The organism is Paraburkholderia saeva (assembly GCF_907164555.1).
GTDB lineage: Bacteria > Pseudomonadota > Gammaproteobacteria > Burkholderiales > Burkholderiaceae > Paraburkholderia > Paraburkholderia saeva.
Genome location: NZ_CAJQZC010000001.1, coordinates 57,672 through 114,050, shown reverse-complemented (window position 1 = coordinate 114,050; position 56,379 = coordinate 57,672). Strand labels below are relative to the sequence as shown.

The following is a 56,379-nucleotide window of genomic DNA, read 5'->3' as shown; positions in this document are numbered from 1 at the left end:
AGCATCGGCAACCCTTTTTTGATATCTGTTTACTGACGCCCTTCTCCGTGCCCAAGCACGACGTATTTCATCGACGTCAGTCCGTCGAGCCCGACCGGTCCGCGTGCGTGCAGCTTGTCGTTCGAGATGCCGATTTCCGCGCCGAGGCCGAACTCGAAGCCATCCGCGAAACGCGTTGACGCGTTGACCATCACGCTCGCCGAATCGACTTCGCGCAGGAAACGCATTGCGCGGTCGTGGTCTTCGGTGACGATCGCATCCGTGTGTGCCGAGCTGTATTCGTTGATGTGTTCGATGGCCGCATCGATGCCGTCGACAATCTTGATGGCCAGCACCGGCGCGAGATATTCGGTGCGCCAGTCTTCTTCCGTTGCGTCGACGAGCGGGCCGACGCCCGCCACTTCGAGTACCGCGCGCGCTTCCGGATCGACGCGCAGTTCGACTTCCTTGCTGCGATACAGCTTGCCGAGCGGCGGCAGCACCTCATTCGCGATGCCGCGCGCGACCACGAGCGTTTCCATCGTGTTGCAGGTGCCGTAGCGATGCGTCTTGGCGTTATCGCAAACGCTTAGCGCTTTCGCGATATCCGCGCGGTCGTCGACGTAGACATGACAGATGCCGTCCAGATGCTTGATCATCGGCACACGCGCTTCTTCCATCAGGCGCGCGATCAGGCTCTTGCCGCCGCGCGGCACGATCACGTCGACGTATTCCGTCATCGTGATCAGCACGCCGACCGCCGCGCGGTCCGACGTGCCTACGACCTGCACCGCGTCCTGCGGCAGGCCGGCGGCTTCCAGCCCTTCGCCGATCAGCTTCGCGAGCGCGGTGTTGCATTCGAGCGCTTCGGAGCCGCCGCGCAGGATCGTGGCGTTGCCGGACTTCAGACACAACGCAGCGGCGTCGATCGTCACGTTCGGACGCGATTCATAGATGATGCCGATCACACCCAGCGGCACGCGCATCTGGCCGACCTGAATGCCGCTCGGACGGAACTTGAGATTGCTGATTTCACCGATCGGGTCCGGCAGCCCCGCGACCTGGCGCAGGCCGTCGACCATCGTCTTCAGCGCCTTGTCGGAGAGCGTGAGACGGTCGATAAACGCGGCGTCGTGGCCTTTCTCGCGCGCCTTCGCGACATCACGCGCGTTCGCGGCCTTCAGCGTTGCCGCATCGCGCTCGATGGCGTTCGCCACCGCTTCCAGCGCGGCGTTCTTCGCAGCCGTCGAGGCGCGCGCCATCGCACGCGAAGCGTGGCGTGCGCGGCGGCCGAGGTCGGTCATGTACTGGGTGATGTCCATCGTCTTTCTCTTGATGTCGCGCCTGGCTCACGCGCGGCGTTGAGACAGGAATAGCGGTATTGGCGGAAAAGATGCGTCGATTGTAAGTCGGAGACGGCGGCTTTGCTGGAGGCGCGTCCGTTGCCAGACGCAAGCGCGATCAGCGCGGCCGCACCACCGGTCGGCCTGGCGCTGGCGCCGATGGCACAGCCGCTGCGCCCGGCGCGGATTTCGCTGGCGAGGCAACCGTCATCGCGAGTTCGAAAAGCCCGCTCCACGGATCAGGCGGCGGATCGAGACGATGATCGCCTGGCGTGCCGCCGGACAATCCCTTCACCTGACGGTCGAGCCGTGCTGCCAGCGCGAGACCCTTTTCGAGCGCGGCCTCCGTGACACGCGACAGCGCCGGTCCGACGAGCCGCTCGCGCGGCCCCCACACGCGATTTTCGCGCAGCAGGACCGCAAGCGGCTTGCCCGTGGCGACACCGCGCTTGATGCGCAGCAGCGTCCGCACTTCTTCGACGACAGCCCACAGCACGAGCACGGCAGCCTCGCCTTCGCCGCGCAGCCCGTCGAGCATGCGCGAGAGCCGGCTGACGTCGCCAGCGAGCATTGCTTCGTTCAGCTTGAAAACGTCGTAACGCGCGACATTGAGCACGGCGTCATGAATCTGCTCGAAGCTCAACACACCTTGCGGATACAGCAGGCCGAGCTTCTGGATTTCCTGATGCGCGGCGAGCAGATTGCCTTCGACGCGCTCGGCAATGAACTGCAGCGCGCGCCGGCCTTCTTCGCCCGCGGCAACGCGCTGACCCTGTTGCGCGAGCCGTTGCCCGACCCACGCCGGCAACTGCGCGCGCTCGACGGGATCGATCTTCAACGCGACGCCCGCATCGGCGAGTGCCGTAAACCACGCCGACTTCTGCGTGGCCGCATCGAGTCGCGGCAATGTCACGAGGGTCAGCACATCGGGATTCGCGGCGGCGGCGAGCGTCTTGAGCGCGTCCGCGCCTTCCTTGCCCGGCTTGCCCGACGGAATGCGCAACTCGACCAGCTGGCGGTCGCCGAACAGCGACATCGACTGGCTCGCGCCCAGCAGCGAACTCCAGTCAAAACCACGCTCGACGGTGAACACGGAACGATCCGTGAAACCCGCCGCACGCGCGGTCGCACGAATGCGGTCGCAGGCTTCCTGCGCGAGCAGATGCTCGTCGCCGTACACGACGTACAGGCCAGCGAGGCCTTTCGCGAGGTGCGGTTCGAGCGCGTCAAGTCGCAGTTGCATAGGGCTGGCTACGGTTGCACAGGGTAGAGACGGGTGACAGAAAACAGATCAGAGCGGCGGCGGCGGCAACGGCGCACGCGGCGCGACGGCCGGTGCTTCCTCGCCCGGCGCCGGATGCAGCGAGCGGACCACCGCGAGACGACGCGTCAACTGGTCGACCGCGTCGTTCTGCATGTCGGCGAACAGGATGTCGGCTTCGGCGCCCTTTGCCTGCGAGAACTGGTCGCTATACGTCATTGCACGGTTCAGCGCGATCGAGCTCGGCGGAATCAGCAACGTGCCGTCCGCGCCGACGAGCGTGTAGTTCAGCGAGTAATTCAGCTGATACTCTTCTACGACGCCCACCGAATTCAGCGTGAGCACGCTGTTGCTGCGTCCTTCGGACATCCGCAGCACGGCATCCGCGTTCGTCGGAACGTTGACGACCACGGTATCGCTGCCGCCTTCGATCATCCGGGTCAACCGCGCGGACACCGCAGCGGGCGCGCCCGTAATGTTAAGGCGCTTGAACGCGTAATTCTGCTGGCCGCGCAGCTGGAAGCCGCAGGCGGACAACACCATCACACCGCACGCGAGCGTCAAGAACGATCTGCGAATCACATTGACTCCCTGAATACCCAGCGACGAACAGGGCCGGCTGCCACACTCGCTGCCGGTGCCCCGCTCATCCCGCTGCTTTCCGTTAAACGACGACGTTGACGAGACGACCCGGCACGACGACGATCTTCTTCGGCGGCTTGCCTTCGCCGAATTTCGCGGACATCTCATGGGCGAGCGCCGCCTGTTCGATCGTTTCGCGCGTGGCATCTTTGGCGACGGTCAGCGCGCCACGCACCTTGCCGTTCACCTGCAGCACGAGTTCGATCTCCGACTGCTCCAGCGCCTGTTCGTCGACCTTGGGCCATGGCGCGTCGAGAAGCGTGCCGGCCTCATCGGCATAACCGAGTTCCTGCCACAGCTGGAACGTCGCGTGCGGCACGACCGGATACAGCACGCGCAGCAGCACGCCGTAGGTTTCGCGCACTACGGCAGGCGTCGCGCCCTTCGCGCTTTCGATAGCGTTCAGCATCTTCATGGCCGCCGACACCACCGTGTTGTACTGCAGACGCTGGTAGTCGTAGTCGGCCTGCTTCAGCACGCTGTAGATCTCGCGACGCAGCGCCTTGTCGGTGTCGGAAAGTTTCGCAGCATCGAACGTTGCGCGCTGCGCGAGCGCCGCTTCGTTTGCCTGACCGAACGTCCACAGACGACGCAGGAAACGGCTCGCGCCCTCAACGCCCGAACCCGACCACTCGAGCTGCTGCTCCGGCGGCGCCGCGAACATCACGAAGAGACGCGCCGTATCAGCGCCATACTGGTCGATCAGCACCTGCGGATCGACGCCATTGTTCTTCGACTTCGACATCTTCTCGACGCCGCCGAGCACGACCGGCTGGCCGTCGGCGATCAGCACCGCGCCCACCGGACGACCCTTGTCGTCGAACGAGACGGTGACGTCGGCCGGGTTGTACCAGGTCTTCTTGCCTGAGTCGCTTTCGCGGTAATACGTTTCGTTGAGCACCATGCCCTGCGTGAGCAGGTTCTTTGCAGGCTCGCCGAACTTGACGAGACCCATGTCGCGCATCACCTTCGCCCAGAAACGCGAATACAACAGGTGAAGAATCGCGTGCTCGATGCCGCCGATGTACTGGTCCATCGGCATCCAGTAATCGGTGCGCTCGTCGACCATCGTCTTCGCGTCCGGCGCGGCGTAGCGGTAGAAGTACCACGACGAATCGACGAACGTGTCCATCGTGTCGGTTTCGCGCTTCGCAGCGGCACCGCACGTCGGGCATGTGCAGTTCAGGAACGCCTCGCTTTTCGCGAGCGGATTGCCTGTGCCGTCCGGCACGAGGTCTTCCGGCAGCACGACGGGCAGATCCTTTTCCGGCACCGGCACGTCGCCGCAGCTCGGGCAGTGGATGATCGGAATCGGCGTGCCCCAGTAACGCTGGCGCGAAATGCCCCAGTCACGCAGACGCCATGTGATCTGCTTGTCGCCGAGGTCGAGCGCTTTCAGGTCGGCGGCGATTGCATCGACGGCGGCAACATAACCAAGGCCGTCGTACTTGCCGCTGTTCACGCAGACGCCGCCTTCCTTGTCGCCGTACCACTCTGCCCAGGCTTCGGTGGAGAACGTCTTGCCTTCGGCCGCGACCACCTGTTTGATCGGCAGACCATATTTGTTCGCGAAGGCAAAGTCGCGCTCGTCGTGCGCCGGCACGCCCATCACGGCGCCTTCGCCGTAGCTCATCAACACGTAGTTGCCGATCCAGACTTCGACCTTCTCCTGCGTCAGCGGATGGTTGACGAAGAAACCCGTTGCCATGCCCTTCTTTTCCATCGTCGCGACGTCGGCTTCCGCCACGCCGCCGCGCTTGCATTCTTCGATGAACGCCTGCAGTTCCGGACGGCCCTCCGCGAGACGCGTAGCGAGCGGATGCTCGGCCGCCACCGCGCAGAACGTGACGCCCATGATCGTGTCGGCGCGCGTGGTGAACACGCGCAGCAGTTTCGCTTCGCCGTCGATTTCGTACGGGAAGCCGAAGTTCACGCCGAAGCTCTTGCCAATCCAGTTCTGCTGCATCACCTTCACGCGCTCGGGCCAGCCGAGACCTTCGAGGTCGCTCAGCAGCTCATCCGCGTATTGCGTGATGCGCATGTAGTACATCGGGATTTCGCGCTTTTCGACGAGCGCGCCCGAGCGCCAGCCGCGACCGTCGATCACCTGCTCGTTCGCGAGCACGGTCTGGTCGACCGGGTCCCAGTTCACCGTGCCGGTCTTCTTGTACGCGATGCCCTTTTCGAGCATCTTCAGGAAGAGCCACTGGTTCCACTTGTAGTAATCCGGGCTGCAGGTGGCGACTTCACGCGACCAGTCGATCGCAAGACCCATCGACTGCATCTGCTTCTTCATGTACGCGATGTTGTCGTACGTCCACTTGGCCGGCGGCACGTTGTTCGCGATCGCCGCGTTTTCAGCCGGCATGCCGAACGCGTCCCAGCCCATCGGCATCAGCGTGTTGTAGCCGTTCATCCGCAGATAACGGTACATCACGTCGTTGATCGTGTAGTTGCGCACGTGGCCCATGTGCAGCTTGCCCGACGGATACGGCAGCATCGAGACGCAGTAGAACTTGGGCTTGTCGGTGGTTTCCGACGTCCGGTAGGCGTCGGAAGCGCGCCATTGCCCTTGCGCTGCGGATTCGACGTCGGAGGGAACGTATTTTTCGTGCATGGTGTGGTGAAGTCGCTGGTTCGGTGCTTTCGCACCGGGCCGGGTGCTTTGCTTGATGGAATCGGTCGCCCCCTTGCGGGGGAAAGGGCTGATTATACCGTCCGGCGGCCCGGTGGCCGGGGCCGCGGCGGCGCGATTTGCGCGGGCTCGCCGTTGCGAGGCCCAGTGTGCGCTGGGCGCAAGCGCCGGGTCGCCGTCCGGGACGCGTTCGCGCCGGCCTTTTGCGCTCGCCAGCGCGTGTGCGGCGCGCGCGGCGGGTGCTGTGAAATGGCCGTGTGTTCCCGTGCTACGGGCTTGCCGGCCGGGTCGGCGCCTGCACCTGCGCTGGAGCCGCCGTGCCCGGACTGGCCGCCGCGGCGTCGCCGCCCTGCGTGGGCGGCGGCGGATCCGTCACGAAGCCGATCCGCTCGAGGCCGGCCTGCTGCGCCGCGCCCATCACCTGGGCGATCGTTTCGTAACGCGTCGAGCGTTCGGCGCGCAGATGGATTTCGGGCTGGTCCGTGCGCTTGCCGGCTTCGGCGAAGCGCGCGCGCAACTGGTCGAGCGTGAGCGGCGTACTGTCCCAGTAGAGCTTGCCGGCGGCATCGATGGAAAGGGAAATGGTCTGCGGAGTCTCCCGCGACGGCGCCGACGCCACCTTCGGTAGATCCAGCCTGATCGCGTGCGTGAAGAGCGGCGCGGTGATGATGAAAATGACGAGCAGCACGAGCATCACGTCGATCAGCGGCGTCATGTTGATGTCCGCCATCGGTGCTGCAGTCTGCTTCCTGTCGAGTCCGCCGAACGCCATGTCGATGACCTCCGCGAAAGATGTCAGGCGCCGCTCGCGGCCGGCGCGCACACATAGGCGTGCAGGTCGTGCGCGAAGCCGTCGAGTTCTTCCGACAGTTGGCGCACGAGGCGCCCGAGCACGTTGTACGCGAGCACGGCGGGAATCGCGACCACGAGTCCGAACGCCGTCATGATCAGCGCCTCGCCGACGGGCCCCGCGACGTTCTCGATCATCGCCTGGCCGCTCGCGGCAATGCTGCTGAGCGCGTGATAGATACCCCACACGGTGCCGAGCAACCCGACGAAAGGCGCCGTGCTGCCGACCGAGGCGAGCAGCACCTGGCCAAATTCCAGACGACGCTGCGACGCGGCCAGCGCCTGCCGCAACGCGCGCAGCACGCGCTCATTGCGCTCGACGCGCCCAAGCAGCGCGCCAGGCACATCGGCTTCGGCGGCATGCAGTGCGGCTTCGGCGAGGGGCGCGAACACGCGTTCGCGATCGGCAATGCGGATTGCCGCGACGCCATCCGACAACGTCTGCGCCTGCCAGAACAGCGCCACGGCGCGTGGCCCCTGCCGCTTCGCGCGGCCGAGCACCCAGCTTTTCACGAGCAGGAAACACCAGCTCGCCACCGACATCGCCAGCAACAGCCACGCGACGCCATGTGTAATCGCGTCGCTGGCCTGCAGATAATGGAGGATGCCGGTGTTTGCCATCGAGCCTCGCTTTGGAACAGTTGAACTGTCGAACGGTTGGAACCGCTGGAAGATGCGCGGGTTTAACGCACGTTTTAACGCAGGCCGAGCACGTCCTGCATGTCGAAAAATCCGGTCGGATGCGCTTCGAGGAAGCGCACCGCGCGCAGTGCGCCCTGCGCATACGACAGACGGCTCGCCGATTTGTGCGTGATCTCGATGCGCTCGCCGATGCCCGCAAACAGCACCGTGTGATCGCCGACGATGTCGCCGCCACGGATCGCCGAGAAGCCAATCGTCGATGGATCGCGTTCGCCCGTCACGCCTTCACGGCCGTAGACGGCGCACGCGTCGAGATCGCGACCGAGCGCATCGGCGATCACTTCGCCCATCGCCAGCGCCGTGCCCGACGGCGCATCGACCTTGTGACGATGATGCGCCTCGATGATTTCGATGTCGTAGCCGGTCGCGAAATGACGCGCTGCGAATTCAAGCAGCTTCAGCGTGACGTTCACACCGACGCTCATGTTCGCGGCAAACACGACGCCGGTCTTCTCGCCAGCGGCACGCAGTGTCGCTTTCTGCGCGTTGTCGAATCCGGTCGTGCCGATCACGAGCTTGACGTCGTGACGGAGCGCGGCTTCGACATGCGTCATCGTGCCGGCCGGACGCGTGAAGTCGATCAGATAATCGGCTTCGGCGAATACGCGCTCGATGTCATCGGTCAGGAGAATGCCCGTCGACTTGCCGAGGAGCGCACCGGCGTCCTGGCCCAGCTGCGGGTCACCCGCGGGCACGAGCGCGCCTGCAAGTGTCAGGTCGGCGTCGTTCAGAACGGTTTCGATGAGCATGCGGCCCATCCGGCCCGACGCTCCAGCAATGGCAATTTTCATCGGCAACTCACGAGCAACAAGGCGGCTGATGCATGGAGCGCGCGAAGAAAAACGTCGTCTCCACGCCATTCAACCGCGGAAAAATGGAAATGACTGGCGATACGCCAACCGGCACGGCTTCATGCCGGAGACGCCCGTCACGCCGGACGACCCTGCCCGACCTTAGATCCGGCAAACCGCGCGCACAAGCGTAAAGGCAGGCTCGCGCGACGCGCACCTTGCGGGCCCAGCCCGCAAAGTGACAGACAACCTGCCTAGCCGCCCGTTCCCGTCGATGCCGGTGCCGGCGCGTTGCTTTGCGGACCGACCGGACCCACCGGGTTGTCAGCCGGCGCGTTCGGATTGGTCGGCGGCGGCGGACGGTGGAACTGGAACTGCGGCGTGACCGGCGTGCCCGTGTTCGGCGGCAGACCTGCCGAAGGCGGCGTGCCCGCACGCACTGAAGGCGTTGCATTGCGTCCCGGCGCCGGAACGGCATCGGTCGCACGGTTCGCGGCCTGCGCAGCCTGCTCGTTCGCGGCCGTTGCAGGCAACGCGGCCGCGGCGGATGCGTCAGGTGCCGAGGGTGAACGCGTTGCGTCAACGGTAACCGGCGCCGCAGCGGCGGCGACCGGCGCGCTCGCGCCCGTTGCGTTACTCGCTACGACCGGCGCGGCGGCAACCTTCTTGCCGGTGCGATCGCCGTCGATATCAGCAAGCAGTTCGAGGTTGGACGGCAGATCTTCGCCACCCGACCAGCTCGCGACGCGATCATTCGCAAACAGCACGACGAAGTCACGCTGCTGCACGATCGAGGTCGAGCCGCGCTTGAAATAGAACAGATAGTCCCAGCGGTCGGCGTGGAACATATCGGTCAGAAGCGGCGTGCCGAGCAGCTGGCGCACTTCCGCGCGCGACATGCCGACTTTCATTTGCGCTGCTGCTTCGCTTGAAACGAAGTTGCCCTGCACGACAGTAATCCGGTACGGCGTGACGCTTTGTGCGATACGCTGCGTGAGGCTGTCGTATGTGGAACATCCAGCAAGAACCGCTACAACCGCAGCAGCGATCAAGGTACCCCGCATGCGGCTCCCCCGGTAGATCAATTGAGATTTTGAAATCATTTCACTCACCGTGCGGGCTTGCTGGCAAGCCGCGCGAGTTTCTGTCGAAGATGACCTGAACAGCAATTCACATTACTATTAGAACCCTGCATTGTACTCTAGGGACTCGCCGTCATGACCAATCCAACCGATCTCAAGAATATCGGGCTTAAGGCGACCCTACCGCGCCTCAAAATTCTCGAAATTTTCCAGCACAGCCCGGTGCGCCATCTGACGGCGGAAGACGTCTATCGCAACCTGCTGCACGAGGAGCTCGATATCGGCCTCGCCACGGTTTACCGCGTGCTTACACAGTTCGAACAGGCTGGCCTGCTGTCGCGCAGTAATTTCGAGTCTGGCAAGGCGGTTTTCGAGCTGAACGAAGGGACGCATCACGACCACCTCGTGTGCCTCGACTGCGGCCTCGTCGAAGAGTTTTTCGACCCCGAAATCGAGAGCCGTCAGCAGGCGATCGCAAAAGACCGCGGCTTCAAGCTGCAGGAGCATGCACTTGCGCTGTATGGCGCGTGCACGAAGGAAAACTGCCCGCATCGCAAGCATTGATCTGACGAGGGCGCGCCAGATTCACCGCGCCCACGATGACGAAAGGCCCGGTCGGCAGTGAACTGCCAGCCGGGCCTTTTCATTTCCGCGTGCGATGCTCAGGTCTCGGTCACCGCAACCTGCTCGCCGTGCAGTTCGAGGCGCCAGGGTTCCGTCAATGCGATTTCGTCGCAATTGGGCTGATCGCCGCCCCGATCGATTACGACGAAATCGCTGACGCAGTCGAGCGCGAGCAGCGGATGGTGCCAGACGCCTTTCGCGTAGTTGACGCCCTGCCAGCCTTCCGTCCAGAAGGCGCGCATTTGCGATGCGTCGAACTCACCTGCTGGCGCGACGACGATCACGTAGCGCGCGTCTCGCAATGGAACAAACGCCTGACTGCCGAGCGGATGCCGCTCCATCATCGAGATTTCCAGCGGCCATGCGCGCGGTTGTCCGCGAAACACGTTGATCAACGGACGGCCGCCGTCATCGCAGACGTCGACGGTCGCCAGATCGTGAAACCGTTCGGTCGTGCCGCCGTTGATCGGAAAATGACGGGCGCCGTCGATTTCGATCACGTCGCCGAACGGCGCGAACGCTTCGCGCGTCAGGCGGGCTACCCGCAATGTCTTCATGACGGACTCCCGGTTACGCGATCTCACCCCACAGACGCAGCCGCGATACGCCGCCGTCCGGATAGATGTTGAAGCGCACGTGCGTCACGGGCCCGAGCGCGGCGAGCTGCTCGCTGAAAGTGTGGACGTTGTCCATCTTCAGCGACTGCTCCGGCAGCAGCACGGGCCAGAACATCGCCTGCGTGACGAGGGAATCGTCCGTGCCGCCCGCCACCGTCGCCGCCTGCAACGAACAGCGATCCGGGAAGTTGCCCTTGAAATGCGCGGTGTCGACTTCGACGCGACGAATCGTGCCTGGCCGCGCAAGCGCAACGATAGCCCAGTCGTTACCCGGCTCGCGGCGACGGCGCGTCTCCCAGCCGTCGCCCATATTCACGCCGCGCCCCGGCATCAGGATCGTCGACGCAGGCCCGAAATGCTGGTTGTTCGCCGCCACCAGATACGCGCCGTTTTCGATTGCAGCGAGATCGATCAGCCCGCCGCGCTCGACGGTGTTCCAGTCGCGCTTCGGCTGACCGTACACCCGCAGGCGCGCGAGGCCGCCATCCGGATAGAGATTCACGCGCAGATGTGTGAACGCGCGCGTATCGTTCACTTCGACATAGTGGTGCTGATTACCCTGCAGCGTCATGGCCGGCACGAGCGTTTGCCAGTCGGCGTTATCCGGCGGCGTCTCGCTGTCGACGTGGCACGCCTCGATCGAAGCCGCCGGCGGAAAATTGCCTGTGAAGTGGCTCGTATCGAGATCGAAGCCGTGCACCACGCCCGGACGCGCAAGCCGGACCACGCAGTGGTCGTGACCGGTGGTGCGCTTGCGTCGCGTTTCCCAGCCGTCCATCCATTTGCCATGCTCGTCGTACTTGCCGGGGATGAACACCGCCGGCTGCGGGTCGAGCATGCGTTCCTTAGGCGCGAAGAATTCATCGCTGGCGAAGAGCGCCTTCGCGCCCAGACGCGGATCGGCGAGGTTCATGTAGCGACGTGTGAAAGCGGGAGCGTTGGGGTCGAGAACTGGAGCTGCCATGATGTCGTTTGCCTGTCTGCTGGATGAAGTGGTGAAAACCGGCGGCTGCGATGCCCGCCGGCGTATTCAGATTGCGTGCGCCGCTGCGCCGGATGCGACCGAAGGGGCACTGTCGTCGCCGGCCGGCACGAAGCGCAGCTCGGCGTCCTGATTCAGCACGCGTCGCGCACGCACCTTGTCGATATCGTTTTCCCACACGGCCACCACGACCGTGGCAACGCAGTTGCCGATCAGGTTGGTCAGCGCGCGTGCGATCCCGACGAACCAGTCGACCGGCAGAATCAACACGAGGCCGAGTACCGGAATCGCAGGAATCGCAGAGAGCGTCGCGGCGAGAATCACGATCGCCGAACCCGGAATGCCGTGCGCGCCCTTCGACGTCACCAGTGAAACCAGCACGACGACGATCAGGTCGTGGAGTGACAGCGGCGTATTCGTCGCCTGCGCGATAAAGATCACTGCGAGCGTCAGGTAGATCGAGAAACCGTCGAGGTTGAACGAATAGCCGGTCGGAATGACAAGACCGACGGTGGAATCCTTCACGCCCATCCATTCGAGCTTGCGCATGATCTGCGGCAACACTGCATCCGACGAAGCGGTGCCCAGCACGATCGACAGTTCCTCGCGCAGATAGCGGATCAGCTTGAACACGTTGAAGCCCGCCAGCCGCATCACGATGCCGAGCACAACCGCGACGAACACAATGCAGCTCGCGTAGAACACGATCACCAGCATGCCAAGCTGCTTGAGCGACTCGACGCCATAGGTGCCGGTTGTAAACGCGATCGCGCCGAGCACACCGAGCGGCGCGAGCTTGATGATGAAACTCATCACGCGAAAGAAGACCTGCGCGAGTTCGTCGATGAGGCTGCTCACGCGCTGCGCCTTTTCGCCGAGCAATGAAAGCGCCGAGCCGAACAGCACCGAGAACACGAGGATCTGCAGGATGTCGCCCTTCGCGAAAGCATCCATGGCGGTTTCGGGGATGATTTTCAGCAGGAACCCGGCTGTGTCCTTCAGGCTCTTCGCATGCTCGGTGTAGGTCGAGAGCGATGCGGCATCGAGCGAATGCAGGTCGATGTTCATGCCGACGCCGGGCCGTGTCGCGTACGCCAGCACCGCGCCGATCACGAGCGCGATCGTCGTCATGATTTCGAAATAGACCACTGCCTTCAGGCCGACGCGACCTACCTTCTTCAGGTCGCCCGCATGGGCCATGCCGCCCACGACGACGCAGAACACGATCGGACCGATCACCATCTTGATCAGCTTCAGGAAGCCGTCGCCGAGCGGCCTCAACGACTGCGCGAAATGGGGAAACAACGCGCCGATCACGATGCCCGCCACCAGCGCGATCACCACCCGGCCAAACAGCGAATTGAAAAACTTCAACACGGCTTTCTCCTGGTTCCGGTTCAACTGTTCATACTGGTCCGACCAGTACTGTTATGGCCAATAGTAGGAATTCGATATAGTTGAGTCAAGGAAAGATACGACGGGGTTTACCCCTGCGGCCTGTGTGCTTTTCGCGTTGTTTCCGGCACCGTTTTTCAATCATCCGCTGCACCCCTTCGCGGCGCGGATTACAATGCCGGTCAGACCACGCCCAACCCAAAAGTCAGATGAAAAACGTTCCGCACACCGTCACCGATGCCGCAATCGCCACGATTCGCGAACGGATCGAGGGCGGAGCGTATCCGGTTGGAAGTCTTTTGCCTGCGCAGCGCCAGTTATCGGAGGAACTCGCGATCAGCCGCGCCTCGCTGCGCGAGGCGCTGTCGACGCTGGAAGCGCTCGGCCTGCTGACGATCCGTCCCGGCAAGGGCGTGTACGTCGAAAGCACACAGGCAGCGGCAGGCGGACATCCGTGGCGTTTTGCCAGCCAGTCGTCCTTGCCGGACACGTATCAGATGCGTTTTGCGCTCGAAGGCTTTGTCGCGCGCATGGCGGCACTCGCCGTCAGCGACGGCGACATCGACTGGTTCGAGGAGAACATTGCCGCGCTGCACGGCGCACTGACTGCGGCCGAACTCGACGAGGCAGCCCAGCTCGACTTCGAATTCCATATGCGGATCGTGAGCATTGCCGGCAATGCGGCGATCGAATCGATCCTGCGCAGCAGCGCGGACATCATGAAGGAAAGCCAGCGCATGCCGTTCTACCGGCGCGAACTGGTGTTGACGACGTATCACGAGCACCGCGCCATTCTCGATGCGCTCAAGGTGCGCGACGCCGACGCCGCCGGCAAAGCCATCGAGACGCATATCGCGAACGCCGCGCGTCGCGCCGGCGTGTATTTCCCGACGCCGTGAAGCGGGACGCAGAGGGTGCTCGCCGCTCCATGCCGACCCACATGAACTGAAACGCCCATAAAAAAACCGCTCCAAAGAGCGGTTTTTTCTGGCACCTGCAACGCGACAGTGTGACCTCGCGTTTTATTTCGCGCTTTATTTCGCGTTAGCCAGCGCCACAGCCGTATCCAGCATGCGATTCGAGAAGCCCCACTCGTTGTCATACCAGCTCGACACCTTCACGAGACGGCCCGACACCTTCGTCAGCGTCGAATCGAACGTCGACGAAGCCGGGTTGTGGTTGAAGTCGATCGAAACGAGCGGTGCGGCGTTGTAGCCGAGAATGCCCTTCAGCGCGCCTTCCGATGCTTCCTTCATGATCGCGTTCACTTCATCGACCGTCGTGTCGCGCTTCGCGATGAACGACAGGTCGACGATCGACACGTTGATCGTCGGCACGCGGATCGCGTAGCCATCCAGCTTGCCGTTCAGTTCCGGCAGCACGAGGCCAACCGCCGATGCGGCACCCGTCTTCGTCGGGATCTGGCTGTGCGTGGCCGAACGCGCGCGGCGCAGGTCTTCGTGATACACGTCCGTCAGAACCTGGTCGTTCGTGTATGCGTGGATCGTCGTCATCAGGCCGTTTTCGAGGCCGATCTTGTCGTTCAGCGGCTTGACGAGCGGTGCCAGGCAGTTCGTCGTGCACGATGCGTTCGAGATGACCGTGTCCGATGCCTTCAGCACGTGATGGTTCACGCCGTAGACGATCGTCGCGTCGACATCCTTGCCGCCCGGCGCCGAGATGATCACCTTCTTCGCGCCAGCCTTGATGTGAGCGCTGGCCTTTTCCTTCGTCGTGAAGAAGCCCGTGCATTCCATCACGACGTCGACCTTCAGTTCCGCCCACGGCAGTTCAGCCGGGTTGCGCACAGCCAGCACGCGGATCTTGTCGCCGTTCACGACGAGGTTCTCGCCGTCGACTTTCACTTCGCCCGGGAACTTGCCGTGTGCCGTGTCGTACTGCGTCAGATGGGCGTTCGTGTTCGCATCGCCCAGATCGTTGATGGCAACGATTTCGAGATCGTGCTTCTTGCCGTTTTCATAGAAGGCGCGCAGCGTGTTGCGGCCGATCCGGCCGTAGCCGTTGATTGCGACGCGAATCGTCATGGTCTATCTCCTGATTCCTGATGGCTAAAAAATACGTTCGTGAGGTGGGTTCCGCCGCCGCGCCAAACATGTGCGCGCGCGGCGAACCGAAACGCCAGTGTCAGCCCAGCGTCTTCTTCGCCGTTTCCACGACGTGATCGACGGTGAAGCCGAAGAACGGGAACAGCACGTTGGCCGGTGCGGACTCGCCGAATACGTCGATGCCCACCACGCCGCCTTCGAGGCCGACATACTTGCGCCAGAAATCCGTCACACCCGCTTCGATCGCGACACGGCGCACGCCTTGCGGCAGCACGCGTTCACGGTACTCGGCGTCCTGCTGGTCGAACACGGTGGTCGCCGGCATCGATACCACGCGCGCCCCGATACCGGCCTGTTGCAGCGGCTCGACGGCCTTCAACGCCAGTTCGACTTCCGAACCCGTCGCGATCAGGATGATCTTGCGCGCGGGGATTTCGTCGTTCCAGTCGCGCAGCACGTAGCCGCCCTTCGCGATGTTCGCGATCTGCGCATCCGTGCGTTCCGAGAACGCGAGATTCTGGCGGCTGAAGATCAGGCACGACGGACCGTGATGCTCGACGGCCTGCGTCCACGACACCGCCGTTTCTACGGTATCGGCCGGACGCCACACCTGCAGATGCGGAATCAGACGCAGGCTCGAGACGTGCTCGATCGACTGATGCGTCGGGCCGTCTTCGCCGAGGCCGATCGAATCGTGCGTGAACACGAAGATCGACGGCGCTTTCATCAGCGCGGCAACGCGCAATGCATTGCGGCTGTAGTCCGAGAACGTGAGGAACGTGCCGCCGAACGGCTTGAAGCCGCCGTGCACCGCGATACCGTTGATCGCCGCGCTCATGCCGAATTCGCGCACGCCGTAGTTCACGTAGTTGCCGGCTGCGCCGTTTTCGCCGACGCGCACGTACTTCGCGGCCTTCCAGTTCGTGAGGTTCGAGCCGGTCAGGTCGGCCGAACCGCCCAGCAGTTCCGGCAGCACGCCCGACAGACCTTCGATGGCCTGCTGCGACGCCTTGCGGGTCGCCACGGTCTCGGCGCGCGCATTGGCGCCAGCGATGATCGCCTGGGCCTTTTCCGCCCAGTCGGCCGGCAGCTGCTTCGACATGCGGCGTTCGAACTCGGCAGCTTCCTGCGGATACTTCGCGCGATAGGCGGCGAACGCCTTGTCCCACTCGCCTTCGACCTTCGCGCCCGATTCCTTCGCGTCCCATGCTGCGTAGACTTCTGGCGGAATCACGAACGGCTCGTAGTTCCAGCCGATCTTCGCGCGCGTGGCCGCGATTTCCTTGTCGCCGAGCGGCGCGCCGTGCGCGTCGTGGCTGCCCGCCTTGGTCGGTGCGCCTTCGCCGATCACGGTCTTGCAGCAGATAAGCGTCGGCTTGTCCGACAGCTTCGCCTTCTTGATAGCTGCATCGACGGCTTCGACGTCGTGGCCGATCACGCCCGGAATCACGTTCCAGCCGTACGCTTCGAAGCGCTTCGGCGTGTCGTCGTGGAACCAGTGGATGACCTCGCCATCGATCGAGATGCCGTTATCGTCGTAGAACGCGATCAGCTTGTTCAGCTTCAGCACGCCCGCGAGCGAGCACGCTTCGTGCGAGATGCCTTCCATCAGGCAGCCGTCGCCGACGAACACGTACGTGTGGTGATCGACGATCTTCGCGTCAGGCTTGTTGAATTCGTTTGCGAGCAGCGACTCGGCGAGTGCCATGCCAACCGCATTCGCCAGACCCTGGCCAAGCGGGCCCGTCGTGGTCTCGACGCCCGGCGTGATGCCGTATTCCGGGTGGCCCGGCGTTTTCGAGTGCAGTTGACGGAAGTTCTTCAACTCTTCCATCGGCAGGTCGTAACCGGTCAGATGCAGCAGCGAATACAGCAGCATCGAGCCGTGACCGTTCGACAGCACGAAGCGGTCACGATCGGCCCACTGCGGATTCTTCGGGTTGTGGCGCAGATGTCGCGACCACAGCGCAACGCCGATCTCGGCCATGCCCATCGGCATGCCCGGGTGACCGGAGTTGGCTTTCTGAACGGCATCCATAGCCAGCGCACGGATCGCGTTGGCCATCTGGGAGGTGGGTGCGGGAGACGGGGTCGTCATGTCGAGTCCGGAGAACGAGTGCAAAAAGCGGGGCGCAGGCGGCGGTCCGGAAGCTCGGCGGCCAGAGTGCTCCGGCGCACGATGCGGCGCCGGGAGACGCGAAACGGGCAGAGCAAACGGACAAGGCAGCAAAGCGTCATATTCTAGCAGATCGTCACCGTTTACCCGGTCCCAAGGGGCCGGGAGAGGCAAGTTTCGGCTTGGGTTCGACCATAGCGATCGTTTAGGGTTCGTGGCCGGAAAGCGGCCGCCATCGCGGTGCGTCCGTACCGGCGGGCGCGAGTGGGCGCAACCTGCCGCCTCTATAATCGGGCCATCGAGACCCACCGCGCCCGCGAGCGCACCCACCATCCGTGAGCGCCCCGCTACTCTTTCATCCTGCGCCCGATGCGGTCTACGGCTTCCCTGGCGCACGTCGCCTTGTGAGCGTCGATTCGCCGTTCCAGCACATCGCGGTGTGGGACACGCCGCAGCTCGGGCGGCTTTTCACGCTGGATGGCCGCCCGATGACCTCGACCGGCGACGAGTTCATCTATCACGAATGCATGGTTCACCCCGCCGCGCTCACGCATCCGGCGCCGCGCGCGGCGCTGGTGCTGGGCGGCGGCGATGGCGGCGCCGCGCGTCAGTTGCTGCGGCACCGGGAAATCGGCCGGATCGTGGTTGCCGAACTGGACGCCGAGGTCGTGCGGCTCACACGCACGCACTTGCCCGAAGTACACGGCGGTGCGTTCGACGACCCGCGCGTCGAACTGGTGATCGGCGACGCCGCCCGCTTCGTCGAGACAGCCGCTGAACACTTCGATCTCGTTGTCTTCGATCTGACGCCGCCCGACTCTCCCGCTGCCGGTCTCTACACCACTGCGTTCTACACAGCGCTCAAGCGCGTGATGACGCCTGACGCGGTGTTGTCGCTGCATCTCGGATCGCCGTATTTTCATGCGTCGCGCATTGCAGCGCTCTTGCGCGATCTGCGTGCCGCCTTCCGGATCGTTCGCACGATGGGCACGTTTGTGCCGCTTTACGGGTCACAGTGGCTGATGGCGACAGCCAGTGACGTCGTCGATCCCGCTGCAACGGCCGCAATCAAGGTTTGCGGCACACGGCTTGCGGATCGGCAGATCGAAGGGCTGCGCTTTTATGACACTGATGTGCACGCGGGCCTCTTTGCCGCGGCTCACGCTGCACGCGATAAACTTGGCCCATTACTCGCATCGTCGTCATGCCAGAGCGAAACGGGGAGCCCGTCCGGCCTACCCTGTTCACCCGACGATCAATCGCCACGGAGAAATCCATGACCGCCCCTCGCCCAGCCGGCGTACCCTGGTTGACCCCTTACATGACGGTGCGCGACGCGCGCGTCGCGATTGCATTTTTCGAAGCCGCGTTTGGCTTCGCGGTGCGTGACAGCGTGAGCGACGACGGCGCCATCATGCACGTCGAGATGACCTATCAAGGTCAGCTGATCATCATGTTTGCACCCGAAGGCGGATTCGGTTCGACGGCAAAGACGCCGAAAAGCGCGGGCGCCATTGCGCCGCAATCGTTCTACCTCTATGTCGACGATGTCGACGCTGTGTATGCTCGCGCCATCGCGGCGGGCGCGAAGTCGCTGAGCGAGCCGGAAGACCAGTTCTGGGGCGACCGCTTCGCCCAGATCGAGGATCTCGACGGCTATCGCTGGGCGCTCGCGCGCCATCTTTCATGAACCGGAGACTCTTTTCCTGATGCCCCGTTTTTTCGTCGACATGCCGCTTCAAACGGGCGACGTCGAGCAACTTCCAGATGATGTCGTCCGACATGTGCAGGTGCTGCGCCTGCAGACGGGCGATTCGATTGCGCTCTTCAACGGCGAAGGTGGCGAGTACGTCGCGGAACTCGTCGACATCGAACGCCGCTCGGTGACGGCGAAGATAGCCGGCTTTCGCGATATCGACGTCGAGCCGCCCTATCAGCTGACGCTCGCGCAGGGCATCGCCGGCGGCGACAAGATGGACTGGTTGATCGAGAAAGCCGTCGAACTGGGCGCATCGGAATTCGCGCCGCTCACGACCACGCGCAGCGTCGTGCGGCTCTCAGGAGAGCGTGCGCAACGCCGGAACGCGCACTGGCAAGGGATCGTGCGGGCATCGTGCGAGCAGTGTGGACGCAATCGCCTGCCCGATGTCGCGCCGGTCAGCGACTTTACGGCGTGGCTCGGCACTTTGCCTGCAACGTCGGCACCCGATGAGCTCAGGCTGCTATTGTCGCCGCGTGGCAGCATCGCGTTTTCCGCGCTGCCCGTCGAGCCGCCGCGCGGGCGCGTCATCGTGTTGATCGGGCCGGAAGGCGGATTGTCGGTGGATGAAGAAACCGCCGCTGTGGATCAGGGCTTCACGCCTGTCGGCCTCGGCCCGCGCGTGCTCCGCACGGAGACGGCGGGCATTGCGATGCTGGCCGCACTGGCCGCGCGCTGGGGCGGCTGGTAACGCATTGCACGTCGGCGCTGCGACCGCACTTTCGCTCAGGTGCCAGCGCATCAAACGCGCGCGCCAAAGAAAAAGCCCGCTTCATGGCGGGCTTGCTTCAGCGATGCACTCAAGGTGCGCGGCTTGAACTTCAGGGTCTCATCACCCCTGCACGGTCACGCGAACGAGTAGAACACGCGGAATGCGACCTTGCGTTCGGCCCAGAACTCCGCGGCTTCGCGAAACACGTCGAGGAGGGTCTCGCGGCCTTCCTTGTCGAATTTTTGCGCGACCGGCAGTGCTTCGAGCACGATCACAAAACCCGGCTGCGGACCCGCCTTCGCGACGAGATCGGTCAGGCAATCGTAAAGCGCGTCGTAATTCTTGCCGAAGTGCTTCGGAAACGTGAACGAGGTCGCGATCGTCTCCATGACTTCCTGTTTGCTCTGCGCATTGCCGCAGCAGGCATAGAGAAAATGCTGTTCCAGCTGGCTCGCCTCGTCAGCAAGATCCTGCACGCGAAACGCGCGGATCGACTGTACGATGTTCGGTCGTACGGTCTTGAAAAGACTCATGGGGCCCTCGTTCGATGAAAGCACAGTGCTGGCTTCGCTCTGGGTATCCTGGCCGGGCCCGGCGCTGCGCATCTGCATGACGCGCTGGAACAGATTGCCGTTACCGGCCGCGAAAAGATCCGTCGCGACTGTGGAGTCGTGCGCGTAGACGTTGTCGCTCATGCTGTTCATCCCGATGTCATTCAACAATACGTTTAAAACTCGTGTAGTGGTCGTCGGAGTAATAACAGTTGTCGGTTCGCTGTAGCGGGCCGCCACAGACTATGCGGCGCGCGCCCCGATTGCGGGCGCTGGGCGTGGGGACGGTGTATTCGTGGTAATAACCGCGCTTATGCGGCGACAGCAACCGCTCGCGATTGCCGAATACGATGCCGTCCTTCTCATACGGGTAAGGCCCGCCTGCTGCAATCAAGTTCAAAGTATTGACTGCTTCCCGCGGCAACTGCGCCACCGCAATGGTGCCCTGCGCCTGATCGGTGGACGGTGTCGCGGTATCGCGTGCGAACGCGCCAGGGACGACACTCCCGCACAGGCTGACGACGATCAGGGCGGCTGGGAGCACGCCGTTGCGGAGCCACTTGCGCGCCATGAACCAGAATTCCCGCTGTTAGATCACGAGTTCGACGACCATGAAAGGTGTAAGGGTATCGCTAATGGCCCCTGGAATCAATGCGCGATCGGCCAGCCGGGGGCTCCACTGGAGCGCAGACGCCCCGCTGGCGCGCCTTCCAGCGGCTTTTGTCCCAGCCAAATTAATCCCGCCGGCATCCTGGAATAATCGGGGCGCAATTGATACGGCTTTGACCGGAGTTGCGCGCGCTCGTGTGCGTCGCGAGCGGCAGGCAAAGGCAGGGAGCCTCGCCTGCACGCCTTGAGACACCGCGCGCCCCGCGTGGACGCGCCGTCTGAAGCGGCAATTATTACCGGCAGGCGCTGACGTCCGCCACCAGCAAGGCCGTCATATTGACGATACGGCGCACCGTCGCTGATGCGGTCAGCACGTGCACCGGCTGCGCGGCGCCAAGCAGCATCGGGCCGATCGCGATGTTGTTGCCCGCGGCGGTCTTCAGCAGGTTGTACGAGATGTTCGCCGCATCGATGTTTGGCAGGATCAGCAGGTTCGCGTCACCTTCGAGCGTCGAATCCGGCAGCACTTCGCGACGCAGGTTTGCGTCGAGCGCGACGTCGCCGTGCATCTCGCCGTCGATCTGCAGGTCCGGCGCACGCTCCCGCACGAGCGTCAGCACTTCGCGCATCTTCTGGGCGCTCGGCGCGTGGCTCGTGCCGAAGTTCGAGTGCGACACCAGCGCGATCTTCGGTTCGATACCGAAACGACGCACTTCCTCGGCCGCCATCACCGTGATTTCGGCGAGCTGTTCCGGCGTCGGGTCGACGTTCACGTGCGTGTCGACGATGAAGATCTGGCGGCCCGGCAAAACCAGCGCGTTCATCGCGGCGTAGACGGTGCTGCCTTCCTTCTTGCCGATCACCTGATCGATGAAATGCAGGTGGCGATGCGTCGTGCTGATCGTGCCGCAGATCATGCCGTCCGCTTCACCCTTCTTCACCAGCATCGCGCCGATCAGCGTCGTGCGGCGGCGCATTTCGAGCTTTGCCATCTGCTCGCTGATGCCCTTGCGCGACATCATCTTGTAGTACGCCTGCCAGAATTCGCGGTAGCGCTCGTCGTGGTCGTTGTTCACCACGGTGTAATCCTGGCCGGCGACCAGACGCAGGCCATAGCGCGAGATGCGCTGCTCGATGACGGCCGGACGGCCGATCAGGATCGGCTTCGCGAGCTTTTCGTCGACGACGATCTGCACCGCGCGCAGCACGCGCTCTTCTTCGCCTTCGGCGAACACGATGCGCTTCTTCTCCGGCTCGACGCTGCGCGCGAGCTGGAAGATCGGCTTCATCGTCGTGCCGCTGTGATAGACGAACTGCTGCAGATGCTGCTCGTACGCATCCATGTCCTCGATCGGACGGGTTGCGACGCCCGAATCCATCGCGGCCTTCGCCACGGCCGGCGCAATCTTGACGATCAGACGCGGATCGAACGGCTTCGGAATCAGGTACTCCGGACCGAACGACAGATCCTGGATGCCGTACGCCGTCGCGACGATGTCGCTCTGCTCCTGACGCGCCAGCTCAGCGATCGCGTTCACCGCCGCGATTTCCATTTCACGCGTCACCGTCGTCGCGCCCGCGTCGAGCGCGCCGCGGAAAATGAACGGGAAACAGAGGACGTTGTTGACCTGGTTCGGGTAATCAGTGCGGCCCGTGCAGAGCACCGCGTCCGGACGCACTTCGAGTGCGAGTTCCGGCAGGATTTCCGGCGTCGGATTGGCGAGCGCGAGAATCAGCGGCTTGTCGGCCATGCGCTTGACCATGTCCGCCTTCAGCACGCCACCGGCCGAAAGACCCAGGAAAATATCGGCGCCTTCGATCGCCTCGCCCAACGTGCGGGCCTGGGTTTCGCGCGCGAAGCGTTCCTTGTCCGGATCCATCAGCTCGACGCGGCCCTTGTAGACCACGCCGGCCAGGTCCGTCACCAGAATGTTTTCGATCGGCAGGCCGAGATCGACGAGCAGATCGAGACACGCAAGCGATGCCGCGCCTGCGCCCGAAGCCACGAGCTTGACCTTCGCGATGTCCTTGCCGACCACCTTCAGGCCGTTCGTGATGGCTGCCGCTACCACGATGGCCGTACCGTGCTGGTCATCGTGAAAGACGGGAATCTTCATGCGCTTGCGGCATTCGCGCTCGACGATGAAACAGTCCGGCGCCTTGATGTCTTCGAGGTTGATGCCGCCGAATGTCGGTTCGAGCGCGCAGATCACCTCGACCAGCTTGTGCGGGTCGGATTCGTTGAGTTCGATGTCGAACACGTCAATGCCTGCGAACTTCTTGAACAGCACGGCCTTGCCTTCCATGACCGGCTTCGACGCGAGCGGGCCGATGTTGCCGAGACCCAGCACGGCCGTGCCATTCGTCACGACACCGACGAGGTTGCTGCGCGCCGTGAAGCGCGCGGCATTGAGCGGGTTCTCAACGATCTCCTCGCACGCGAACGCGACGCCGGGGGAGTACGCCAGCGCGAGATCGCGCTGGTTGATCATCTGCTTGGTCGGCGCGATTGCGATCTTCCCGGGAGTCGGGAACTCGTGATAATCGAGGGCAGCTTCGCGAAGTTTGGTATTGGCGGGAGTCGACATAAGGCGTGCCTGGAAGTGCGGATTAGAATAGAAGTTCGACGCATTGTAGCGCCAATCCCAAAGCCGATTCCTTCAAAAAGGGTACAACTGCCGCGACTGAAACAGCGCAAACGCCCGCTGTGCAGTGCAACAAAAGAATCGCCATCGGCCGGATGGCCGGGTTTCACTGGCCATTCGGCCAGGTCGCAGAGGGGATACGCGAACCGTACAATTCATTCGTTCCCGTCGTGCTTCACGAGACTTCGTTTTTTGTTTCTCGCTGAAATTTGCCGGGCTTTCGAGCCGCGCCTTATGCTTGCCGGGGGCCTTCGTGCTGCCCTGCGGCCTTACGGATTTTCGCCATGCTTTCCGAGTTTTCACTGATCGACCGTTTCTTCGCGCGCCGTGCGCGTGCCACGCCGCGCGCGCCACTCGGCATCGGCGACGACTGCGCGCTTCTCACGCCGCGCGCCGGTGAAATGCTGGCCATTTCGACGGACATGCTGGTCGAGGGCCGCCACTTCCTTCCCGATGTCGACCCCTACGCGCTGGGCCACAAGGCGCTCGCAGTCAATCTGTCCGATCTCGCGGCGATGGGCGCGAAGCCACTTGCGTTTACGCTCGCGCTGGCGTTGCCGCAGGCGCAGGAAGACTGGCTCAGCGCGTTCAGCGAGGGCATGTTCGAGATAGCGGAGCGCTTCGATTGCGAGCTGGTTGGCGGCGACACGACGAGCGGGCCGCTCAACATCTGCATCAGCGTGTTCGGCGAGGTGCTGCCCCAGCACGCGTTGCGCCGCGACGCCGCGCAACCCGGAGACGACATCTGGATCTCCGGAACCCTCGGCGACGCACGCGCCGGGCTGGGCGTGCTGCGCGGCGAGTGGACGGCGGGCGATGAAGAGGCCGCTGCACTCCGGAAGGCGCTCGAGCGTCCGGAACCGCGCGTCGCACTCGGCATCGCGCTGCGTGGGCATGCGCGCGCAGCGCTCGATATCTCCGATGGACTCGCAGGCGATCTGCTGCATATTCTCGAGCGATCGCAGATGAGCGCCCACGTCGACGTCGATGCGGTGCCCCGCTCCGCAGCGCTGCGGCGGCTCGCGGCTGACGTGCAGCGCCGCTGCACGCTCGCGGGCGGCGACGACTACGAACTGTGCTTCACCGCGCCAATATCCGCACGCAGCGCAATCGAAGCGGCGGGCAAAAGCGTCGCTGTGCCCGTGACGCGCATCGGTACAATAAGCGCTCTCCAGGCCGGCGTACCTGCCATCGTATGGCACGACGCAGCAGGCACGCCGCTCAACCTGACGTTGCAAGGCTTCGATCATTTCCATGCAGACTGAACCACCGCTCGGCCCCGTCGACGACCTCACGCCCTCGCCCGATCCGGGCGCACCGCGGCCGCGCCGCGCAACAGCGCGTTTCATGCTGTCGCATCCGCTGCATCTGATTTCGCTCGGGTTCGGCAGCGGGCTTTCGCCCATTGCGCCGGGCACGTTCGGCACGTTGTTCGCGTGGGCGTCGTTCGCTGCGTTCAGCCGCTACCTGACGGTGATCGAGTGGGGCATCCTGATCGCGGTCGGCTTTTGCGCCGGCATCAGCATTTCGGGATTCACGGCGAAGCGCCTCGGCATCGAAGACCCGTCGCCCGTCGTGTGGGACGAGATTGTCGCGTTCTGGCTCGTGTTGCTGATGGTGACGCCCATCACGTTCACCGGCCAGTTGTGGGCATTCATCGTGTTCCGCTTCTTCGACATGGTGAAGCCGCCTCCCATCCGCTATTTCGATCGCAAACTGAAAGGCGGATTCGGCATCATGTTCGATGACCTCGTCGCCGCGTTCTTCACGCTCCTCGTCATTGCGCTGTGGCGCATGTCGGTCTGACCGACGCACGTTACCGGACATACGCATGGCTACCGATTCCGTCGTCCATCAACTTGCGATTCGCGTGGGCAACCGCTTGCGCGACGAGCGGCTGATGCTCACTACCGCTGAATCCTGCACGGGCGGCATGGTCGCGACCGCCATGACGGACATATCCGGCAGTAGCGGCTGGTTCGAGCGCGGCTTCGTCACGTATTCCAATCAGGCGAAGACCGAAATGATCGGCGTGCCCGCAGACCTGATCGACAGACACGGCGCCGTGAGCGAACAGGTGGCGCGCGCCATGGCCGAAGGTGCGCTGCGCAACAGCCGCGCACAGGTGTCGCTGGCAATCACCGGGGTCGCCGGGCCGGGCGGTGGGACGGAAACGAAGCCGGTCGGCATGGTGTCGTTCGGCTGGACGAACCGCCTGCATACCAAAGTCGAAACGGTCGTGTTCAAGGGCGATCGCAACAGGATCCGCGTTCAGGCCGCCGAACATGCGTTGCGCGGCGTGCTTCTGCTGCTCGATGAGCAGGAACGCTAGTCCCTCCGTTCATGCAGGCCGGACCCGGTTCGTCCGCAGCCAATCCGCTTACACGCTTCCGATGAACACACCCGCTACCGAAAAAGCCGAGTTGATCCGCCAATTCGATCTGCAGCCGCATCCTGAAGGCGGTTTTTACCGCGAGACGTATCGCTCGACAGCAGAAGTGGCGCGGAAGGATTCGGCAAAGACGCGCTCGGCTTCGACCGCGATCTACTATCTGCTCGCGGACGGCGCGCATTCAGCGTGGCACCGCATCCGATCCGACGAAGTCTGGCATTTTTATGCCGGCGAGCCGCTTTACGTTCACGTCCTCGATGAACGCGGGCACCTGACATCACATCGGCTGGGCAACGCACTCGTGCATGCGGATGCCGTATTTCAGGTGGTCGTGCCAGCCGGCCAGTGGTTTGCTGCGGAGTGCGTCGACCCGGCCAGCTACGCGCTTGTCGGTTGCACGGTCGCTCCGGGATTCGAATTCAGCGAATTCGAGCTGGCAAGCGTGGATGCGCTGCTCAAGGCCTATCCGGCGCATCGCGATACCGTGATGCGACTGGGGCCGGCCTCACGCGCTGCATAATCCCTGCCCCAGTTTCACGGCTAGCGATACTGGTTGATCAGGTCCCGCGTCTCGCGGGCGGCGCTCGCTGCGGCATCGGCGAAGTCATCGCCCTTGCCGGCGTAGATGATCGCGCGGGACGAGTTGATCAGCATGCCGGTGTTGGCCGCCGTGCGTCCCGCACGCACCGTCGCATCGACATCGCCGCCCTGTGCGCCGATGCCCGGAATCAGCAGTGGCATGTCGCCGACAATGCCGCGCACCGCTTCGATTTCCTTCGGGAACGTCGCACCCACCACGAGCCCGAGTTCGCCGCTCGCGTTCCACTTTTCTGCCGCGAGCCCCGCGACGACCTGATACAGCGGACGCCCGCCCGTCTCCAGAAATTGCAGGTCCGAACCACCCGCGTTCGACGTGCGGCACAGCACGATCACGCCTTTGCCCGCGTGTTCGAGATACGGCTCGATCGAATCGAAGCCCATATACGGGTTCACCGTGACAGCGTCCGCACGATAGCGCTCGAATGCTTCGCGCGCGTACTGCTCGGCGGTGCTGCCGATATCGCCGCGCTTCGCATCGAGAATCACCGGCAAACCCGGGTGATGCGCGTGGATGTGGGCGATCAGCTGTTCGAGCTGGTCTTCGGCGCGGTGTGCGGCGAAGTACGCGATCTGCGGCTTGAACGACGACGCATACGGCGCGGTCGCATCGACGATGGTGCGGCAGAAATCGAAAATGGCGTCCGGCCGGTTCGCCAGCGCGCCGGGAAATTTCGTGGGCTCGGGGTCGAGGCCGACGCACAGCAGGGAGTTCGTGCGCTGCCACGCGTCGTTGAGTGTCTGGATGAATGAGGACATGGTGAAAACTCGCGACGAGCCATTAGCGGATAAGGCGCGTATTTTACCCGGCGTCGTCGCCTTTCGGGCCCAGCGCCCTCACACACGACGCAGCGCAGCAGTGCCCGCCGCGCACCTGACGCACGTGGCGCATGTCCCGATCAATGGACGAACGCCCGGAGCGCGGCAAACCTGGACGCGCTACTGCCGCCCATGCCCCCGCGCACCGGCGGTCGAACGCATGCCGGTCCGCTCGACCGTGAACGTGAACTGACGCCTCAGCCGTTCGCCGCGCGCGAGCACCGTCATGCCATTCGCGGCCGCGCCGCCGGGCAGGTTCATCGCGTTGATCGGATGGTCGACGGGTTCGAAGCAGAAGAAGTCTTTCGACGGCGGCGTGTACAGCACGTAGTAATCGGTATCGGCGGCGATCGTGAGTGACAGGCGGCGCTTCGGCCACACGACCGCCGTGCGCCCGCTCCAGCCGGTAAACGCATGGTTCACCATCGTCTCCGGCAGCGGATACGCGACGCCAAACTGCCACGCGGGCGGAGCGGGAACGTGCCGCATCGGCAGCCAGTCGTCGCCGGCGAGCCACAGGCCGCCGGCCGCAGCCGACAGTTCCGTGCCCGCATCGCGCGGCAGAAACGGGTGAATCCCGAGACCGAACGGTAACGCTTCGCGCCCGGTGTTTTCGATTTCGAGCGTGATGATCAACGCGGGACCGTCGAGCGTGTACATCTGCATCGCACGATACGCGTACGGTTTGCCCTGGCTGCGATCGAGCGTCAAACGCACGCTCTGGTCATCGGTATCGGCGACCTGCCATTGCGCGAGCCAGCCGTCGCCGTGAATCGGCAGCGCTTCGCCGTCACGGTTGAGCGGCACGTCGATCGAGCGGCCCGAAAAGCTGAACTGACCGCCGCCGATCCGGTTCGAATACGGCAGCAGCGGGTAACAGGCGAGCTCGTTCGGATCGGTATCGCTCGCGACGTGGCGGCAGCGGCGAAAAATCGGTACGAGGCCACCGTCGCTGCGGTAGTCGAAACGGGTCACGCCGCCACCGAGCAGCGGGGCGACGTCGAGCCGCAGTTGTGCATTTGAAAGCGTGACGGAAGCGATATCGCCCGCGACCGTCGTGCCGGTCGCGACGGCCGAGGTACTGGGTCCGGGTAGCACAGGGGTGGCAGCCGCGGCCAGTCTCGCGCGGCGCGACTGCGATGAAGACGAGCCAACGGAATTCGTGACAGTCATGTCAGTCTCCTCGAGAGGCGTCAAACATTGCCGTCGTCATCGACGGGAAATCGTGCGGGCCACTCGGCATGCCGGTCGCCTCTTTAACGTCGTACAGCGTGGTGCAACATCTGCGAATGCAGCCCTGCCCTTGTCGCCGGTGATTCGAAACGGTCTGCCTGCAATGCCCGGCGCAAACGACACGCCGGGTGCTTAACGCTGCGCCGGCGCACCCTGAAAAAGCGGTTCCGGCAAGCCACGCGCGTCGGGCGTCGCGATGAAAACACCACCTGCCCGCGTGTCCGTGCTGAGCGCCGCCGCGTCGAGATCGACGCGCGCGCTCGTAATGTACAGCGTGCCCAGTTGCGCGCCGCCCAGCGCGACGCAACTGGGTTGCGCAGTCGGCACCGTGACACGCGCGGTTTCGACGCCGTCAGCGCCATAGCGCACCACGCGCGAGCCACCCCACTGCGCGTTCCACAGGCCGCCGTCGCGATCGACTGTCGAGCCATCCGGCTCGCCGGTCGCGTCCGTCAGCGTCACGAACAGGCGGTCACCGGAAATGCTGCCGTCCTCGCCGTATGCACATATGCGGATCGTGCGGGCCGGCGAATCGCAGTAGTACATCGTCGCGCCGTCCGGACTGAACGCAATACTGTTCGCAATTGCGGGCGATGGCAATGGCAAACGTTCTAGCGTCAGATCATGATTCAGGCGATAAAAGCCGCCCACGGTCGCAACCGGCGACGCCTCGTCTTTCGTTCCGAATACAAAACGGCCCTGACGGTCACAGCGGCCGTCGTTGACGCGCGTCTTCAAACCAGGCTCGACGTCGACGATATGCCGCGTCTCGCCGGTCGCGAGATCGAAAAACGCGAGGTGCGACGCGAGGCCGAGCAGCAGGTAATGCGGGTCGGCACAGAGCGCGAACGTCGCGAGTCGCTCGGGCATCGGCCAGAACGTGCTCTGACCATCGGCCGGATCGTAACGCCACAGGCGCGCGCCCTCGATGTCCGTCCAGTAGAAGCGCCCGGTACGCGCGCACCATGTCGCGCCTTCACCGAGGCGGCATTTTGCGTCGATGAGGAGCGCCGCCTGCTGTTGGCGCGCCGCCACGCTCATGCCCAGCCTCCGTCCACGATGACGTCCTGCGCGGTGATCATGCGGCTGTCATCCGAGGCGAGGAAGAGCGCCATGCGCGCGAGGTCCTCAGGCATCAGTTCGCTGTCGATGCACTGACCCTGCTTGATCGCTTCGCGACCCGCGTCGTCGAGCCACAGGCGCTTCTGCTTTTCGGTCATCACCCAGCCCGGCACCAGCGTATTGACGCGAATATTGAACGGGCCGAGATCGCGCGCGAGGCCGCGCGTGAGTCCCTGAACCGCCGCTTTCGACGTCACGTACACCGGATAGCCGCCGTTTTTCAGCATCCAGCTGATCGAGCCGAGATTGATGATCGAGCCGCCGCCGGCCGCTTTCATGTCGTCGACCACGGCCTGCGCCGCGAAAAACTGGTGACGGATGTTGACGGCGATGCCCGCGTCGAAAAACTCGGGCGTGACGTCGGCGATCTTGTGGCGCTTGTCGTTCGCTGCGTTGTTCACGAGCACGGTGATCGGGCCGAGCGCCGCGCGCACGTCGGCGATTGCCTTCTTCAGCGCGTCGAGGTCGGTGAGATCGCACGGCAAAAACAGCGGCTTGTGACGCGAATCGCCGAGTTCGTCGGCAAGCGCTTCGCCGGCGCTCGCGTCCAGATCGAAGAACGCCACACGTGCGCCCTGCGCCGCGAAGTGTTCGACGAACGATGCGCCGATGCCGGTTGCACCGCCGGTGATCAGCACCGTGCGGCCGGTAAGACTCGGATAGCGTGCAAACGCGCTATCCGCCTGACGTTCATTCGCATTGGCCGGAGACGACATCGTTCGATTCCTTCAATAACAAAGATTAATCACGCGAACCGCGGTTCTTCAACTGGTCGAGCAGCACGGCGGCCAGCAGGATCGCGCCGCGCACGAGGTACTGGTAGAACGCGTCGATGTTGAGCAGGTTCATCACGTTTTCGACGGTGCCCATGATCAGCACGCCGATCACCACGCCCGAGATCGTAGCGCGGCCGCCGAGCAGCGATACGCCGCCCAGCACGCACGCCGAAATCACGTTCAGCTCGAAGCCTTCAGCGGCGTTCGGCTGACCCGACGTGATACGCGACGCGAGAATCACACCGGCCAGCGCCGTCACCGCGCCCTGGATCAGGAAGATGTAGACGCGCGTGCGTTCGACGTTGATACCGGCAAGACGCGACGCTTCCGGGTTGCCACCGATCGCGAGCGTGTTGCGGCCGTAGACAGTCTGGTTCAGCAGCACGCCGAACACGATGAAGCAGATCAGCGTGACCCAGATCGGCAGCGAAACGCCGAAGAACGACAGGCCGCCCAGCGCGATGAACGTATCCGACGACACGCCCACGGCCTGACCATGCGACACGATGAAGCCGAGGCCGCGGACGATTTCCATCGTTGCGAGCGTCGTGATCAGCGCGTTGATGCGCAGATACGCGATGACCGCGCCGTTCACGAAGCCGATCACACCGCCCGCCACGACCGCCGCGACGATCGCGATGAACGTGTTACCGGTGGCGTTCAGCACCATTGCGCAAAGCACGCCGGCGAACGCGACGGTCGAGCCGACCGAAAGGTCGAAGTCACGCGACGCGAGACAGAACATCATCGTGCACGCGACCATGCCGATCTGCGAGATCGACAGCGCGAGACCGAGCATGTTGTCGATCGAAAAGAAGTGATCGACGGTAAGCGACATCGTCAGGAACATCACGACGAAGATCACGATCAGGCTGTACTCGGTGACGTGCTGCCACCATTTCTGCTTGTCGCTGGTTTGCGGAATCAACGCATCAGCGGCGCTCTTGGCGGCCTGTTGCGCGAGGTTTTCTCTGGCTTGCATTTGATAACTCCTCCCGTTCCCCACGGGTTGTCGGACGGGTAACTAGATAACCGCAATCAGCGATCTTTGTCCGGTGAAAATCACGCCGCCTGCGCGGCGGGTTCTGTCGAGCTTTGCGGCAGCGCAAGGCTCAGTACGGCCTGTTCATTGGCTTCGCCGCGCTTCAGTTCGCCGGAGATCCGGCCCTGACGCATCACGACGATGCGGTCGGACACGCCCAGCACTTCCGGCAGTTCCGACGAAATCATCACAATCGCGCAGCCGCGCTCGGCAAGCTGATAGATCACGTTATAGATCTCATGCTTCGCGCCGACGTCGATACCGCGCGTCGGTTCATCGAGAATCACCACTTTCAGATCCGGTTCGGCGAGCCAGCGCGAAAGAATCGCCTTCTGCTGGTTGCCGCCCGACAGAAAACGGATCTTCTGGCGACGGCTCGGCGTCTTGATCTTCAGGAGCTTGATGAAGCGGTCAGCGGTCTGTGCCTCTTTCTTGCGGTCGAGGAAGAGGCCCGCACGCAGATAGTGACGGCGACAGCTGATGTTGATGTTTTCCGACACGGTCGCCATCGCGACGATGCCTTCTTCCTTGCGGTCTTCCGGGCACAGCACGATGCCGTGTTTGATCGCTTCACCGGCGCTGCGTACCTTGATCGTCTTGCCGTCGAGCATGATTTCGCCGGCCTTCTTGTGATCCGCGCCATAGACGAGGTGCATCAGTTCGCTGCGGCCCGCGCCCACCAGCCCGAAGAAACCGACGATCTCGCCGCGGCGCACTTCGAACGTTGCCGGCTCTTTCAGCGCGTGGCCTTCGATCGCCTTCGCCGCAAAGCGCACTTCGCCGAGCGGACGCGGCTTGTAATTCCAGATGTCCGTGATTTCGCGACCCACCATCTCGCTCACGATCGTGTCGCGGCTTACGCCTTCGAGCGTCGGATGTGAGGCGACCTTGCGGCCGTCGCGGAAAATCGTGCAGGCGTCGCACAGCTGATAGATCTCGTCCATACGGTGCGAGATGTAGATCAGCGCGCGATTGTCGGCGCGCAGATCGCGCACGAGCTTGAACAGCACTTCGGTTTCGCGGTGCGACAGCGAGCTTGTCGGTTCATCCAGTGCAATGACGCGTGCGTTACGCATCAGCGCCTTGCAGATTTCGACCATCTGCCGTTGCGCGATCGACAGCTTGCGCAACTTCGCGTTCGGGTCGAGATCGACGCCCATCGCGGCGAGACGCTCGCGCACGAAGCGCTTCGCTTCGCGCTTGTTCACCCAGCCGAGCGAATTCGGCAACTGGCCGAGCAGCAGATTCTCTGCGACGGTCAGATCAGGCACGTATTGCAGTTCCTGGTGAATCACCGCGATCCCCGCGCTGATCGATGCGGCCGCGCTCGGAAAACGCACGTCGTTGCCGTCGATCAGGATCTGGCCGGAATCCGGTTGATACTCACCGCCGAGAATCTTGAGCAGGGTCGATTTCCCCGCGCCGTTCTCGCCCATCAGGCCGTGCACCTGGCCGACGTTCACGTCGAAGGACACACCGTCGAGCGCGCGCACGCCTGGAAACACCTTGCCGATATTGTCAAAACGCAGCGTCGCTGACACTTCGCTTCCCCTCACATTGCGGACGTCCTGCATGCGCACGTAATCTGGCGTCACGCTCACGCAAAAAGTCCTGTCATCCCTGATTTTTAAGGCGCCCTTCGACACATCGTGTCTGCCGGGCGCCGTCTGTTGCCCGGCGCGGCAACCGGATATGTCATGCCTTCCGCTGCCGCGCCGTTCTACTGCCTGTTACTGCCTGCTGCTTACTTCGATGCGAGACCCATCTTTTCGCGCACGTCACCGACGTTGTCACGCGTAGCCAGCATGCCGCTCGTCAGCGTGAGCTTCGGCGGCTCCTTGCCGTCCTTGATCCAGTCGTACATCAGCGTCGAGGTTTCTTCGCCGTGACGCTTCGGGCTGATGATCACGGTGCCGAAGAAGCCCGTCGGGTTCGGCTTCTTGAATTCGTTCAGTGCCGATTCCGAACCGCCGATGCCGATACCGATCATGTTGTCCGCCTTGAAGCCGCGGCCTTCTGCTGCGCGCACTGCGCCGAGCACGCCTTCGTCGTTCAGCGCGTAGGCAACCCAGTGCTTGAACTGCGGGTTCTTCGTGAGCGCAATGTTCGCTGCGTTGAAAGCGTTTTCCGTATCGGTCTTCGCTTGCGGCGCAGCAATCACGTTCGCCTTCGGGAAACCTGCAGCGACGAGTGCGTCGGTGGCGCCCGACGTACGGTCATGCGCGGTCGGCAGCTGTTCGTAGGTCACGTCGATCGCGCCCACTTCGGCCATGTTCCAGCCGCGCTTCTTGATTTCAGCAGCCAGACCGTCGCCGACCTGCTTGCCGATGTTGTAAGCCGAAATGCCCATGTGCGGCACCGATTCGATGGGCTTGCCTGCGCCGTCGACGAGGCGGTCATCGACCGTCATCATCTTCAGGCCGTCGGCTTTCGCCTTCGCCACGATGCCCGGTCCGAGCTTCACGTCCGGCGTGCAGATGATGAAACCCTGAGCCTTCTGTGCGGAGAGGTTGTCAATCGCGCTCATCACCTTTTCGCCCGACGGCGCGCCGATCTTCACGAGCGTGAAGCCTTTTTCCTTGGCAGCGATTTCCGCGAACTTCCACTCGTCCTGGAACCACGGCTCTTCGGGCTGCTTCACCAGAAAACCGATCTTCACCGGATCGGCGGCCTGAGCTGCCGTTGCGTTGAAGAGCACGCCCGCCGCTGCAGCTGCCAGCGTGAGGAAAATTCTACGTTTCATAATGCTGTCTCCTGACTAATGGTAACGAGAAGGTGATTGGCCGCGTCTTCTTTTATCGGTTATCGCAACACACGCGGCCAGTGCGTCGCCCGACTGAAAACCTTGTTCTTCGCCCGCCCTGCTCTGCCTTTGTTGCTCTGCTAGTCGTGGTAAAGCGCCGAGCGCCCGCCATCGACCGTGATACAGCTTGCGTTGATGAACGGCGCTTCGTCCGACGCGAGAAAAACCGCTGTCATCGCCACTTCTTCCGGGCGGCCGATGCGCTTCATCGGCTGCAGATCCAGCGTGGCCTGCTGCGCAGCGGCGGGATCGGGCTGGCCGTCCCACCAGTCGCGCGTCAATTGCGTCTCGACATAACCGGGCGCGATCGCATTGACACGCACATTGCGCGGCGCGTATTCGATGCCGAGCGCGCGCGTGAGACCCAGCACGCCGTGCTTCGCGACCGGATACGGAAAACATCCCGGAATGATCTTGAAAGCATGCGTCGACGCAATGTTCACGATACTGCCCGCACCACGTTCAACCATACCGGGCAATACCGCGCGACAGCCGTTCCACACGCCATCGAGGTCGACTGCGAAACAGCGGCGCCAGTCATCATCGGTCATCGTGAGCGGGTCGCAGAATACGTTGATACCCGCATTGTTGATGAGCACATCCAGCGGCCCGAAAGCCTTTTCCGCTTCACTTACCGCGTGCTGCACCGAGGCCGACTGCGTCACATCCGTCTGCACTGCGAGCACTTTCGCGCCGGCTTGCAGACCACATTGCGCCTCGATTTCACGGGCGGTGTGCTGCGCGGTTTCGAGATCGAGTTCGGCCAGCACCACCGCCGCGCCTTCGCGTGCGAAGGCATGCGCGATCGCCGCACCGATGCCGCGACCGGCGCCGGTGATCAATGCGACCTTGTCGGCGAGGCGGTTCATTTCTGTGCACCTGCCCGGGCGATGCGCAGGCCGTTGATGTAGGCCCTGGCGTGCGAACCCGTCACCGCCGCGCTCTGACCCGGCTTGTACAGCGCGGAGCCGAGGCCGAAGCCGTTTGCGCCTGCGCTCAGGAACGGACCCATGTTGTCCGGCGTGATGCCGCCGACGGGCACGAGCGGCACTTCTTTCGCGATGACCGCGCGCCATGCCTTCACGACGTTCGCGCCGAGCTGCTCTGCCGGGAACATCTTGAGGACGTCCGCGCCGTTCTTCAGCGCAAGGAATGCTTCGTTCGGCGTGGCGACGCCCGGCGAACACGCGAGGCCCAGCGCCTTCGCGGCGATCACGACTTCGGAATCGCTGTGCGGCATCACGATCAGTTCGCCGCCTGCGGCTTTCACGTCGTTGACGAAGCTCGGATGCAGCACCGTGCCTGCGCCGACGATCGCATCGGCCGGAAGCACCTGACGGATTGCGGCGATGCTGTCGAACGGATTCGGCGAATTGAGCGGCACTTCGACGATGCGAAACCCAGCTTCGTACAGCGCCCGGCCGTGATCGGCGGCGTCAACGGGCGTGATGCCGCGCATGATCGCGATCAACGGGCACGCCTCGAAAGCCGCGATCAGCCCTGCGTGCGGCATGTACGGTGCGGGCAGATTGATGTGAGGTTGCATGTCGATTCCTTGTGCGTTCGTGTGCGTCGGTCAGCTGGCCGTGCGGGAGGTCGCACTGGCGCTGACCTTCGTTTCTGCAGACGCGATGAAGCCTGCCTGCGTCGCGATGCGCCACAGTCCATGTTCCGTTGCGTGCTGCACGAGGGCGGCCTGGGTACAGCCGAATTGGGCGAGTGCGAGACGATAGCGTTCGCACAGCGCGTCGTTGCCGATCAGAAGCAGTGACTTGCCGGCGAGCGAGCTCTGTTGCTGCACGAACACCGCTTCGAGGCCTGCGAGTTCGTGGCCGATCAGAAGGCCCGACAGATAGTCGGGCTGTTCGTTCGCGGCGAGCTGTCCGGTGAGACCGAGCGTGCGCGTGCTGAAGATCGTCGCGAGTACGCCGGCCGTGCCGCTGTCGCGCGCGACGCTCACGCCGCGCAGAAACGCTTCCGTATCGGGCGCTGCGGGCGCCGTCATCGTGCGGCCGAGGATCGTGTGGTCGCGCAGCGCGCCGAACACTTCGCCCGTCATGAACGTATGAAAGCGTTCGATGCGGCCATTGCGCACGACGGCCCATTTCGCATGCGTGCCCGGCAGGCCGATCAGTTCGCCCGCGGCGTCCGCTGCCTTTCCGGCGAGCGCGCCAAAAATCTGTGTTTCCTCGCCGCGCATCACGTTCGGCAGATCGCCGCGTTGCAGGACGCCGGGGACGATATGAAGCGTGTTGCCGCGCGCGGTCTTCACACGCACGATGCCGGCGACGAGCGAATCCGCGTCGGCGGGTGCGTCGACGTACGGCGCCTCGACCCAACCCTGCGCGCTGCCGACCATGCCGGCTGCCACCACGGGCAGATCCGGGCGCGCGTCGAGCCATGTGCCGCAGGCCGCGTCGAAGGCCGCGTCGAAGCCGCCTTCGGCCGCCGGGCGCGGCAGGTTCATGATGCCGGCCGACGATGCGCGCGCGTCCAGCACGTTGCCCGCTGCGTCGAAGAGATACGCGCGCAGCGAGGTCGTACCCCAGTCGAGCGCGATCAGCGCGGCGTCGTTCATTGCGATGGCGTCGGTTGCAAGTGCGGCTCGAGCTTGAGATGCAGATGCGCCCGAGGTGCTCGGCTGACTCATCGTTTAATCCTGCGGGTGGTCGGTTGCGGCACACGCCAGCCCAGTTCTTCCGAGATCGCGCGCGCTTCGCGCTGCACGACCGGGATCAGTTCATCCATGCGTTCAAGCGACATATAGGGAATCGTGCTCGCCACCGAGAGCGCGGCGACGACAGCACCCGACGCATCGCGGACGGGCGCTGCGACGCAGCGGATCGAGGCTTCGTTTTCTTCGAGGTCGAACGTGTAGCCGCCCGTCGAATAGTTGGTCATGCGCTGCATGAAGGTGAGCGCGTCGGGACGGTTGTCCGGCTTGAAGCTGACACCGGCGAGCGCACGGCGCGACGCTTCGAAGAGCGAGCGCCACGCATCCGGCGGCAGGTCGAGCATCATGGCCTTGCCGATGCCTGTCGACGCGAGCGGCATGCGGTGACCGACGCGCGAGCGCATTTCGAGGCCGCGGGTGCCGGGGATCTTGTCGATGTAGAGGACATCGTCGCCGTCGCGCACGCCGAGGTGGATCGTATCGAGCGTCTGTTCGGCGAGTGCTTCCAGATGCGGGCGGGCGACGGCCGTGAGCGGCATCTGTTCGAGCGCGATGGTGCCGAGTTCGATCAGCTTCGGGCCGAGCAGGTAGCCGCCCTGAACCTGGCGCAGATAGCGCGCCTGGACGAGGCTGCTGACGAGGCGGTGCGTGGTGCTGCGGGTCGTGCCGAGCGCGGCGCCGAACGTGCGCAGATCGCGCACGCCGGCGGCGGCGGCTTCGAGAATGGCGAGGCCGCGCAGGAGCGTTTGCGTGCCGGCCTGTTGCGGCGTGACGTCGAGGAGTGTGCTTGGCACCGCAATGGAGTCCGCCTGGGCTGCGGCCGGTACGGTGGCTGCGCCGTTGGAGCGGGATGCCTGAGCTGTCGGGGGCGTTTGCGGTTTGGACGCGTCGGCATCGCGCGTCGCTTCTCGCCGGTCAATCACGGACATAGGTTGCTCGTCTCCGGTGTTGTCTTTGCGCCTGCCCTTTTTTGCTGCAATGCAGCGTGGTCGGCGCTTTTTGCCGCTCTCGCGGCGCGTTGATCCGGATTGTAGGGCGGTTTTTCTTCTATCTCCAATATGTGAGTGTTGTGGTCATATAATGGGATTTTTGCCTGCGGCGCTGGTTTTGGTTTTTTGCGTCTTCTTGTGGGCGCGTTGGTTTATTGTGTTTTGCCCCTTTGGCGGGGCGGCATTTCGGTCTTTTCGTGCCGAAGCTGGGTCTTTGCTTTGGCCTTTCCTTGTATTCATGTCGGTCTATTGGCGTTGCCCCTGTGCGGGGCGGCATTTGGGTCTTTTCGTGCCGGAGGCGTTTGTTTGCTTTTGGCCTTTCCTTGTATTCGCGCCGGTCTATTAGTGTTGCCCCTGTGCGGGGCGGCACTTACTTTTCTTTGTCTTCCAAAGAAAAGTAAGCAAAAGAAAGGCGCTTCGAGAACTCACCTTTTCCAGGTGTGTCATCTCTGGGGAATGGCAACCCGTGAGGTGTCGCCCTCGTGCGTGAAGCCATATGGGTCCGCGCACGATCTGATCCCCCACACAGCATCGCCCGTGACACAGGGCTCATCCATCCCCACTCCGCACTCCGTGCGTCGCGGCGCGGTCGTTCGGCGCGGCATGTGCTGGGCCGCGGATCATTGCGATCGCAGCGACGGTCGGGTACAAAGCAAGGGCGTTGTGGGTGAGTGAGAGCTGCCGACAGGGTTATGCCGATCGGCGACGCGCGCAGCGCGGAGTCGGGTGGATGACGGCTTTGTCACGGGGGCGGAATGCGCGCGGGCTGGGATCGCGCGGGGACCGATACGGTCTGAAGTGTGGGGGCGACACTTCATGGGTGGCCATTCCCCGAACGGGGCACACCGGGAAGAGACACGTTTTCGAAGCGCCTTTCTTTTGCTTACTTTTCTTTGGAAGACGCCCCGAAGGAAGTCCCCTTGGGGGACAAAGAAAAGTAAGTGCCGCCCCGCACAGGGGCAACGCCAATAGACCGACACGAATACAAGGAAAGGCCAAAGCAAAGACCCAGCCTCGGCACGAATACAACCAAACACCAAACCAAAAACCCAGAAACAAAAGGCGCCGCAAGAAGCCCTCAATCAGGTAGTTCAGCCGCCCCCATCCGACGCGCAATCACCCGCGACCGCTGGGCGAGATACCCCGACCCGCGATGTTCATCGAAATACTTCGGCCGCGGCAGCATCACGGCAAGCCGCGCCGACTGCCCACCGGAAAGCTTCATTGCAGAAGTCTTGTAGTAGTACCGCGCCGCCGCCTCGGCGCCATACACACCGTTGCCCCACTCGACGGAGTTCAGATAGATCTCGAAGATCCGCTCCTTGTCCATCAGCGTCTCGAGCATCCACGTGATAATCAGCTCCTGCCCCTTGCGGATATAACTCTTCTCCCGCGAAAGGAACAGGTTGCGCGCCAGCTGCTGGGTGATCGTCGAACCACCCGCGACGATCTTCCCGCGCGCCTTGTTCTTCTCCCACGCCTGCAGGATCGCGTCCGTCTCGTAGCCGTTGTTATTGACGAAGTTCGCGTCCTCGGAAGCAATGATCGCCCGCTTCAGATTCCGCGAAATCTGGTCGTAAGGCACCCACGTATGCTGGATCGAAAGATCCGGCCGGTCCTGCGAAAGCCGCCATGCGTCCGAACGCATGAACGCCGTCGACTGCGGATCGACGACGTTCCAGACCGCGATCTGCGCAAAGTAGTAGACCTGCGTCGCAAGCCACGCGCACACGAACACCGCCAGCACGTAGAAGAGCCAGCGGGCCACGCCCGGCCGGCTCGCGCGCCTCGCTCCTGTCATCGTCGAAAGTCCCCCGTTCGATTGAACCGAAACGCGCAATGGCGAAATCAGGCAGCCGGCGCCTTCATCATGGCGCGCAATTCAGCCAGCACCGGCGCGCCGTCCGGCCGCACACCGCGCCAGATGTAGAACGATTCGGCAGCCTGCTCGACCAGCATGCCAAGCCCGTCCGCCGCACGCGCGCCCAGCGCCTCCGCATGACGCATGAAGACGGTCGGCTGCGCGCTGTACATCATGTCGTAGGCAAGCGTGCCCGCGCCGAACGCGGCGTCGTCGCACTCGGGAAGCGCGGCGTCAAGGCTGCCCGCCGTCGCGTTCACGATCACGTCGTACGCGCGTGGCTCGATCGCGCGCGCGCTGCCGCCCGTCAATTCGCAACTGGCTTCGCGTGCCGCCGCAGCGAACTGCGCGACGAGTTCTTCAGCCTTCGTCGGCGTGCGATTGACGATCGTCAGCGTCTGCGGCAGGCGGTCGAGCATCGGCAGCACGACGCCCCGTGCCGCTCCGCCTGCACCCAGCAGCAGGATGCGCGCGCCCTTCAGCGAGACACCCAGATTCACCTCGATGTCGCGCACGAGGCCAACGCCGTCAGTGTTGTCGCCGTGGATGCCGTCTTCGCGAAAACTCAGTGTGTTGACAGCACCCGCCGCAGCGGCGCGCGGCGACAGATGGTCGGCGAGCGCGTGAGCTTCGAGCTTGAACGGCACGGTCACGTTCATGCCCCGCCCGCCCGCTTCGATGAACGCGCGCACGTGCGGCACGAATCCATCGACCGGCGCGAGCAGATGCGTGTACTCGACGGGCTCGCCCGTCTGCGCGGCGAATCGCGCGTGGATGTACGGCGACTTGCTGTGTGCAACCGGATTGCCGACCACTGCATATCGATCGCGCGGAGCGCCCGCATGGGTATTTACGTTCACGTCGGCGCTCATCGTCCGGGCTCCGTCATCTGCTGTTCCGGCGACGCATCCGCATCGCCCGCTGTTTCGTCTTCGTTCCCGACGCCTTCGTCCGCATCCGCGCTGTCGGCTTCGGCCCGCGCCTCGGCTTCGCTTTCCGCGGAATCGTCGGCGGCGTCGATCAACTCTTCTTCGCCTTCTTCCGCCTCGTCGGCTTCGGCGGTGTCGGTGCCGCTCGTCACCTGCGGCGCATCGAGCACGTGCAGCAGACGCACCGACGCTTCGACCGTCAGTTCATCCAGCGACATCACTTCCATCAGAAGGCGCGTACCGCGCGCGTGCACACCCAGCCCCGGCACATGCAGCAGCAGCGGAATTTCTTCGAGACGCACCAGGTCGCCCTTCACCACCGAAGCCACCACCTGCTTCTTTTCTTCCTGACGCAGCCAGCGCAGGCACCAGAAGTACTCCATCCGGCGCTGGTGATCGGCGTACGCGGTGTACGTGTCGTCGAAACCCTGCACGACGGCGAACAGATCGGCATCCTTGGGCTTGAACGGCGCCGCGAGCTTCGCGGTCACGCCGTGCTGCACGCACGCAAGCAGTTGCCACTGGTTCACGAGGTCGACGTAACGGCGCAGCGGCGAAGTGCTCCACGCATATTGCGCGACGCCGAGCCCTTCGTGCGGCGCGGCGGACGTCTGCATGCGGGTGCGCTTCGGGCCGGTCGGCGCACCGAACGCACGCTGCGAGCGGTAGATACCCGGCACACCGTGATCGTGCAGGAACGCACCCCACGACGAGTTTGCGAGAATCGCCAGTTCGGCGACGATCGTGTCCAGCGGCGAACCGCGACGGCGCGGCGTGATCGTGATGTGCTCGCCTTCCACGTAGAAGTTGAAGTCGGTATTGCGCTGCACTTCGCGCTTCAATCCATAGCCGGCACGCGCCTGCTGGCGCTTTTCGAAGAGCGCCTGCGCGAACGGCCAGAGCACCGCGATGTCCGCCTTGTGCGGATACTCGCCCGTGCCCGCGGCAAGCGATTCTTCAGTGACGAGTTCATCGAGCGTGTTGTGCCGCAGGTTGTGCTTCACGAAGACGCGCTCGGCGCGCGTCTCGCTCGCGACAATTTCCTGCGTCTCGCGATTCACGATCACGTACAGCGACAGCGCCGGGCGCAATCCGCCTTCTGCCAGCGTGAACGCCTCGACGACGTCGTCGGGCAGCATCGTGATCTTGTCGCCCGGCATATATACAGTGGACAGGCGCCCGCGCGCGATCGCATCGACCGCATCACCGCGCTCGATGCCGAGCGCCGGCGCGGCGATATGCACGCCAATGCGCACGCGGCCATCGGCCAGATGCTCGACCGAAAATGCGTCGTCGATTTCGGTGGTCGTGATGTCGTCGATCGAGAACGCCTCGACTTCGGCTTCCGGCAGATCGTCGGGCACCGCACCGACGGTGACGGGCGGAAAACCGGTGCCATGCGGGAAGAACTCCGAGAGAAAGCGCGCCTCATGCAGCGCGCGCGCCGACGGAATCCCGCCGCAATCGAGCATCAGGCGCGCCATCGAGATACCGCGCGCCGCCGCCGCGGCTTCGAGCGCCTTGTATTCGATCGTGTTCTTGTCGGGTTTCGTCAAAAGGCCGAGCGCCTTGTTCGCGAGCGATTCCGGCAGACACCCCGCCTTCAGTTCGTCTTCGAGGCCGGCCTGCACCAGCGCCTGCTGGCGTTTGCGTTCGAGACCGGCAAGCGCCATCTGCAGCTGTTCCTGCGGCGCGCGCTGATACTGCCCGCGACCCTTGCGGCGGAAGTACACGGGCGCGCCATGCATGCGCAGCACGAGCGCCGCGCGCTCGATCGCGCCGAACGTCTCGCCGTAGTACTCCTTCGCGAGCGTGGCGAAGGCGAATTCTTCTTCCGGCGCGCACTCCCACAGGAAATCGAGATCGATTTCCTGTGCGGCGGCGTCGGCCTGCTGCATCAGTTCGCCGGCGGCCGGCTTCTCGAATTCGATCAGGACGTCCTTCGCGCGCACCTTCGCGCGCCGGCCGCCTGGCAATTCGACCTGAAACGCATCGCCCTGACGTGACAGCACGCTGCCCGCCTTGAAACTGCCCGATTCCTCAAAGAAAACGTTCACTCAGTACTCTCGTTCAGACTTCAACCGGTCGACACGCATCGCACGTGCGGCCGGCTTCATGTTCGTGGTAGTGGTCCGCAGCGCGCGCTTCGCCTCGCGAAACGCGTGCGCGGATCAGGAAATCATGCCGTCTTGCGCGGCGCCGACGGCTGTGCGTCGCAAAACGCGAGCACATCGTCGACATAGCGGGGAAACTCGCTGATCGCGTGGTCGCTGCCTTCTATCAGTGTGGTCCGCGCGCCGGGATAGTGCGCAAGCATTTCGCGGTAATCGAGCACTTCGTCGCCGGTCGCGGCAATCAGATAATAGCGTTCGGGCTGCGTGATCGACGTAACACTGAGCGCGCGCAATTCATCCAGATGATGCGGCTCGACGACGATACTGCCGCCGCCATGCCACAATGGCTGCTCCCCGAGATACTGGCTCAGGTCGCGCTGCGGCACGACCGCGGGGTTCAGCAGCACGGCCGGCCAGCCATGCTTTTCGGCGAGATACGTCGCGAAAAAGCCGCCGAGTGAACTACCGACCACGGTCACATCCTGCGCGCCCTGCACGAGCGACTCCACCAGCGCTACCGTTTCGAGCGGCGAAACCGGCAGCATCGGGCAACACCATTCGTCGCTGCGCCCGAGTTCGGCGAGACGCGCCGCCATCACGCGCGCCTTGAACGAATCCGGCGACGAACGGAAGCCGTGCAGATAGAGAATCACGCTGCGCCTCGCTGGCCACCGGCCGCGGCTTGCACGGGCGAGCGCGCCGACAGCGCGTCGAGCAGCTTCTGGTGCACGCCGCCAAAACCGCCGTTGCTCATCACGAGCACCTGGTCGCCTGGCTGGGCAACTGCCGCGACCGCCTTGACCAGCGCATCGATGTTGTTGAAGGCCTGCGCCTTGTCGCCGAGCGGCGCGAGCGCATCGGCGAGATCCCAGCCGAGCGCGTCACGGCCAGACGGCGCGCCGTAGCCGAAAACCAGATCGGCGTCCGCGAGGCTCGCCGGCAGTTGCGCCTTCATCACGCCGAGCTTCATCGTGTTCGAGCGCGGCTCGAGCACCGCGAGAATCCGCGTGCGTTCGCGGCCGACGCGCGTGCGCAGGCCCGCCACCGTCGTTTCGATCGCGGTCGGATGATGCGCGAAGTCGTCGTAAACAGTGACGCCATCGACGCTCCCACGCACTTCCATGCGCCGCTTCACGTTGCGGAACGTCGCAAGCGAACGCGCGGCCTGCGCGGGTGGCACGCCAATATGGCGCGCGGCGGCAATCGCGGCGATCGCGTTCATGCGGTTGTGGTCGCCCTGCACCATCCAGTCGACGACGCCAACGCGCGCGCCGCTGTGATACACCGCGAAGCGTTCGTCGACGGGCACGCCTTCTTCGGCGGGCAACGCCTGCCAGCCGCCCTCGACGCCGAAGCGCTCCACTTCGCTCCAGCAGCCGCGCGTGAGCACGCGTTCAAGCGCATCTTCACGACCGTTCGTGATAATCCGGCCGATGCCCGGCACCGTGCGCACGAGGTGATGGAACTGCGTTTCAATCGCGGCGAGATCCGGGAAGATGTCCGCGTGATCGAACTCGAGGTTGTTCAGGATCGCGGTTTTCGGCCGGTAGTGAACGAACTTCGAGCGTTTGTCGAAGAAAGCGGTGTCGTACTCGTCGGCTTCGATCACGAAGAAGCTCGAATCGGTCAGCCGCGCCGACACGCCGAAGTTCAGCGGCACGCCCCCGATCAGAAAGCCCGGATTCATGCCGGCGTCTTCAAGAAGCCACGTGAGCATCGAAGAGGTCGTCGTCTTGCCGTGCGTGCCCGCCACGGCCAGCACCCATTTGCCGTTCAGCACATGTTCGCCAAGCCACTGCGGGCCGGACGTGTAGGGCAGGCCGCGATCGAGGATCGCTTCCATCAGCGGATTGCCGCGCGAGACGACGTTGCCGATCACGAACAGGTCCGGCTGCAGATCGACCTGCTCCGCGCCGTATCCTTCAATGAGATCGATGCCCAGCGCTTCGAGCTGCGTGCTCATCGGCGGATAGACGCCGGCGTCGCAGCCGGTCACCTTGTGGCCCGCGCCGCGCGCGAGCGCGGCGAGACCGCCCATGAACGTGCCGCAGATGCCGAGGATGTGGATGTGCATAAGCCTGTCGTGCCGCGCGGGCGTACTTTTTGCGTGGGAAAGGAGTGCGCAGGACGGTCTTTCGGAATCGTCTGCAAGGGACGCTATTGTAACCGACGCCCCTCGTGCAGCCGCGCGGCGGTGTCGTTCCAGGCAGCCGGAAAGGCCGTCATATATTCTCTAGTATGATTGTGAGATGGTTCGCAAATCACATTTCGATCCGCAGCGCGTGCGCGAGGAAATCGCCATGGCGGCTGCGAGAATGATCGCCGAAGACGGGCTGGATTATTCGACGGCCAAACGCAAGGCTGCGCGGCAGGTCGTCGGGGAGACGCGTGTCGCTGGCGAATGGCTGCCGGATAACGACCAGATAGAAGAAGAAATCCGCGAGTACCAGTCGCTTTTCCAGGGCGACAGCCAGCCCGCGGTTCTGCGGCGGCTGCGCGAAGTCGCGCTCGACTGGATGGATCGCCTCGCCCCGTTCAATCCCTATCTGACGGGCGCCGTGCTCGGCGGAACGGCGGGCGAGCATTCGGACGTGCATCTGCAGGCGTTCTGCGACAACCCGAAGGAAGTCGCCATCTATCTGCTCAACGCCAACATCCAGTATGACGTCTCCGAGACGCGCCACTTCGCCGGCCGCGGCTACGTCGAGACGCTCAGCTTCCTGTGGCGTCCGGCGAAAGAGCGGCGCGAGGCGGAGCCGGTCGGCATCCACGTCGCCCTTTACGATTCCGACGATCTGCGCGGCGCCGTGCGCGCCGACGCACGCGGCCGCACGGCGCGCGCGAACCGGCAGACGGTAGAGACGCTGCTCGCTGAAAGCATTGCGGCGGCATCCGCGGCGGCGCCTTCCATTTCTCCAACCACTACCTGAACAGACCCACCACGATGAAGCGGATTCTGGCAGCACTCGCAGTAGCAGTTGTGGCAGCAGGCGGCGGGGCCGCTGCCGGCTACTGGTTCCTGAATGGCAACGCGACGGAGACAGCGCAATCGGCGCAATCGGGACAATCCGGTCAGCCTGGCGCCGGCGCGGCGAGCAGGCCGCAGGACGCCGTCAACGCACTCTGGGCGCAAAACGTGACGAGCGCCGACGGCAAGCCGCAATCGCTGGAGATGTTCAAGGGCCATCCGGTCGTCGTGAACTTCTGGGCGTCGTGGTGCGGACCGTGTGTAGAAGAAATGCCTGCCCTCGCTCAACTCCATCGCGATTACGCAAAAAAGGGCATCCAGTTCATCGGCCTTGGCGTGGATTCCGAAAAGAACGTGCAGACTTTCCTGCAGAAAGTGAAGGTCGACTATCCGGTTTTCGTCACCGGCTTCGGCGGAGCGGACCTCGCGCGGGCATTCGGCAACAACGCGGGCGGCCTTCCCTATACGGTCGTTATTGACGCCAAAGGCACCGTTCTTTCGACAAAACTCGGCGAAATCCAGCCAGCCGAACTGAAACGCACGCTCGACGCCCTTTAAGCCCATATTCGCGAAATACGCAAAATCTTCTCTGAACGCGCCTTTTTACGCGTAAATTAGGCGAAATTGCGATCAAATCGGGCGTGCCGGCGCTGGCCACCCCGGCCGCGCGCGGCGCGAACCCCCTGCGAAACTAGACAAGTTTCTCTAATCAGCGCTAAAGTTCGCGCAATTCCACGGAAATAGAAGCGACCATGACGCGACTGCTGGTTCTGCACGGCCCCAACCTCAACCTTCTCGGCACCCGGGAACCGGAGGTCTATGGGCGTGTGACATTGCCGCAGATCGATCAGGCGCTGGCTGACCATGCCGCCCGCGCGGACGTCGAACTCGCTACCTTTCAGAGCAATCACGAAGGCGCGATCGTCGACCGGATCCAGGCGGCAAGAACCGAACAGACTGATTTCATCCTGATCAATCCCGCCGCGTACACGCATACCAGCGTGGCCATTCGGGACGCACTGGCGGGGGTCGGCATCCCGTTCGTCGAGATTCATCTGTCGAACGTGCATCGTCGAGAACCGTTCCGGCATCACTCGTATTTCTCCGACCAGGCCGAAGGCGTCATCTGCGGCCTTGGCTGGAAGGGATATCTGTACGCACTCGAATTCGCACTCGACCGGCTGTCCACGGGACAGGCCAGCGCAGCGCGCGGCTGACCAAACACAACCAATTCTGCGCCGGACGTCATCGAACGCCGGCCCTTCACGCATAAAAGGGGATGCCCAATGGATCTACGTAAACTCAAGACTCTGATCGACCTCGTTTCCGAGTCTGGTATTTCGGAACTGGAAGTGACAGAGGGCGAAGGCAAGGTTCGCATCGTCAAGAATGCGCCGCCGGTTTACGTGCAGCCGTCCGCCTCGTACGCGCCGCAGTACGCTGGCCCGGCGCCGATGCAGGGCGCAGCACCTGAAGCCGCCGCGGGCACACCGGCCACGCCGGCTCCGGCAGCGCCGCAAGGCCACGTGGTGACGTCGCCGATGGTCGGCACGTTCTACCGCGCGCCGTCGCCGGGTGCCGATCCGTTCGTCCAGGTGGGCGACACGGTCAAGGAAGGTCAGACGATCTGCATTATCGAAGCGATGAAGTTGCTGAACGAAATTGAATCCGACCAGTCGGGCGTGATCAAGGAAATCCTCGTCGAGAACGGTCAGGCAGTCGAATACGGCCAGCCGCTCTTCGTGGTCGGCTAAACCGGCGCTTTTTCCGTATCAGCCGTCGGCGCACGCCTCTATCGCGTGCGCAACCGATCCTCTGAGGCAGCCGCTGAGTCGTGGTCAATCCATGCTGCGGCGCCCATTGATGAGTCGAAAATCCGCTATGTTTGAAAAAATCCTCATTGCCAATCGCGGCGAAATCGCGCTCCGTATCCAGCGCGCGTGCCGCGAACTCGGCGTCAAGACGGTCGTCGTCTATTCGGAAGCCGACAAGGAAGCCAAATACGTCAAGCTCGCCGACGAAGCCGTCTGTATCGGGCCGGCGCCTTCGAACCTGAGCTACCTGAACATGCCCGCGCTCATCAGCGCGGCAGAAGTCACCGACGCCGAAGCGATTCACCCCGGCTACGGTTTCCTCTCTGAAAACGCGGATTTCGCGGAGCGCGTCGAACAGTCGGGCTTCGTGTTCATCGGACCGCGTCCGGAAACGATCCGGATGATGGGCGACAAGGTCACCGCGAAGCAGACCATGATCAAGACCGGCGTGCCCTGCGTGCCGGGTTCTGAAGGCGCGTTGCCCGAAGATCCGAAGGAGATCGTGAAAATTGCCCGCCAGGTGGGCTATCCGGTCATCATCAAGGCAGCAGGCGGCGGCGGCGGTCGCGGCATGCGTGTTGTCCACACGGAAGCCGCGCTCGTGAACGCGGTCAACATGACGCGCGAAGAAGCCGGCCGCGCGTTTGGCAATCCGCAGGTCTACATGGAAAAATTCCTGGAGAACCCGCGGCACATCGAAATCCAGATCCTGTCGGACTCGTTCAAGAACGCGATCTGGCTGGGAGAGCGCGACTGCTCGATGCAACGTCGCCACCAGAAGGTGATCGAGGAAGCGCCGGCGCCGGGCATCGCGCGCCGCCTGATCGAGCGCATCGGCGACCGTTGCGCGGACGCCTGCAAGAAGATGGGTTACCTCGGCGCAGGTACGTTCGAATTCCTGTACGAAAACGGCGAGTTCTACTTCATCGAAATGAATACGCGCGTGCAGGTCGAGCATCCGGTGACGGAACTGATTACCGGCATCGATATCGTGCAGGAACAGATCCGCATTGCGGCCGGCGAGAAGCTGGCGGTGCGTCAGCGCGACATCCAGTTCCGCGGCCACGCGATCGAATGCCGGATCAACGCGGAAGACCCGTTCAAGTTCACCCCGTCGCCGGGGCGCCTCACCTCCTGGCACATGCCGGGCGGCCCGGGCATCCGCGTCGATTCGCATGCGTACAACGGCTATTTCGTGCCGCCGAACTATGATTCGATGATCGGCAAACTGATCGCTTACGGTGCAACGCGCGAGCAGGCGATCAAGCGCATGCGCATCGCGCTGTCGGAAATGGTCGTCGAAGGCATCCAGACCAATATCCCGCTGCATCGCGAGCTGATGCTCGACGCGAAGTTCGTCGAGGGCGGCACGAGCATTCATTACCTCGAAAACCGGCTGGCTGCGAAGCTGCAGGCCGCACCGGAAGAAGCGTAAGCAATGAGTTACCGGGAACTGATCGTCGAGCTGGAACGCGAGCACGCGGAGGATCTCTCCGATGCGCTGCTCGACCTGGGCGCGTTGTCCGTGTCGGTCGAAGACGCGGATGCCGACACGCCCGACGAGCAGCCGCTTTTCGGCGAGCCCGGTCTCACGCCTGAACGCACCGCGTGGGAGCGCTCGCGCGTGATCGCGCTGCTCGCGGCCGAACACGACCCGGCGGTGCTGCTCGCCGCCGCGACCAACCAGCTCGGCCTGGAAAAGACACCGTCGTTCACCGTGCGCGACGTCGAGGATCAGGACTGGGTGCGGCTCACGCAATCGCAGTTCGACCCGATTTCGATCGGCGAGCGCATCTGGGTCGTGCCGTCGTGGCACGACGCGCCGGACCCGGACGCACTCGTGCTCGAACTCGATCCGGGCCTTGCATTCGGCACCGGCAGCCATCCGACGACGCGTCTTTGCATGGAATGGCTCGAACAGAACGTTAAGCAGAATCAATCCGTGCTCGATTACGGCTGCGGCTCGGGCATTCTCGCGATCCTTGCAAAGAAGTGCGGCGCGAACCCGGTGTTCGGCATCGACATCGATCCGCAGGCAGTCGAATCGGCCCACCAGAACAGCGAGCGCAACCGCGCGGAAGTCACGTATGGGCTGCCCGACGCGTGCCCGACCGGCGAGTTCGATATCGTCGTCGCGAATATCCTGTCGAACCCGCTGAAGCTGATGGCCTCGATGCTCGCGTCGAAGGTAAAACCGGGTGGCCGCATTGCACTGTCGGGCATTCTCGCGCGGCAGGCGGACGACGTAGCGCGTGTCTACGAGCGCTGGATCGACATCTCCGTCTGGCGTGAACACGAGGGCTGGGTCTGCCTCACGGGAACCCGACGCGAAAGCCATTAGAATAGGCCGTATCGTCCACTCCAACGCCCTCAGGGTCCCCGGCACAATATGCTCCTGGCGACGCGCTGTCCCTTCTGCGAAACAGTTTTTCGACTCCAGCCGACGCACCTTTCGCTGCGGCGTGGTCTAGTGCGCTGCGGACATTGTCACGAAGTTTTTGACGCTTCCAGCAGCCTCTACGAAACCACCGACGGCGATCTTTCCACTGCCACGCCGGTCAGTCCGGATGTCGTAGCGGCACTGATTGCCGGTACGGAGCCGAAGCGGTGGACAGTTTCCGCTCCGGAACCCGTTCACGAGCCCGAAACGCAGCACGACACCGCAGAAGAAGGCCCGCTTGCTGGATCGCGCGTGGAGCCGACGTTTGGCGCGATCGAGCCGGAAGTCGAAGCGCCTTCATCGCACGCACCGCTTGAGACTCCGGAGCAGGTGCCCTCCGTATCGACCTCCGCTGCCGCTGACGAAGTCGACAAAGCGGATGAGCCAGACGCGTTTTCGCACACTGAAACGCGCGCGGAGACGGCGATGCATTCGTCGTCTGCCGAACCGCGCGCACCGCTCGAAACACCTGCCGCCGCCGACCCGGACACGCCCTTCGACACGCCCGCGCCGGTCGAGCCTCACACGTCCGCGCGCACGTTCGAAGACACCCATCAGCACGCCGCCGGCGCGCCGGACTTCCGTAGCGATGCGTGGAATCCGTGGGCACCTGCGCCAGATGCGCTGATCGACGAACGTCTGCGTCACAGCACGAAAAATCTGCCGTATCGCCCGCTTTCAGAATCCGCGATGGCGAAGCTGAAGGTCGCCATCGAGCGCGAAGCGGCCGAACGCGCGGCGCGCGAAGGCACGGCGGCAGCCCCCGCACACGACTTTCCGACGATGCACGGGCCGGTGCACGAGCCCGTGCATGCGCCGATCAACGGCCACCATGCAGTGGATGACGACAGCGACGCAACGCGCTGGCGTCCGATCGAACCGGACACCGACGAACCCGCGTTCGCGAACGCGCCGGCCGGCGCTGCAATCTATCCAGAGACGCACGACAGCGAGCCGCGCTTCACTTCGGCCGCGGCCGCACCGTTCGCCACCTCGCTCGACCACGACGAAGACGAAGCGCCGTTTGCCGTCGTGCGCGAGACGCGCGAGGCCGAGCCGCGCCGCACCGGCTGGATCATTCTCGGCTCGCTGGTCGCACTGGTCCTGTTTGTCGGGCTCATCGCGCAACTGGCGTGGTGGCAACGTGAAACGGTGATGGTCTACTGGCCGGGTACCCAGCCGCTCTACGCGCAGGCCTGCGTGCAGTTCGGCTGCACGGTCGCGCCGCCGCGCGATATCGACGGCCTGCAGGTCGAGCCGTCCGATCTGCGTCAGGTAGACGGCCCGCACAAGCTCGAACTGAAAATGCCGTTGCGAAACCGTTTCGGCGTCGCGCTGGCGTATCCGGCGATCGAACTCACGCTGCTCGATGCGCAGAACAATATCGCGATCCGTCGCGTGCTGTGGCCGCAGGATTACGTCACGCCGGGCACGTCCGTCGCCGCCGGCCTGCCGGGTCACTCGACGCAAACGATGATCGTGCGCCTCGATACCGGCGACGCCGTCGCATCGAATTTCCGTGTGCAGATTTTTTACCCGTGACATTTCGGGCGTCCACACGATAGGAGCAGGATTCACGCATCTCTCGCGCGCCCGGCGAACCGGGCGTATTTAACGTCAACGATGACGCATTTCCGGAGCACAACATGAGTCAAGTCACGCTGGGTGGCAACCCGATCGAAGTAAGCGGCACGTTCCCGTCGGCAGGCCAGAAAGCGCCCGCCTTCTCGCTCGTCGGCAAGGATCTGAAACCCGTCACGCTCGCCGATTTCGCCGGCAAGCGCAAAGTCCTCAACATCGTGCCGAGCCTCGACACGCCGACCTGCGCCACGTCGACGCGCAAGTTCAACGAAGCCGCTGGCAAGCTCGCAAACACGACGGTCATCGTCGTTTCGGGCGACCTGCCGTTCGCGGCAACGCGCTTCTGCACGACTGAAGGCATCGAAAACGTGGTCACGGCCTCGACGTTCCGCGGCCATGATTTCGCAAAGGCGTACGGCGTCGACGTGACGAGCGGCCCGCTGACGGGCCTCACGGCACGCGCAGTCGTCGTGATCGACGAAAACGACAACGTCGTGCACGCGGAACTCGTCGGCGAGATCAAGAACGAGCCGAACTACGACGCCGCGCTCGGCGCGCTGAAGTAAAACCCTGCCGCAAAGGTGTCCGCGCCGCGCATCTGCGCGGCGCTTTCACGTCCAGACCTGCGTCCCGCTTCCGGCTCGGACACCGCGCGGCAATCACACACATTATTTACAGGAACGTTCGCCTTGGCCACGCTCATTTGCGGTTCGCTCGCCTACGACAACATCATGACCTTCGAGGGTCGCTTCCGGGAGCACATCCTGCCTGAGCAGGTTCATATCCTGAACGTGAGCTTCCTCGTGCCGACGATGCGCCGCGAGTTCGGCGGTTGCGCCGGCAACATCGCCTATTCGCTGAACCTGCTCGGCGGCGACGCGCGCATCATGGCAACGATGGGCGCCGTCGACGCCCAGCTCTACATGGACCGTTTCGCGAGCCTCGGCCTGTCGACGGAACACGTACGCGTGCTGCCCGACACGTATTCCGCGCAGGCGATGATCACGACCGACCTCGAAAACAACCAGATCACGGCGTTCCACCCGGGCGCGATGATGCAGTCGCACGTGAACCATGCGGGCGAAGCGAAGGGCATCACGCTCGGTATCGTCGCGCCGGACGGCTTCGACGGCATGATCCAGCACTCGGAAGAACTCGCTGCGGCCGGCGTGCCGTTCATCTTCGATCCGGGCCAGGGGCTGCCGCTTTTCGACGGCGCGTCGCTGCGCCGCATGATTGAACTTGCCACTTACGTGGCAGTCAATGATTACGAAGCCGCGCTCGTCAGCGACAAGACGGGCTGGTCGATCGAAGAAATCGCGAGCCGTGTCGATGCGCTGATCATCACGCGCGGCGAACAGGGTGCGCAGATCCATCACGCCGGCAAGATCGAAGAAATCCCGGCCGTCACCGCGAAGCAGGTGCTGGATCCGACGGGCTGCGGCGACGCGTTCCGCGGCGGCCTGCTCTACGGCATCGAAAACAACCTCGGCTGGGCCACGACGGGCCGTCTCGCGAGCCTGATGGGCGCGCTCAAGATCGAACATCAGGGGCCGCAGAACTACGCGCCTTCGCGAGCAGAGATCAACGAACGATTCAAGCAGGCGTTTGGATACGACCTGCCGTAAATGAGTGGAGTGAGGAGTATGAAATCGACGAGTCGCCTGGTAGCCGCGATCTTGGTCGCGGGTTCGCTGGTCATGACAGGCTGCGCGTACAACAGCAGTTCGGCCGACGTCTACACGGCGTCTCAGGCGCAACGTGAAGAGACGGTGCGCATGGGCACCGTCGACAGCGTGCGCGCCGTGAAGATCAGCTCGAACAACGGCCAGCCGAGCGGCCTCGGGGCGATCGGCGGTGGCGCGCTTGGCGCCGTAGCCGGCAGCCAGATCGGCGGCGGTACGGGCTCGATCCTGACCGGCATCGTCGGCGGTATTGTCGGTGCGGTGGCGGGCAACGCGGTAGAAAACGGCACGGCAGTTCGCGACGGCGTCGAAATTACCGTGATGCTCGACAACGGCGATCTGCGTGCGATTACACAAACCGCCACGGGCGAGATCTTTCGCGCCGGCGAACGCGTGCGTCTGCTGTCGAGCGGCGGCGTGACGCGCGTCACGCACTGACAGGCAAGGTGATCCGCCTGCCCTGAACCAGCCTTCCTGAGCCGCGTCGGCCGTGAGGTCGATGTAGCAATCTGATGCGCATGCCTCTACCGTGCATGCGCTTTTTTTCGTCCCTTGAAAGGGTGCGCCGATCGCGCTGCATAACAGCCAGACGAAAAAAATCCCGCCACCAGCAAGCCGGTGACGGGACGGTGATTGGGTCCTGTTCTACCCAATCATCGGACACATCGCGATGTGCCTGATTACTGCTTCAGCGTCTTACGGACGGCTGCCGGTCGGAAACGGCCATGCTGCAGCCGGATTCAACGCCGTCTTCACCGTCGCAGCCGGTGCGCTCGATGCAGCCGTCGCAGCGGGAGCAGGGGCAGCCTTCTTCGAGACAGCCTTCTTCGCAGGGGCAGCCTTCTTGGCAGGGGCAGCCTTCTTGGCGGCAGCCTTCTTCGCAGGGGCAGCCTTCTTGGCAGCAGCCTTTTTCGCAGGCGCCTTTTTAGCAGCAGCCTTTTTCGCAGGCGCAGCCTTCTTCGCTGCAGCCTTCTTGGCCGGTGCTGCCTTCTTGGCAACCTTCTTCGCTGCAACCTTCTTCGCAGGCGCCTTCTTCGCAGCGGCCTTCTTCGCCGGTGCTGCCTTCTTCGCTGCAACCTTCTTCACTGCGACTTTCTTGGCAGCAACTTTCTTCGCTGCAACCTTCTTCGCCGGCGCTGCCTTCTTCGCTGCGACCTTCTTCACTGCGACTTTCTTCGCTGCAACCTTCTTCACTGCGACTTTCTTAACGGCTGCTTTCTTTGCCGGTGCAGCTTTCTTTGCAGCGACTTTCTTTGCCGGGGCCTTCTTGGCTGCGGCTTTTTTTGCAGTTGCCATCATTTTCTCCTTCAGGTTTTCAGATGAGAGTCAGTTCAAACAACACCCTTCGTCAAAACCCGCTTCCCGCGGACGCTTCTCAGGGCGCGCGCTACGAAGCGGGCTATTCATCGGCGTACGCAGGTGCAGCGCGCTTACGCTAATGAATGCGGTAAGGCGCACGGTGCCATTCAGCACCGCGCGCCAGATCTGGTCGGCGTCGGATTCCGACGCCGGCAATTGCTTGATCGAACCCCTGGCGTTTCGGCCAGCGGCTTTTTCCGGGGGGAAGTTTGCCCATCCCACTGAAGGGTTCGCAAAGTGCCTGTCATCGTTGTGGGCCATGGCCATCAAGGCACATGGCGCACCGGGCATGCTTTGCATCAGGCGTTCCTGCTCCTAACCTTATGTGCCACCGACGGCCATGAGCGGCCGGCGGCATCCCCATCAATTTCGTCTACGACACGACTCCCGGCTTATTCCCAGGAGAGCGCGCCGCCTGTCTGATATTCAATGACCCGCGTTTCGAAGAAGTTGCGTTCCTTCTTCAAGTCGATCATCTCGCTCATCCACGGGAACGGGTTTTCCTCGTTCGGGAACAGCGGATCGAGACCGATCTGCTGGCAACGGCGGTTGCAGATGAAGCGCAGATAGCTCTTGAACATCGACGCATTCAGGCCGAGCACCCCGCGCGGCATGGTGTCTTCTGCGTAGCGATATTCGAGATCGACAGCCTGCTTGAAGATTTCGCGGATTTCCGCGCGGAACTCAGCCGTCCACAGATGCGGGTTTTCGAGTTTGATCTGGTTGATGAGGTCGATGCCGAAATTGCAGTGCATCGATTCATCGCGCAGGATGTACTGGTACTGTTCCGCTGCGCCGGTCATCTTGTTCTGGCGGCCTAGTGCAAGAATCTGCGTGAAGCCGACATAGAAGAAGAGGCCTTCCATCACACAGGCGAACACGATCAGCGACTTCAGCAGTTTCTGGTCGGCTTCGAGCGTCCCGGTCTTGAAGGCCGGATCGGTCAGCGTGTGGATGAACGGAATCAGGAATTCGTCTTTCGCGCGGATCGAGTCGACTTCGTGATACGCATTGAAGATCTCGCCCTCGTCCAGGCCGAGCGATTCGACGATGTACTGGTAAGCGTGCGTGTGGATCGCCTCTTCGAACGCCTGGCGCAGCAGGAACTGGCGGCATTCGGGCGCCGTGATGTGGCGGTAGGTGCCCAGCACGATGTTGTTCGCGGCCAGCGAATCCGCTGTCACGAAGAAACCGAGGTTACGTTTGACGACGCGGCGTTCGTCTTCTGTCAGACCGTTCGGGTCTTTCCAGAGCGCGATGTCGCGGGACATGTTGATTTCCTGCGGCATCCAGTGGTTCGCGCAACCGGCCAGATACTTTTCCCATGCCCACTTGTACTTGAACGGCACCAGCTGGTTGACGTCAGTCTGGCCGTTGATGATGCGCTTGTCGGCGACATTCACGCGCGCTTCCGAGGTAGCGGCCGGCGCGGTTGCCGGAATGGTCGGCGCGGTTGCCTGAGCGGCAGCGGAAGCAGCATACGGAGCGACAGCGATGTCGTTCGCGAAGATGTCCTGAGCCGAGGGAGCCTGATGAGCGGCACGCGATGCAGCCTGCGTTCCGACGGCCGGTTCCGTAGCGTTGCGCATCGCATTCTGTTGCGAAGCACTCGCGGGAGTTACGGCAGTGATCTCGTCATCCCAGTTAAGCATAAATGTCACCATCAATTTAGAACGGTTTGTACCATCTTTTCGTTAGCGTTAAAAGAGTTCGCTCACGAAAAATCCTGTTTTCGATTCACGTTGCGACCTGCATACAACACTTTGTTCAACAGAGCGTGTCTGTCGCTTCATGCGAAGCGATCGAAGCATGTGATGCTGA

The 56,379-nt window shown here is 63.5% G+C and carries 54 protein-coding genes and 2 pseudogenes (1 of these 56 cut by a window edge); 20 read left to right on the top strand and 36 right to left on the bottom strand.

Annotated elements, in window-relative coordinates; all coding sequences use genetic code 11:
• From LPA36_RS00530 to LPA36_RS00490, 9 genes are all read right to left on the bottom strand, one after another.
• Positions 1 to 5: the beginning of an AAA family ATPase gene (locus LPA36_RS00530; RefSeq protein ID WP_228874180.1), read on the bottom strand. Its footprint begins 1,396 nt before the window's first position; the window shows 5 of its 1,401 coding nt (coding positions 1-5); its start codon is at positions 3 to 5; its stop codon lies beyond the left edge, outside the window.
• A gap of 24 nt (positions 6 to 29) precedes the next feature.
• Positions 30 to 1,301, bottom strand: coding sequence for a glutamate-5-semialdehyde dehydrogenase (locus LPA36_RS00525; RefSeq protein WP_228874179.1), 1,272 nt, complete (start codon positions 1,299 to 1,301; stop codon positions 30 to 32).
• 139 nt (positions 1,302 to 1,440) lie between these two features.
• Positions 1,441 to 2,565: a DNA polymerase III subunit delta gene (gene holA / locus LPA36_RS00520; protein ID WP_228874178.1), complete on the bottom strand. Its 1,125-nt coding sequence runs from the start codon at positions 2,563 to 2,565 to the stop codon at positions 1,441 to 1,443.
• 48 nt (positions 2,566 to 2,613) lie between these two features.
• Positions 2,614 to 3,165, bottom strand: a complete 552-nt coding sequence (locus LPA36_RS00515; RefSeq protein ID WP_228874177.1) for an LPS-assembly lipoprotein LptE — start codon at positions 3,163 to 3,165, stop codon at positions 2,614 to 2,616.
• Between the two features lie 82 nt (positions 3,166 to 3,247).
• Positions 3,248 to 5,842, bottom strand: coding sequence for a leucine--tRNA ligase (gene leuS / locus LPA36_RS00510; protein WP_228874176.1), 2,595 nt, complete (start codon positions 5,840 to 5,842; stop codon positions 3,248 to 3,250).
• Positions 5,843 to 6,128: 286 nt separating this feature from the next.
• Complete coding sequence (locus LPA36_RS00505; RefSeq protein ID WP_228874175.1) at positions 6,129 to 6,632, bottom strand: ExbD/TolR family protein; 504 nt, start codon at positions 6,630 to 6,632, stop codon at positions 6,129 to 6,131.
• Positions 6,633 to 6,655: 23 nt separating this feature from the next.
• The gene (locus LPA36_RS00500) at positions 6,656 to 7,330 is read right to left on the bottom strand and encodes a MotA/TolQ/ExbB proton channel family protein (RefSeq protein WP_228874174.1); all 675 of its coding nucleotides are present in this window, start codon (positions 7,328 to 7,330) and stop codon (positions 6,656 to 6,658) included.
• Between the two features lie 74 nt (positions 7,331 to 7,404).
• Positions 7,405 to 8,202, bottom strand: a complete 798-nt coding sequence (dapB, locus tag LPA36_RS00495) for a 4-hydroxy-tetrahydrodipicolinate reductase (RefSeq protein WP_228874173.1) — start codon at positions 8,200 to 8,202, stop codon at positions 7,405 to 7,407.
• 254 nt (positions 8,203 to 8,456) lie between these two features.
• The gene (locus tag LPA36_RS00490) at positions 8,457 to 9,266 is read right to left on the bottom strand and encodes an outer membrane protein assembly factor BamE (protein WP_228874860.1); all 810 of its coding nucleotides are present in this window, start codon (positions 9,264 to 9,266) and stop codon (positions 8,457 to 8,459) included.
• A 153-nt stretch (positions 9,267 to 9,419) separates the two neighbouring features.
• On the opposite strand from LPA36_RS00490, the gene fur reads away from it, so the two are divergent.
• Positions 9,420 to 9,848, top strand: a complete 429-nt coding sequence (gene fur, locus LPA36_RS00485) for a ferric iron uptake transcriptional regulator (protein ID WP_228874172.1) — start codon at positions 9,420 to 9,422, stop codon at positions 9,846 to 9,848.
• A gap of 98 nt (positions 9,849 to 9,946) precedes the next feature.
• Here fur and LPA36_RS00480 read toward each other — a convergent pair whose 3' ends face one another.
• The 3 genes from LPA36_RS00480 to LPA36_RS00470 all read right to left on the bottom strand — a co-directional run bounded on the left by LPA36_RS00480 (position 9,947) and on the right by LPA36_RS00470 (position 12,884).
• Positions 9,947 to 10,465, bottom strand: a complete 519-nt coding sequence (locus tag LPA36_RS00480; RefSeq protein WP_228874171.1) for an ureidoglycolate lyase — start codon at positions 10,463 to 10,465, stop codon at positions 9,947 to 9,949.
• 13 nt (positions 10,466 to 10,478) lie between these two features.
• Positions 10,479 to 11,489 carry an allantoicase gene (gene alc, locus LPA36_RS00475; RefSeq protein WP_228874170.1) on the bottom strand — a complete coding sequence of 337 codons (1,011 nt, stop codon included), beginning with the start codon at positions 11,487 to 11,489 and terminating at the stop codon, positions 10,479 to 10,481.
• Positions 11,490 to 11,555: 66 nt separating this feature from the next.
• Positions 11,556 to 12,884 (bottom strand): C4-dicarboxylate transporter DctA, encoded by a 1,329-nt coding sequence (locus tag LPA36_RS00470; RefSeq protein ID WP_228874169.1) that lies wholly within the window; start codon positions 12,882 to 12,884, stop codon positions 11,556 to 11,558.
• A 227-nt stretch (positions 12,885 to 13,111) separates the two neighbouring features.
• Here LPA36_RS00470 and LPA36_RS00465 point away from each other — a divergent pair, with 227 nt between their 5' ends.
• A complete protein-coding gene (locus LPA36_RS00465) occupies positions 13,112 to 13,801 on the top strand; it encodes a FadR/GntR family transcriptional regulator (protein ID WP_228874168.1) in 690 nt (229 codons plus the stop codon).
• A 135-nt stretch (positions 13,802 to 13,936) separates the two neighbouring features.
• Here the strand turns inward: LPA36_RS00465 and gap are convergent, their stop codons facing one another.
• Positions 13,937 to 14,947 (bottom strand): type I glyceraldehyde-3-phosphate dehydrogenase, encoded by a 1,011-nt coding sequence (gene gap, locus LPA36_RS00460; protein WP_228874167.1) that lies wholly within the window; start codon positions 14,945 to 14,947, stop codon positions 13,937 to 13,939.
• A 100-nt stretch (positions 14,948 to 15,047) separates the two neighbouring features.
• On the bottom strand, positions 15,048 to 17,066 hold the full coding sequence (tkt, locus tag LPA36_RS00455; RefSeq protein WP_228874166.1) for a transketolase: 2,019 nt from the start codon (positions 17,064 to 17,066) through the stop codon (positions 15,048 to 15,050).
• Between the two features lie 353 nt (positions 17,067 to 17,419).
• Here tkt and speE point away from each other — a divergent pair.
• The 3 genes and pseudogenes from speE to LPA36_RS00440 form a co-directional block, all read left to right on the top strand.
• A pseudogene (gene speE, locus LPA36_RS00450) lies at positions 17,420 to 18,268 on the top strand (polyamine aminopropyltransferase); the annotation flags it as partial.
• 92 nt (positions 18,269 to 18,360) lie between these two features.
• A complete protein-coding gene (locus LPA36_RS00445) occupies positions 18,361 to 18,774 on the top strand; it encodes a VOC family protein (protein ID WP_228874164.1) in 414 nt (137 codons plus the stop codon).
• A 19-nt stretch (positions 18,775 to 18,793) separates the two neighbouring features.
• Positions 18,794 to 19,534 carry a 16S rRNA (uracil(1498)-N(3))-methyltransferase gene (locus LPA36_RS00440; RefSeq protein WP_228874163.1) on the top strand — a complete coding sequence of 247 codons (741 nt, stop codon included), beginning with the start codon at positions 18,794 to 18,796 and terminating at the stop codon, positions 19,532 to 19,534.
• Positions 19,535 to 19,689: 155 nt separating this feature from the next.
• On the opposite strand, the gene LPA36_RS00435 is transcribed toward LPA36_RS00440, so the two are convergent.
• The 3 genes from LPA36_RS00435 to LPA36_RS00425 all read right to left on the bottom strand — a co-directional run bounded on the left by LPA36_RS00435 (position 19,690) and on the right by LPA36_RS00425 (position 23,303).
• A complete protein-coding gene (locus LPA36_RS00435; protein ID WP_228874162.1) occupies positions 19,690 to 20,250 on the bottom strand; it encodes a barstar family protein in 561 nt (186 codons plus the stop codon).
• Positions 20,251 to 20,266: 16 nt separating this feature from the next.
• Positions 20,267 to 20,677 carry a ribonuclease gene (locus LPA36_RS00430; protein ID WP_228874161.1) on the bottom strand — a complete coding sequence of 137 codons (411 nt, stop codon included), beginning with the start codon at positions 20,675 to 20,677 and terminating at the stop codon, positions 20,267 to 20,269.
• A gap of 331 nt (positions 20,678 to 21,008) precedes the next feature.
• The gene (locus LPA36_RS00425; protein ID WP_228874160.1) at positions 21,009 to 23,303 is read right to left on the bottom strand and encodes an NADP-dependent malic enzyme; all 2,295 of its coding nucleotides are present in this window, start codon (positions 23,301 to 23,303) and stop codon (positions 21,009 to 21,011) included.
• 341 nt (positions 23,304 to 23,644) lie between these two features.
• Between LPA36_RS00425 and thiL the strand changes: the two genes are divergently transcribed.
• The 4 genes from thiL to LPA36_RS00405 all read left to right on the top strand — a co-directional run bounded on the left by thiL (position 23,645) and on the right by LPA36_RS00405 (position 26,272).
• A complete protein-coding gene (thiL, locus tag LPA36_RS00420; RefSeq protein WP_228874159.1) occupies positions 23,645 to 24,625 on the top strand; it encodes a thiamine-phosphate kinase in 981 nt (326 codons plus the stop codon).
• Positions 24,615 to 25,166 carry a phosphatidylglycerophosphatase A family protein gene (locus LPA36_RS00415; protein ID WP_228874158.1) on the top strand — a complete coding sequence of 184 codons (552 nt, stop codon included), beginning with the start codon at positions 24,615 to 24,617 and terminating at the stop codon, positions 25,164 to 25,166. The genes thiL and LPA36_RS00415 overlap by 11 nt, the downstream gene beginning before the upstream one ends.
• Positions 25,167 to 25,191: 25 nt before the next feature.
• On the top strand, positions 25,192 to 25,692 hold the full coding sequence (locus tag LPA36_RS00410; protein WP_228874157.1) for a CinA family protein: 501 nt from the start codon (positions 25,192 to 25,194) through the stop codon (positions 25,690 to 25,692).
• 61 nt (positions 25,693 to 25,753) lie between these two features.
• Entirely contained in the window at positions 25,754 to 26,272 is a 519-nt protein-coding gene (locus LPA36_RS00405; protein WP_228874156.1) for a cupin domain-containing protein, read from the top strand.
• Positions 26,273 to 26,292: 20 nt separating this feature from the next.
• Here the strand turns inward: LPA36_RS00405 and pyrF are convergent, their stop codons facing one another.
• From pyrF to mpl, 16 genes are all read right to left on the bottom strand, one after another.
• Positions 26,293 to 27,108 carry an orotidine-5'-phosphate decarboxylase gene (pyrF, locus tag LPA36_RS00400; RefSeq protein ID WP_228874155.1) on the bottom strand — a complete coding sequence of 272 codons (816 nt, stop codon included), beginning with the start codon at positions 27,106 to 27,108 and terminating at the stop codon, positions 26,293 to 26,295.
• Positions 27,109 to 27,288: 180 nt separating this feature from the next.
• Positions 27,289 to 28,341 (bottom strand): aldose 1-epimerase, encoded by a 1,053-nt coding sequence (locus LPA36_RS00395; protein WP_228874154.1) that lies wholly within the window; start codon positions 28,339 to 28,341, stop codon positions 27,289 to 27,291.
• A 192-nt stretch (positions 28,342 to 28,533) separates the two neighbouring features.
• Positions 28,534 to 29,442 (bottom strand): SMP-30/gluconolactonase/LRE family protein, encoded by a 909-nt coding sequence (locus LPA36_RS00390; protein ID WP_228874153.1) that lies wholly within the window; start codon positions 29,440 to 29,442, stop codon positions 28,534 to 28,536.
• Positions 29,439 to 30,239 (bottom strand): SDR family NAD(P)-dependent oxidoreductase, encoded by an 801-nt coding sequence (locus LPA36_RS00385; RefSeq protein ID WP_228874152.1) that lies wholly within the window; start codon positions 30,237 to 30,239, stop codon positions 29,439 to 29,441. The genes LPA36_RS00390 and LPA36_RS00385 overlap by 4 nt, the downstream gene beginning before the upstream one ends.
• 25 nt (positions 30,240 to 30,264) lie before the next feature.
• Positions 30,265 to 31,281 (bottom strand): L-arabinose ABC transporter permease AraH, encoded by a 1,017-nt coding sequence (gene araH, locus LPA36_RS00380; RefSeq protein ID WP_228874151.1) that lies wholly within the window; start codon positions 31,279 to 31,281, stop codon positions 30,265 to 30,267.
• 80 nt (positions 31,282 to 31,361) lie between these two features.
• Positions 31,362 to 32,882 (bottom strand): L-arabinose ABC transporter ATP-binding protein AraG, encoded by a 1,521-nt coding sequence (gene araG, locus LPA36_RS00375; protein WP_228874859.1) that lies wholly within the window; start codon positions 32,880 to 32,882, stop codon positions 31,362 to 31,364.
• 203 nt (positions 32,883 to 33,085) lie between these two features.
• Complete coding sequence (locus LPA36_RS00370) at positions 33,086 to 34,084, bottom strand: arabinose ABC transporter substrate-binding protein (RefSeq protein ID WP_228874150.1); 999 nt, start codon at positions 34,082 to 34,084, stop codon at positions 33,086 to 33,088.
• Between the two features lie 140 nt (positions 34,085 to 34,224).
• Entirely contained in the window at positions 34,225 to 35,013 is a 789-nt protein-coding gene (locus tag LPA36_RS00365) for an SDR family oxidoreductase (protein WP_228874149.1), read from the bottom strand.
• Positions 35,010 to 35,690, bottom strand: a complete 681-nt coding sequence (locus LPA36_RS00360) for a 2-dehydro-3-deoxy-6-phosphogalactonate aldolase (protein WP_228874148.1) — start codon at positions 35,688 to 35,690, stop codon at positions 35,010 to 35,012. Before LPA36_RS00360 ends, LPA36_RS00365 begins: the two co-directional genes overlap by 4 nt.
• Positions 35,691 to 35,720: 30 nt before the next feature.
• Complete coding sequence (locus LPA36_RS00355) at positions 35,721 to 36,794, bottom strand: 2-dehydro-3-deoxygalactonokinase (protein ID WP_228874147.1); 1,074 nt, start codon at positions 36,792 to 36,794, stop codon at positions 35,721 to 35,723.
• On the bottom strand, positions 36,791 to 37,747 hold the full coding sequence (locus tag LPA36_RS00350; protein ID WP_228874146.1) for an IclR family transcriptional regulator: 957 nt from the start codon (positions 37,745 to 37,747) through the stop codon (positions 36,791 to 36,793). The genes LPA36_RS00355 and LPA36_RS00350 overlap by 4 nt, the downstream gene beginning before the upstream one ends.
• A gap of 1,138 nt (positions 37,748 to 38,885) precedes the next feature.
• Entirely contained in the window at positions 38,886 to 39,608 is a 723-nt protein-coding gene (gene mtgA / locus LPA36_RS00345; protein WP_228874145.1) for a monofunctional biosynthetic peptidoglycan transglycosylase, read from the bottom strand.
• A gap of 47 nt (positions 39,609 to 39,655) precedes the next feature.
• Positions 39,656 to 40,540, bottom strand: a complete 885-nt coding sequence (gene aroE, locus LPA36_RS00340; RefSeq protein ID WP_228874144.1) for a shikimate dehydrogenase — start codon at positions 40,538 to 40,540, stop codon at positions 39,656 to 39,658.
• A complete protein-coding gene (locus LPA36_RS00335; RefSeq protein WP_228874143.1) occupies positions 40,537 to 42,654 on the bottom strand; it encodes a ribonuclease catalytic domain-containing protein in 2,118 nt (705 codons plus the stop codon). The genes aroE and LPA36_RS00335 overlap by 4 nt, the downstream gene beginning before the upstream one ends.
• Positions 42,655 to 42,776: 122 nt before the next feature.
• Positions 42,777 to 43,364 carry a YqiA/YcfP family alpha/beta fold hydrolase gene (locus LPA36_RS00330; RefSeq protein ID WP_228874142.1) on the bottom strand — a complete coding sequence of 196 codons (588 nt, stop codon included), beginning with the start codon at positions 43,362 to 43,364 and terminating at the stop codon, positions 42,777 to 42,779.
• Positions 43,361 to 44,785, bottom strand: coding sequence for a UDP-N-acetylmuramate:L-alanyl-gamma-D-glutamyl-meso-diaminopimelate ligase (gene mpl, locus LPA36_RS00325; protein WP_228874141.1), 1,425 nt, complete (start codon positions 44,783 to 44,785; stop codon positions 43,361 to 43,363). Before mpl ends, LPA36_RS00330 begins: the two co-directional genes overlap by 4 nt.
• A 175-nt stretch (positions 44,786 to 44,960) precedes the next feature.
• Between mpl and LPA36_RS00320 the strand changes: the two genes are divergently transcribed.
• The 11 genes and pseudogenes from LPA36_RS00320 to LPA36_RS00275 all read left to right on the top strand — a co-directional run bounded on the left by LPA36_RS00320 (position 44,961) and on the right by LPA36_RS00275 (position 53,637).
• On the top strand, positions 44,961 to 45,641 hold the full coding sequence (locus LPA36_RS00320; RefSeq protein ID WP_228874140.1) for a UDP-N-acetylmuramate--alanine ligase: 681 nt from the start codon (positions 44,961 to 44,963) through the stop codon (positions 45,639 to 45,641).
• A 14-nt stretch (positions 45,642 to 45,655) separates the two neighbouring features.
• Positions 45,656 to 46,237, top strand: a complete 582-nt coding sequence (locus tag LPA36_RS00315) for a TlpA family protein disulfide reductase (protein WP_228874139.1) — start codon at positions 45,656 to 45,658, stop codon at positions 46,235 to 46,237.
• Positions 46,238 to 46,431: 194 nt separating this feature from the next.
• On the top strand, positions 46,432 to 46,896 hold the full coding sequence (gene aroQ / locus LPA36_RS00310) for a type II 3-dehydroquinate dehydratase (protein WP_228874138.1): 465 nt from the start codon (positions 46,432 to 46,434) through the stop codon (positions 46,894 to 46,896).
• A 69-nt stretch (positions 46,897 to 46,965) separates the two neighbouring features.
• Positions 46,966 to 47,433, top strand: coding sequence for an acetyl-CoA carboxylase biotin carboxyl carrier protein (gene accB, locus LPA36_RS00305; protein ID WP_228874137.1), 468 nt, complete (start codon positions 46,966 to 46,968; stop codon positions 47,431 to 47,433).
• 127 nt (positions 47,434 to 47,560) lie between these two features.
• Positions 47,561 to 48,928: an acetyl-CoA carboxylase biotin carboxylase subunit gene (accC, locus tag LPA36_RS00300; protein WP_228874136.1), complete on the top strand. Its 1,368-nt coding sequence runs from the start codon at positions 47,561 to 47,563 to the stop codon at positions 48,926 to 48,928.
• A gap of 3 nt (positions 48,929 to 48,931) precedes the next feature.
• Positions 48,932 to 49,834 (top strand): 50S ribosomal protein L11 methyltransferase, encoded by a 903-nt coding sequence (gene prmA, locus LPA36_RS00295; protein WP_228874135.1) that lies wholly within the window; start codon positions 48,932 to 48,934, stop codon positions 49,832 to 49,834.
• 48 nt (positions 49,835 to 49,882) lie between these two features.
• A pseudogene (locus LPA36_RS29560) lies at positions 49,883 to 49,948 on the top strand (hypothetical protein); the annotation flags it as partial.
• 15 nt (positions 49,949 to 49,963) lie between these two features.
• On the top strand, positions 49,964 to 51,475 hold the full coding sequence (locus LPA36_RS00290; RefSeq protein WP_407674207.1) for a DUF3426 domain-containing protein: 1,512 nt from the start codon (positions 49,964 to 49,966) through the stop codon (positions 51,473 to 51,475).
• 104 nt (positions 51,476 to 51,579) lie between these two features.
• Positions 51,580 to 52,080: a thiol peroxidase gene (tpx, locus tag LPA36_RS00285; protein WP_228874133.1), complete on the top strand. Its 501-nt coding sequence runs from the start codon at positions 51,580 to 51,582 to the stop codon at positions 52,078 to 52,080.
• A 123-nt stretch (positions 52,081 to 52,203) separates the two neighbouring features.
• A complete protein-coding gene (locus tag LPA36_RS00280) occupies positions 52,204 to 53,142 on the top strand; it encodes a carbohydrate kinase family protein (RefSeq protein ID WP_228874132.1) in 939 nt (312 codons plus the stop codon).
• Between the two features lie 18 nt (positions 53,143 to 53,160).
• On the top strand, positions 53,161 to 53,637 hold the full coding sequence (locus LPA36_RS00275; RefSeq protein WP_228874131.1) for an outer membrane lipoprotein: 477 nt from the start codon (positions 53,161 to 53,163) through the stop codon (positions 53,635 to 53,637).
• 258 nt (positions 53,638 to 53,895) lie between these two features.
• Here LPA36_RS00275 and LPA36_RS00270 read toward each other — a convergent pair whose 3' ends face one another.
• From LPA36_RS00270 to LPA36_RS00260, 3 genes are all read right to left on the bottom strand, one after another.
• Positions 53,896 to 54,495 carry a histone H1-like DNA-binding protein gene (locus tag LPA36_RS00270; RefSeq protein WP_228874858.1) on the bottom strand — a complete coding sequence of 200 codons (600 nt, stop codon included), beginning with the start codon at positions 54,493 to 54,495 and terminating at the stop codon, positions 53,896 to 53,898.
• 30 nt (positions 54,496 to 54,525) lie between these two features.
• Entirely contained in the window at positions 54,526 to 54,858 is a 333-nt protein-coding gene (locus LPA36_RS00265; protein ID WP_228874130.1) for a hypothetical protein, read from the bottom strand.
• A 92-nt stretch (positions 54,859 to 54,950) separates the two neighbouring features.
• Positions 54,951 to 56,210: a ribonucleotide-diphosphate reductase subunit beta gene (locus LPA36_RS00260; RefSeq protein WP_228874129.1), complete on the bottom strand. Its 1,260-nt coding sequence runs from the start codon at positions 56,208 to 56,210 to the stop codon at positions 54,951 to 54,953.
• Positions 56,211 to 56,379 lie beyond the last annotated feature (169 nt).

Excerpts from the sequence above, each read along its gene's own strand:
- LPA36_RS00525 (WP_228874179.1), bottom strand. The coding sequence starts at position 1,301 with ATGGACATCACCCAGTACATGACCGACCTCGGCCGCCGCGCACGCCAC.
- holA (WP_228874178.1), bottom strand. The coding sequence starts at position 2,565 with ATGCAACTGCGACTTGACGCGCTCGAACCGCACCTCGCGAAAGGCCTC.
- leuS (WP_228874176.1), bottom strand. The coding sequence starts at position 5,842 with ATGCACGAAAAATACGTTCCCTCCGACGTCGAATCCGCAGCGCAAGGG.
- LPA36_RS00505 (WP_228874175.1), bottom strand. The coding sequence starts at position 6,632 with ATGGCGTTCGGCGGACTCGACAGGAAGCAGACTGCAGCACCGATGGCG.
- LPA36_RS00500 (WP_228874174.1), bottom strand. The coding sequence starts at position 7,330 with ATGGCAAACACCGGCATCCTCCATTATCTGCAGGCCAGCGACGCGATT.
- dapB (WP_228874173.1), bottom strand. The coding sequence starts at position 8,202 with ATGAAAATTGCCATTGCTGGAGCGTCGGGCCGGATGGGCCGCATGCTC.
- LPA36_RS00490 (WP_228874860.1), bottom strand. The coding sequence starts at position 9,266 with ATGCGGGGTACCTTGATCGCTGCTGCGGTTGTAGCGGTTCTTGCTGGA.
- fur (WP_228874172.1), top strand. The coding sequence starts at position 9,420 with ATGACCAATCCAACCGATCTCAAGAATATCGGGCTTAAGGCGACCCTA.
- LPA36_RS00480 (WP_228874171.1), bottom strand. The coding sequence starts at position 10,465 with ATGAAGACATTGCGGGTAGCCCGCCTGACGCGCGAAGCGTTCGCGCCG.
- alc (WP_228874170.1), bottom strand. The coding sequence starts at position 11,489 with ATGGCAGCTCCAGTTCTCGACCCCAACGCTCCCGCTTTCACACGTCGC.
- LPA36_RS00465 (WP_228874168.1), top strand. The coding sequence starts at position 13,112 with ATGAAAAACGTTCCGCACACCGTCACCGATGCCGCAATCGCCACGATT.
- gap (WP_228874167.1), bottom strand. The coding sequence starts at position 14,947 with ATGACGATTCGCGTCGCAATCAACGGCTACGGCCGGATCGGCCGCAAC.
- tkt (WP_228874166.1), bottom strand. The coding sequence starts at position 17,066 with ATGACGACCCCGTCTCCCGCACCCACCTCCCAGATGGCCAACGCGATC.
- LPA36_RS00445 (WP_228874164.1), top strand. The coding sequence starts at position 18,361 with ATGACCGCCCCTCGCCCAGCCGGCGTACCCTGGTTGACCCCTTACATG.
- LPA36_RS00440 (WP_228874163.1), top strand. The coding sequence starts at position 18,794 with ATGCCCCGTTTTTTCGTCGACATGCCGCTTCAAACGGGCGACGTCGAG.
- LPA36_RS00435 (WP_228874162.1), bottom strand. The coding sequence starts at position 20,250 with ATGAGCGACAACGTCTACGCGCACGACTCCACAGTCGCGACGGATCTT.
- LPA36_RS00430 (WP_228874161.1), bottom strand. The coding sequence starts at position 20,677 with ATGGCGCGCAAGTGGCTCCGCAACGGCGTGCTCCCAGCCGCCCTGATC.
- LPA36_RS00425 (WP_228874160.1), bottom strand. The coding sequence starts at position 23,303 with ATGTCGACTCCCGCCAATACCAAACTTCGCGAAGCTGCCCTCGATTAT.
- thiL (WP_228874159.1), top strand. The coding sequence starts at position 23,645 with ATGCTTTCCGAGTTTTCACTGATCGACCGTTTCTTCGCGCGCCGTGCG.
- LPA36_RS00415 (WP_228874158.1), top strand. The coding sequence starts at position 24,615 with ATGCAGACTGAACCACCGCTCGGCCCCGTCGACGACCTCACGCCCTCG.
- LPA36_RS00410 (WP_228874157.1), top strand. The coding sequence starts at position 25,192 with ATGGCTACCGATTCCGTCGTCCATCAACTTGCGATTCGCGTGGGCAAC.
- LPA36_RS00405 (WP_228874156.1), top strand. The coding sequence starts at position 25,754 with ATGAACACACCCGCTACCGAAAAAGCCGAGTTGATCCGCCAATTCGAT.
- pyrF (WP_228874155.1), bottom strand. The coding sequence starts at position 27,108 with ATGTCCTCATTCATCCAGACACTCAACGACGCGTGGCAGCGCACGAAC.
- LPA36_RS00395 (WP_228874154.1), bottom strand. The coding sequence starts at position 28,341 with ATGACTGTCACGAATTCCGTTGGCTCGTCTTCATCGCAGTCGCGCCGC.
- LPA36_RS00390 (WP_228874153.1), bottom strand. The coding sequence starts at position 29,442 with ATGAGCGTGGCGGCGCGCCAACAGCAGGCGGCGCTCCTCATCGACGCA.
- LPA36_RS00385 (WP_228874152.1), bottom strand. The coding sequence starts at position 30,239 with ATGTCGTCTCCGGCCAATGCGAATGAACGTCAGGCGGATAGCGCGTTT.
- araH (WP_228874151.1), bottom strand. The coding sequence starts at position 31,281 with ATGCAAGCCAGAGAAAACCTCGCGCAACAGGCCGCCAAGAGCGCCGCT.
- LPA36_RS00370 (WP_228874150.1), bottom strand. The coding sequence starts at position 34,084 with ATGAAACGTAGAATTTTCCTCACGCTGGCAGCTGCAGCGGCGGGCGTG.
- LPA36_RS00365 (WP_228874149.1), bottom strand. The coding sequence starts at position 35,013 with ATGAACCGCCTCGCCGACAAGGTCGCATTGATCACCGGCGCCGGTCGC.
- LPA36_RS00360 (WP_228874148.1), bottom strand. The coding sequence starts at position 35,690 with ATGCAACCTCACATCAATCTGCCCGCACCGTACATGCCGCACGCAGGG.
- LPA36_RS00355 (WP_228874147.1), bottom strand. The coding sequence starts at position 36,794 with ATGAGTCAGCCGAGCACCTCGGGCGCATCTGCATCTCAAGCTCGAGCC.
- LPA36_RS00350 (WP_228874146.1), bottom strand. The coding sequence starts at position 37,747 with ATGTCCGTGATTGACCGGCGAGAAGCGACGCGCGATGCCGACGCGTCC.
- mtgA (WP_228874145.1), bottom strand. The coding sequence starts at position 39,608 with ATGACAGGAGCGAGGCGCGCGAGCCGGCCGGGCGTGGCCCGCTGGCTC.
- aroE (WP_228874144.1), bottom strand. The coding sequence starts at position 40,540 with ATGAGCGCCGACGTGAACGTAAATACCCATGCGGGCGCTCCGCGCGAT.
- mpl (WP_228874141.1), bottom strand. The coding sequence starts at position 44,785 with ATGCACATCCACATCCTCGGCATCTGCGGCACGTTCATGGGCGGTCTC.
- LPA36_RS00320 (WP_228874140.1), top strand. The coding sequence starts at position 44,961 with ATGGTTCGCAAATCACATTTCGATCCGCAGCGCGTGCGCGAGGAAATC.
- LPA36_RS00315 (WP_228874139.1), top strand. The coding sequence starts at position 45,656 with ATGAAGCGGATTCTGGCAGCACTCGCAGTAGCAGTTGTGGCAGCAGGC.
- aroQ (WP_228874138.1), top strand. The coding sequence starts at position 46,432 with ATGACGCGACTGCTGGTTCTGCACGGCCCCAACCTCAACCTTCTCGGC.
- accB (WP_228874137.1), top strand. The coding sequence starts at position 46,966 with ATGGATCTACGTAAACTCAAGACTCTGATCGACCTCGTTTCCGAGTCT.
- accC (WP_228874136.1), top strand. The coding sequence starts at position 47,561 with ATGTTTGAAAAAATCCTCATTGCCAATCGCGGCGAAATCGCGCTCCGT.
- prmA (WP_228874135.1), top strand. The coding sequence starts at position 48,932 with ATGAGTTACCGGGAACTGATCGTCGAGCTGGAACGCGAGCACGCGGAG.
- tpx (WP_228874133.1), top strand. The coding sequence starts at position 51,580 with ATGAGTCAAGTCACGCTGGGTGGCAACCCGATCGAAGTAAGCGGCACG.
- LPA36_RS00275 (WP_228874131.1), top strand. The coding sequence starts at position 53,161 with ATGAAATCGACGAGTCGCCTGGTAGCCGCGATCTTGGTCGCGGGTTCG.
- LPA36_RS00270 (WP_228874858.1), bottom strand. The coding sequence starts at position 54,495 with ATGGCAACTGCAAAAAAAGCCGCAGCCAAGAAGGCCCCGGCAAAGAAA.
- LPA36_RS00265 (WP_228874130.1), bottom strand. The coding sequence starts at position 54,858 with ATGCAAAGCATGCCCGGTGCGCCATGTGCCTTGATGGCCATGGCCCAC.
- LPA36_RS00260 (WP_228874129.1), bottom strand. The coding sequence starts at position 56,210 with ATGCTTAACTGGGATGACGAGATCACTGCCGTAACTCCCGCGAGTGCT.